The organism is Armatimonadota bacterium, assembly GCA_023511795.1.
Lineage (GTDB): Bacteria > Armatimonadota > UBA5829 > DTJY01 > DTJY01 > JAIMAU01.
The window spans coordinates 57672-115342 of the sequence record JAIMAU010000003.1 but is presented as its reverse complement, the minus strand read 5'-3'; the positions used below and the strand labels follow the sequence as shown (position 1 = coordinate 115342).

At 47.0% G+C, this 57671-nt stretch carries 45 protein-coding genes and 1 riboswitch (2 of these 46 cut by a window edge); of the genes, 20 read left to right on the top strand and 25 right to left on the bottom strand.

The annotated features are described in order from the left end of the window. The 5 genes from K6T99_04795 to K6T99_04775 form a co-directional block, all read left to right on the top strand. A protein-coding gene (locus K6T99_04795; protein ID MCL6519126.1) for a hypothetical protein crosses the window boundary here: on the top strand, window positions 1-734 show its 3' portion. Its footprint begins 232 nt before the window's first position; only the last 734 of its 966 coding nucleotides appear in the window; its start codon lies off the left edge, out of view; its stop codon occupies window positions 732-734. Continuing rightward, window positions 731-1726: a D-glycero-beta-D-manno-heptose-7-phosphate kinase gene (gene rfaE1 / locus K6T99_04790; GenBank protein ID MCL6519125.1), complete on the top strand. Its 996-nt coding sequence runs from the start codon at window positions 731-733 to the stop codon at window positions 1724-1726. The genes K6T99_04795 and rfaE1 overlap by 4 nt, the downstream gene beginning before the upstream one ends. Then, window positions 1723-2958, top strand: a complete 1236-nt coding sequence (kdsB, locus tag K6T99_04785; GenBank protein ID MCL6519124.1) for a 3-deoxy-manno-octulosonate cytidylyltransferase — start codon at window positions 1723-1725, stop codon at window positions 2956-2958. The genes rfaE1 and kdsB overlap by 4 nt, the downstream gene beginning before the upstream one ends. Next, window positions 2955-3782 carry a 3-deoxy-8-phosphooctulonate synthase gene (gene kdsA / locus K6T99_04780; protein ID MCL6519123.1) on the top strand — a complete coding sequence of 276 codons (828 nt, stop codon included), beginning with the start codon at window positions 2955-2957 and terminating at the stop codon, window positions 3780-3782. The genes kdsB and kdsA overlap by 4 nt, the downstream gene beginning before the upstream one ends. A 106-nt stretch (window positions 3783-3888) precedes the next feature. Next, complete coding sequence (locus tag K6T99_04775) at window positions 3889-4914, top strand: Gfo/Idh/MocA family oxidoreductase (GenBank protein ID MCL6519122.1); 1026 nt, start codon at window positions 3889-3891, stop codon at window positions 4912-4914. Between the two features lie 70 nt (window positions 4915-4984). Here the strand turns inward: K6T99_04775 and K6T99_04770 are convergent, their stop codons facing one another. Further along, the gene (locus tag K6T99_04770) at window positions 4985-6250 is read right to left on the bottom strand and encodes an MFS transporter (protein MCL6519121.1); all 1266 of its coding nucleotides are present in this window, start codon (window positions 6248-6250) and stop codon (window positions 4985-4987) included. 167 nt (window positions 6251-6417) lie between these two features. On the opposite strand from K6T99_04770, the gene K6T99_04765 reads away from it, so the two are divergent. From K6T99_04765 to K6T99_04750, 4 genes are all read left to right on the top strand, one after another. Next, window positions 6418-7308: a hypothetical protein gene (locus K6T99_04765; protein MCL6519120.1), complete on the top strand. Its 891-nt coding sequence runs from the start codon at window positions 6418-6420 to the stop codon at window positions 7306-7308. Window positions 7309-7387: 79 nt separating this feature from the next. Further along, a riboswitch (cobalamin riboswitch) is annotated at window positions 7388-7595 on the top strand. 17 nt (window positions 7596-7612) lie between these two features. Then, a complete protein-coding gene (locus K6T99_04760; GenBank protein ID MCL6519119.1) occupies window positions 7613-8521 on the top strand; it encodes a prepilin-type N-terminal cleavage/methylation domain-containing protein in 909 nt (302 codons plus the stop codon). Window positions 8522-8544: 23 nt separating this feature from the next. Next, entirely contained in the window at window positions 8545-9978 is a 1434-nt protein-coding gene (locus tag K6T99_04755) for a hypothetical protein (GenBank protein MCL6519118.1), read from the top strand. 100 nt (window positions 9979-10078) lie between these two features. Further along, a complete protein-coding gene (locus K6T99_04750) occupies window positions 10079-11065 on the top strand; it encodes a PEP-CTERM sorting domain-containing protein (protein MCL6519117.1) in 987 nt (328 codons plus the stop codon). Window positions 11066-11185: 120 nt separating this feature from the next. On the opposite strand, the gene K6T99_04745 is transcribed toward K6T99_04750, so the two are convergent. From K6T99_04745 to tyrS, 10 genes are all read right to left on the bottom strand, one after another. Then, window positions 11186-12202, bottom strand: a complete 1017-nt coding sequence (locus tag K6T99_04745; GenBank protein MCL6519116.1) for a polyprenyl synthetase family protein — start codon at window positions 12200-12202, stop codon at window positions 11186-11188. After that, window positions 12199-12942 (bottom strand): bifunctional demethylmenaquinone methyltransferase/2-methoxy-6-polyprenyl-1,4-benzoquinol methylase UbiE, encoded by a 744-nt coding sequence (ubiE, locus tag K6T99_04740; GenBank protein ID MCL6519115.1) that lies wholly within the window; start codon window positions 12940-12942, stop codon window positions 12199-12201. Before ubiE ends, K6T99_04745 begins: the two co-directional genes overlap by 4 nt. A 65-nt stretch (window positions 12943-13007) precedes the next feature. After that, window positions 13008-14501 carry an NADH-quinone oxidoreductase subunit N gene (locus K6T99_04735; protein ID MCL6519114.1) on the bottom strand — a complete coding sequence of 498 codons (1494 nt, stop codon included), beginning with the start codon at window positions 14499-14501 and terminating at the stop codon, window positions 13008-13010. Between the two features lie 3 nt (window positions 14502-14504). Then, the gene (locus K6T99_04730; GenBank protein ID MCL6519113.1) at window positions 14505-16022 is read right to left on the bottom strand and encodes an NADH-quinone oxidoreductase subunit M; all 1518 of its coding nucleotides are present in this window, start codon (window positions 16020-16022) and stop codon (window positions 14505-14507) included. 18 nt (window positions 16023-16040) lie between these two features. Then, window positions 16041-18047 (bottom strand): NADH-quinone oxidoreductase subunit L, encoded by a 2007-nt coding sequence (nuoL, locus tag K6T99_04725; GenBank protein ID MCL6519112.1) that lies wholly within the window; start codon window positions 18045-18047, stop codon window positions 16041-16043. Beyond that, window positions 18047-18352 carry an NADH-quinone oxidoreductase subunit NuoK gene (gene nuoK / locus K6T99_04720; protein MCL6519111.1) on the bottom strand — a complete coding sequence of 102 codons (306 nt, stop codon included), beginning with the start codon at window positions 18350-18352 and terminating at the stop codon, window positions 18047-18049. Before nuoK ends, nuoL begins: the two co-directional genes overlap by 1 nt. Then, entirely contained in the window at window positions 18342-18869 is a 528-nt protein-coding gene (locus K6T99_04715) for an NADH-quinone oxidoreductase subunit J (GenBank protein MCL6519110.1), read from the bottom strand. Before K6T99_04715 ends, nuoK begins: the two co-directional genes overlap by 11 nt. Continuing rightward, window positions 18870-19391: an NADH-quinone oxidoreductase subunit I gene (locus K6T99_04710; GenBank protein ID MCL6519109.1), complete on the bottom strand. Its 522-nt coding sequence runs from the start codon at window positions 19389-19391 to the stop codon at window positions 18870-18872. It lies immediately after the preceding gene. Between the two features lie 39 nt (window positions 19392-19430). After that, the gene (nuoH, locus tag K6T99_04705; GenBank protein ID MCL6519108.1) at window positions 19431-20399 is read right to left on the bottom strand and encodes an NADH-quinone oxidoreductase subunit NuoH; all 969 of its coding nucleotides are present in this window, start codon (window positions 20397-20399) and stop codon (window positions 19431-19433) included. 291 nt (window positions 20400-20690) lie between these two features. Beyond that, window positions 20691-21893 (bottom strand): tyrosine--tRNA ligase, encoded by a 1203-nt coding sequence (gene tyrS, locus K6T99_04700; protein MCL6519107.1) that lies wholly within the window; start codon window positions 21891-21893, stop codon window positions 20691-20693. A 211-nt stretch (window positions 21894-22104) separates the two neighbouring features. On the opposite strand from tyrS, the gene K6T99_04695 reads away from it, so the two are divergent. The 3 genes from K6T99_04695 to K6T99_04685 all read left to right on the top strand — a co-directional run bounded on the left by K6T99_04695 (window position 22105) and on the right by K6T99_04685 (window position 27077). Further along, the gene (locus tag K6T99_04695) at window positions 22105-23844 is read left to right on the top strand and encodes an ABC transporter ATP-binding protein/permease (protein MCL6519106.1); all 1740 of its coding nucleotides are present in this window, start codon (window positions 22105-22107) and stop codon (window positions 23842-23844) included. After that, complete coding sequence (locus K6T99_04690) at window positions 23837-25630, top strand: ABC transporter ATP-binding protein/permease (protein MCL6519105.1); 1794 nt, start codon at window positions 23837-23839, stop codon at window positions 25628-25630. The genes K6T99_04695 and K6T99_04690 overlap by 8 nt, the downstream gene beginning before the upstream one ends. 283 nt (window positions 25631-25913) lie before the next feature. After that, window positions 25914-27077, top strand: coding sequence for an acyl-CoA dehydrogenase family protein (locus K6T99_04685; GenBank protein MCL6519104.1), 1164 nt, complete (start codon window positions 25914-25916; stop codon window positions 27075-27077). Between the two features lie 246 nt (window positions 27078-27323). Here K6T99_04685 and K6T99_04680 read toward each other — a convergent pair whose 3' ends face one another. Both K6T99_04680 and serC read right to left on the bottom strand, forming a co-directional pair. Next, complete coding sequence (locus K6T99_04680) at window positions 27324-29264, bottom strand: family 14 glycosylhydrolase (GenBank protein MCL6519103.1); 1941 nt, start codon at window positions 29262-29264, stop codon at window positions 27324-27326. 244 nt (window positions 29265-29508) lie between these two features. Next, a complete protein-coding gene (gene serC, locus K6T99_04675; GenBank protein MCL6519102.1) occupies window positions 29509-30588 on the bottom strand; it encodes a 3-phosphoserine/phosphohydroxythreonine transaminase in 1080 nt (359 codons plus the stop codon). Between the two features lie 219 nt (window positions 30589-30807). On the opposite strand from serC, the gene K6T99_04670 reads away from it, so the two are divergent. Continuing rightward, on the top strand, window positions 30808-31569 hold the full coding sequence (locus tag K6T99_04670) for an MBL fold metallo-hydrolase (GenBank protein ID MCL6519101.1): 762 nt from the start codon (window positions 30808-30810) through the stop codon (window positions 31567-31569). A 42-nt stretch (window positions 31570-31611) separates the two neighbouring features. Here the strand turns inward: K6T99_04670 and K6T99_04665 are convergent, their stop codons facing one another. From K6T99_04665 to K6T99_04650, 4 genes are all read right to left on the bottom strand, one after another. After that, window positions 31612-33693 carry a hypothetical protein gene (locus K6T99_04665; GenBank protein ID MCL6519100.1) on the bottom strand — a complete coding sequence of 694 codons (2082 nt, stop codon included), beginning with the start codon at window positions 33691-33693 and terminating at the stop codon, window positions 31612-31614. Between the two features lie 71 nt (window positions 33694-33764). Next, the gene (locus K6T99_04660) at window positions 33765-35828 is read right to left on the bottom strand and encodes a hypothetical protein (protein ID MCL6519099.1); all 2064 of its coding nucleotides are present in this window, start codon (window positions 35826-35828) and stop codon (window positions 33765-33767) included. Between the two features lie 275 nt (window positions 35829-36103). Then, on the bottom strand, window positions 36104-36877 hold the full coding sequence (locus K6T99_04655) for an SPFH domain-containing protein (protein ID MCL6519098.1): 774 nt from the start codon (window positions 36875-36877) through the stop codon (window positions 36104-36106). Continuing rightward, the gene (locus K6T99_04650) at window positions 36874-38172 is read right to left on the bottom strand and encodes a nodulation protein NfeD (GenBank protein ID MCL6519097.1); all 1299 of its coding nucleotides are present in this window, start codon (window positions 38170-38172) and stop codon (window positions 36874-36876) included. The genes K6T99_04655 and K6T99_04650 overlap by 4 nt, the downstream gene beginning before the upstream one ends. Window positions 38173-38456: 284 nt before the next feature. On the opposite strand from K6T99_04650, the gene K6T99_04645 reads away from it, so the two are divergent. Continuing rightward, the gene (locus K6T99_04645; protein MCL6519096.1) at window positions 38457-42842 is read left to right on the top strand and encodes a hypothetical protein; all 4386 of its coding nucleotides are present in this window, start codon (window positions 38457-38459) and stop codon (window positions 42840-42842) included. A 147-nt stretch (window positions 42843-42989) separates the two neighbouring features. On the opposite strand, the gene K6T99_04640 is transcribed toward K6T99_04645, so the two are convergent. The 7 genes from K6T99_04640 to K6T99_04610 form a co-directional block, all read right to left on the bottom strand. Continuing rightward, the gene (locus K6T99_04640) at window positions 42990-44465 is read right to left on the bottom strand and encodes a hypothetical protein (GenBank protein ID MCL6519095.1); all 1476 of its coding nucleotides are present in this window, start codon (window positions 44463-44465) and stop codon (window positions 42990-42992) included. After that, window positions 44462-45640 (bottom strand): 2-C-methyl-D-erythritol 4-phosphate cytidylyltransferase, encoded by a 1179-nt coding sequence (gene ispD, locus K6T99_04635; protein ID MCL6519094.1) that lies wholly within the window; start codon window positions 45638-45640, stop codon window positions 44462-44464. The genes K6T99_04640 and ispD overlap by 4 nt, the downstream gene beginning before the upstream one ends. Beyond that, window positions 45606-46742, bottom strand: a complete 1137-nt coding sequence (locus K6T99_04630; protein MCL6519093.1) for a TRAM domain-containing protein — start codon at window positions 46740-46742, stop codon at window positions 45606-45608. The genes ispD and K6T99_04630 overlap by 35 nt, the downstream gene beginning before the upstream one ends. Before the next feature lie 96 nt (window positions 46743-46838). Next, window positions 46839-47948, bottom strand: coding sequence for an NADH-quinone oxidoreductase subunit D (locus tag K6T99_04625; protein ID MCL6519092.1), 1110 nt, complete (start codon window positions 47946-47948; stop codon window positions 46839-46841). A 39-nt stretch (window positions 47949-47987) separates the two neighbouring features. Continuing rightward, on the bottom strand, window positions 47988-48431 hold the full coding sequence (locus K6T99_04620) for an NADH-quinone oxidoreductase subunit C (GenBank protein ID MCL6519091.1): 444 nt from the start codon (window positions 48429-48431) through the stop codon (window positions 47988-47990). Between the two features lie 95 nt (window positions 48432-48526). Next, window positions 48527-49033, bottom strand: a complete 507-nt coding sequence (locus K6T99_04615; protein ID MCL6519090.1) for an NADH-quinone oxidoreductase subunit B — start codon at window positions 49031-49033, stop codon at window positions 48527-48529. Further along, window positions 49024-49413 carry an NADH-quinone oxidoreductase subunit A gene (locus K6T99_04610; GenBank protein MCL6519089.1) on the bottom strand — a complete coding sequence of 130 codons (390 nt, stop codon included), beginning with the start codon at window positions 49411-49413 and terminating at the stop codon, window positions 49024-49026. The genes K6T99_04615 and K6T99_04610 overlap by 10 nt, the downstream gene beginning before the upstream one ends. Window positions 49414-49587: 174 nt before the next feature. Here K6T99_04610 and K6T99_04605 point away from each other — a divergent pair, with 174 nt between their 5' ends. The 6 genes from K6T99_04605 (at window position 49588) to tsaE (ending at window position 55884) form a co-directional block, all read left to right on the top strand. Next, window positions 49588-51048, top strand: coding sequence for a hypothetical protein (locus tag K6T99_04605; GenBank protein MCL6519088.1), 1461 nt, complete (start codon window positions 49588-49590; stop codon window positions 51046-51048). Window positions 51049-51243: 195 nt separating this feature from the next. Beyond that, a complete protein-coding gene (locus tag K6T99_04600) occupies window positions 51244-53022 on the top strand; it encodes a sodium:solute symporter family protein (protein MCL6519087.1) in 1779 nt (592 codons plus the stop codon). A 257-nt stretch (window positions 53023-53279) separates the two neighbouring features. Next, on the top strand, window positions 53280-53996 hold the full coding sequence (locus tag K6T99_04595; GenBank protein ID MCL6519086.1) for a DUF4434 domain-containing protein: 717 nt from the start codon (window positions 53280-53282) through the stop codon (window positions 53994-53996). A gap of 169 nt (window positions 53997-54165) precedes the next feature. After that, window positions 54166-54360 carry a hypothetical protein gene (locus K6T99_04590; GenBank protein MCL6519085.1) on the top strand — a complete coding sequence of 65 codons (195 nt, stop codon included), beginning with the start codon at window positions 54166-54168 and terminating at the stop codon, window positions 54358-54360. 6 nt (window positions 54361-54366) lie between these two features. Then, window positions 54367-55380, top strand: a complete 1014-nt coding sequence (gene thiL, locus K6T99_04585; protein MCL6519084.1) for a thiamine-phosphate kinase — start codon at window positions 54367-54369, stop codon at window positions 55378-55380. Window positions 55381-55419: 39 nt separating this feature from the next. Beyond that, complete coding sequence (gene tsaE, locus K6T99_04580; protein ID MCL6519083.1) at window positions 55420-55884, top strand: tRNA (adenosine(37)-N6)-threonylcarbamoyltransferase complex ATPase subunit type 1 TsaE; 465 nt, start codon at window positions 55420-55422, stop codon at window positions 55882-55884. 3 nt (window positions 55885-55887) lie between these two features. On the opposite strand, the gene K6T99_04575 is transcribed toward tsaE, so the two are convergent. After that, window positions 55888-57671 carry the 3' portion of an HAD-IC family P-type ATPase gene (locus K6T99_04575; GenBank protein MCL6519082.1) on the bottom strand. The gene runs 970 nt beyond the window's last position, so the window shows 1784 of its 2754 coding nt (coding positions 971-2754); its start codon lies beyond the right edge, outside the window; it ends in the stop codon at window positions 55888-55890.

Sequence of the window (57671 nt, the reverse complement as noted above, 5' to 3'; positions counted from 1 at the left end):
GCGCACATGTAATAAAATGCGGCCTCAGCCCAGTAATTATAGAACTTATGTCTAACAAAATTCTTACAACGGTGGCAATGAACGGTGCTGGAGCAATTCACGACGCGGAAGTTGCACTCTTTGGTAGTACATCTGAAAATGTGGCGTCTGGATTAAAGGATGGGACTTTCGGCATGGCATGTGAGACTGCAGAGTTTCTAAATCAAGCGGCTGTGGTTGCACACCAGCAAGGGCTTGGTTTGGGCGAATCTATTGGCAAAGCTCTGCTTGAGGCGAAGGCTCCCAACGCTAAACTAAGCATACAAGCGTCAGGATATTCGCTAGGCATTCCGGTCACCATTCATGTTGCGCTAGGAACGGATATCACGCATATGCACCCGTCCGCTGATGGTGCGGCTTATGGGGATGCTACAATGCGAGACTTCAGAATACTCACATGCGTTATGAAAAACCTTGGGCAGGGCGGCGTCTTGCTTAATTTTGGCTCAGCTGTTGTACTCCCAGAGGTAGTGTTGAAAGCCTTCGCGATTTTGCGGAATTTGGGATTTGATTTTTCAGGAGCTGTTGGCGCAAATTTTGATTTCATCCAGCAATATAGACCAACCCAACAGGTTGTTAAACGCATAGAGTACTTGGGGGGCAAAGGATATGCTCTTACTGGACACCATGAAATAATGATTCCCCTTTTAGCACATGCTGTTATGGAAGAGTTAGGAAAAGGAGAACGACCTTGACGAAGTCCAGGTTTGAGGAAATACTCGACGGAATGGTTGGCAAACATGTGCTTGTTATAGGCGATGTGATGCTTGATGAGTATGTGTGGGGTGATGTAAAGCGCATATCGCCTGAGGCGCCAGTCATGGTGGTTGAGGTGCGCGAGGAAAGTTCAACTCCAGGAGGGGCAACTAACGTAGTAAACAACATCCAAGCGCTGGATGGAGTGTCGTCCGTTATTGGTGTTATTGGTGAGGATGCAGCTGGGCAGAAGCTTGCCGAGCACTTGGAAAAGGCGGGCGTCTTCATAGGTGGCTTGGTTACCGATTTTAATAGGCCAACTACGAGGAAAACCAGGATAATTGCACACAACCAGCAGATTGTCCGCGTTGACCGAGAAAGCAGGAAGAAAATCGGGAGGTCAGTGCTTAAGAAAGTCATGTCCTTAATAGAGGAGCTCCTGCCGGCCGCAGATATTATCGTATTTTCTGATTACGACAAGGGTATGGCGACAAGTGAGATTGTCCGGTCTATTATCGAATCAGCTAGAAAATACAAAAAAGTTGTTGTTGTCAATCCAAAGCCGCGAAATGCAAAACACTTCAAGTTTGCAAATATTATCACAATGAATCAGTCTGAGGCGGAAGCAGCCACAGGGATTTACATCACTTCTGAACGTCAACTTTTGCGCGCAGCGAAGCGGCTCTTCTCAATGCTTCAGCCCCAGAACCTACTGATTACTCGTGGTCCACAGGGCATGGCTTTGTTTGGCCTGAATGGTGAAATGGAAGCGATACCTGCGCACTTGGTTGAGGTCTACGATGTTGCAGGCGCTGGAGATACTGTTGTGAGTGTTCTTGCGCTTGCACTCGCAGCAGGTGCCACCGTTCTTGAAGCTAGTGTGCTTGCAAATTGCGCAGGCGGCGCGGTTGTTAGGAAGGTAGGCGTGGCTACTGTATCAAGAGAGGAAATCCGTTCTATGCTCGATTGCGAACGGAGGCCAATGGAGTGAAGACAAAAATAGTCCGCCGTTCAGTGCTCAAAGGTATTATAGATAACCTTCGGCAAGCAGGTAAAACAATTGTGTTCACCAATGGCTGTTTCGATATACTCCATATTGGCCACGTTCGCTACCTTGAAATGGCAAAAGCTTTGGGGGATTGCCTAATCGTCGGCCTTAATACTGACGAATCAGTTCGACGAATCAAAGGACCTGAAAGGCCGTTAGTGCCGGAATTTGAACGCGCCGAAATATTGGCCGCACTTGAATCTGTGGATTACGTCTCGCTGTTTTCAGAGCTTACTCCCACCAATCTAATACTTGAATTGAAGCCGGATATCCACGTCAAAGGAGGGGATTATACCCCCGACCAGCTTCCCGAGGCTGAGGCAGTGCGTTCTTATGGCGGGCGCATCGCGATTCTCCCTCTGGTAGAAGGAAAGTCTACCTCACGACTTATTGCAGAAGTTCGGGCTAGAAAACCAATAGAACCAGCTTTTGATAAGTGTGGTTCGCAAACCGCGGTTGGTATAATTCCGGCTCGCCTTGCCGCAACTCGCCTTCCAAATAAGCCACTTCTAGATATAGGCGGCAAGCCCATGATCAGGTGGGTTTACGAAAGAGCCTCCTCTGCTCATCTCCTTAACGATGTTATTGTAGCAACACCCGATGTCGAGATAAAACAATGCGTAGAATCGTTTGGCGGCAAGATAATCATGACTTCTGAGGCACACCGTTCGGGTACAGATAGAATCGCTGAGGCAGCTAAAGATATAGTTGCTGACATAATAGTTAATATTCAGAGCGATGAGCCGCTTCTCGACCCAAGTGCTGTTGATGCACTTGTTTGCACGATGGTCGATGACCCAACAATGCCAATGGCAAGCCTAATGTGTGGATTAGCTGTTCCCGAAGAGGCAGAAAATCCTGCGGTAGTTAAAGTTGTTACAGACCAGCAAGGTTTTGCGCTCTACTTCTCGCGGTCATGGATACCTTATCCTAGACATCCTGAGCACTCGATGGTTCGCAAGCACATCGGCATTTATGCATATCGGCGCGACTTCCTTTTTACTTTTGCCAGCCTGACCCCCACGTCGCTCGAGAAGACTGAATCGCTTGAGCAGCTTCGAGCGCTTGAACATGGATATAAGATAAAGATGGTTGAAGCCGCCTTTTCCCCGACTAGCGTTGATACCCACGAAGACCTTGAAAAAGTGAGGCGGTTGCTTGGAGGAGAAAAATGACGAAAGAGATTAATGTTGGAGACGTAACAATCGGCGGTAGCAAGCCCATTGCTCTAATTGCCGGACCTTGTGTGATTGAGAGTGAAGATCTTTGCCGCGAGATAGCAAGTCAGGTGAAGGACATCTGCCAGGTCTTGAGTATGGGATATATATTCAAAGCCTCTTTTGACAAGGCGAATCGTCTTTCAATATCTTCGTTTCGAGGGCCTGGGCTTGAGAAAGGCCTTGAGATACTTTCAAGAATCAAATCAGAGTTTGGAATCCCTGTTCTAACTGATATTCACGAAGCTTGGCAGGCGGCACCTGTGTCTGAAGTAGTGGACGTCATTCAAATACCTGCATTCCTTTGCCGCCAAACAGACTTGCTTGTAGCTGCTGCGAAGACTGGAAAACCGCTGAATATCAAGAAAGCACAGTTTCTTGCTCCATCCGACGTTGGAAACCTTGTAGAAAAAGCGAAATCGGCGGGAAACGAGAACATCTTGCTTACCGAGCGCGGGACAACTTTTGGATATGGCAATCTAGTTGTAGACATGAGAAGTTTAGTCATCATGAGAGAAACCGGTTGCCCGGTAGTCTTCGACGCAACGCATAGCGTTCAGCGGCCAGGAGGCCTTGGGATGGCATCGGGTGGAGACCCACAGTTCGTACCGCATCTCGTTCGGGCTGCGTGCGCAGTAGGCATTGATGCCCTTTTCTTGGAGGTGCATCCCAACCCCAGTAAAGCGCTTTCTGATGCCGCAACCATGCTACAGTTGGACTCGCTGAAGGTGATTTTGGAGCAGGCGAAAGCAATCGATAAGCTTGTAAAGACGGCGTGTTAAAATCTTGTTTGTTGGAAAATGTTAGGCAAAATTTAAAAAGATATATAGCATCTGAGTACATGGTTTTCATTCTAAAAGCTTCGAATTAGAGAGGAGTTAAAAATCAATGGCGGAAAAAGTTAGAGTAGGTATGATTGGCTGTGGCGGAATAGCACGAGGCCATGCAGCCCGGCTAATCAAAAATCCGGATGCAGAAATTGTTGCCCTTGCAGATCCAAGTGAGGAAAGCATTGCTCGCCTAAAGGAATTTATTCAAGCTGGGCACGGCGGTCTCGACGAACAGCAAAAGAAGGCACTCGATAATGTTCCTGTGTTTAAAGACTACCGTGAAATGCTTGACAAAGTTGAAATGGATGCGGTGGAGATTGCAACTCCGCATACCCTTCACTTTGAACAAGCAATGGAATCTATCAACCGTGGCCTTCATGTGTGCTTGGAAAAACCAATGGTTTGCTGTGTTGAGCATGCAAACAAGCTAATTGCCAATGCCGAAGAAAAGAAACGCATAATTGTTGTTTCATACCAGCGTCATTATCAACCTCAATATCGCTATATTAAGAAGGTGGTCGACGAAGGCGGAATTGGGAAGGTTGCCTTTGTTTCAGCTCTGCAGTGCCAGAACTGGAAAAAAGGCACAGCAGGCAAGTGGAGGCAGGTCCCAGAGCTTAGCGGCGGTGGTCAGCTGAACGATTCCGGCAGCCATCTTATTGACATTATTCTTTGGACGACTGGCTTAGCGGTTGAAGAGGTTTTTGCCTATATTGACAACTGCGGCACACCAGTGGACATAAACTCCGCCCTTGCTCTCAAGTTTAAAGAAAGTGCCCAAGGAACCGTCAGCATCGTTGGCGATGCACCTGCATTTTACGAAGACTTCACAATTTGGGGCGAGGAAGGAATACTCTTCTACCGCAACGGCCAGCTAAGTCAATGCGGCATTGATGGTAAAATCTTCCAACCTGAGGATCTTCCACCCGCTTCGGACCCGGATACAAACTTCATTGATGCAATTTTGGGCAGGGATGAGGTCTGGGCACCCCCGATTTGTGGATTGCGGGTAATCGAGCTCACCGAGGCTGCTTGGAAGTCAGCCGAAAAAGGTTGTGCTGTACCCGTGGGGAGTTTGGGTTGATTGGTGATGATTTTAGGGCCGGTGGGTGCTGATTTTCCGCCGGCCCTTTTGATTCTGGCGTAATGCTTTTTTACTCTGGCAATTCACAGCCTTTGGTCTCTGGGACGAGCCAAATGAGTATAAGGCCCAGAGCGAATACAAAAGACATCCAGAACCCTTGTTGGGCATAACCACCAAGTGCCTTCACTATATATCCCGTGTTAAACACAGCCACCGCCGCGAGGATTCGTCCAAAGTTGAAAGTAAGCCCTTCTCCGGTAGCGCGAATGCGGGTCGGATAGATTTCAGGCAAATAGAGGGGGAACCACCCGAAAAAGGTAGTTGTGAAGATGCCCATTACAACAGCCATTCCAAGAAGGAATGGTCCGTATTCATGTACCATGCTGTACATTATTAAACCAGATACCAGGCTTCCAATGCAGTATAAACTGAACGATATCCTCCGTCCAAACCATTCTGCCATAGGGCCGCCGATGAATGAGCCAAATATTTGCCCAAAGGCCATATACATTGCCGACCGAGCGCGCTCGTCAGGTGCTAGTCCGCCAACCATTGCGTTTACCCAAGTAGGTATGAGCTGGAAAATGCCCCAAGTTCCTACAATGCTTATCGAGGATAAAATGAGGCAGACAACAGTCTTGCGGAAATACGGACCTTCGAATATTTGGAGGACATCTTGACGTTCTTTGCGCTCGCGCACGCGCATCCATCGCTCAGGCTCTTTTACGCCAATTCGAATAACTAGGGTAAGCAAGGCAGGCACGAGTCCAATTGCAAATATATGACGCCAGCTTACCACGTCGCCAATTGCTAAATTAATAAGCGAGCTAACTAAAAATCCGACATTAGCAGCACTCCCAAGAAGCCCAGCTAGAACAGGACGCCGAGCATTTGGCCAGGTCTCCATCACGAGTGCTATGCCGAGTCCCCACTCACCACCAAGGCCCATTGCGCCGATGAATCGGCACAAACCGAATTGCCAAACGTTCTGCGTAAGCGCAGTCAATCCTGTACAGAGTGAATATAAGCCTATGGTAAGGATCATCGTCTTGGTGCGGCCAATCTTGTCACCAAGTCGTCCAAAGATAAAGCCACCAATCGCTGCTCCTAGGAGGAAAAGCGCGAACATATGGGTGACTGTGGGAGCAATTGCGGTTGCATCTTCAATTTTTAGGAGCTCCTTCAGTGCTGGAGCAGCCAGCACTGAATAGAATCCCATCTCCATTCCATCAAACATCCAACCGAGCCATGCAACCAGTAGAATCAGCCACAGATTGCCTTCACTAGCTGGTTTATTCTTAGATATACTTGATTCGGTAATTGTAGTTTCGCCCATTATTCCTCCACCAATTATGCTCTTCTATGTAGATCGTTTATCTGCTCCTTTGGGCAAGTCTACCCTGCTATACTGTATTCTGTCAAGTGCTTTTTAGCAGAAGTGAATCACTGGATAAAAAGAGGTTTAGGTGTTATAATCTTTAGAAAAAATGGGGGTTAGATGCAATGTCACGAATTTTTGCGGCTCTAGTTTTCTGTGTGGTGCTTTTGGCGGTCGCAACGCAAGCATTGGGGCAGGGAGTTGTCCAATCACCAGAGCCTAATGCCTCGGGGATTCTTTTTGAGTACAAGTTCAAAGAAAAAGAGCTTCTAAGATATAATTTGGAATTGACTTTCGACGTGGTCATGCAAGCCGACATCCCGGAAGCGTCTGCCATTCCGCCCATGTATGGGCGAATGACAGGAATAGTCAGCCAACAGACAAAGCGTATCTTAGAAAACGGTGACGCTGAGATTGTAGCGGCAATTGAATCTATGAAAATAGATATGATGGGCCAATCTACTGACCTCCCTGCTGATAAAATGCCCCCATTTACATATGTAATGTCAAAGTTAGGAATGATCAAGTCAATTGATGTGCAGAACCTAAAATCCCTTTTTAACGAAATTCCGTTTGGTGATTTGGCTAATTTCTCACAGCATACTTTCTTCCCTGCAAAGCCAGTAAAAATTGGTGAAACTTGGAGGCAAGACATACCCTCTCCATTTCCAGGCGCGGGGACTTTTCACGCTGAGATGAAACTACTGCGTTTGGATGCCGAGATTGGAAAGGAGCGTGCGGCGGTAATCCAGCAGAACAGCACTGGAGAAATGGATATAGCGCAGGCTATGGCAGCCCTCCAAAAATCTAATGGCGAAGTTAGTGGCAAAGCAGACATTGCAACTAACTTCTTAATGTATTTCTCACCCGACCAGGGGCGTTTGATTAAGGCAGAGGGAAATGGGACTATGCAAATGAATATGTCCTTCAAAGGACAGAATGGTGGCCCAAACCAAATGAAGATGAATGTGCAGATGAAATGCAATTTAAACCTGCTACCAGAGAGGGCAAAGTAGAACTAGAAAAAATATCTGCAAAATTACTTTAAATTGCTTGACAGACTAGCAAAGGTTTGTTATGATTACGGCTGACAACTGAATATGCTTGCGAGCAGGTTGTGCCTTGTCTGTTACAAACAGAAGGGCACCTAAGAGGGAAGACGGTGAAAGTCCGTCACGGGCCCGCCGCTGTAATCGGGGACGAGGCCGGCGCAAACCACTGTTCCGAAGGAATCGGGATGGGAAGGAGCCGGCACTCGGTTGATCCGTAAGTCAGAAGACCTGCCTGTTTCGCAGCTTTCGACCGTCTTCGGAGGCAAAGATGGCAGAGCGTTTGTTCGGCGCAACTTGCCGGGCTCTCGTTGAAAAAGGCATCTGGGCGAAGACGAGAGCCCGTTTTGTTTATAAGAAGCTTTCATCTTCTCTGCAATTAAGAGAGGATGGTTTTTCGCTAATCGAGCTTCTCGTTGTCATTGTAATAATTGCATTGCTAGCCGCAATCTTGTTCCCCGTTTTTATATCCGCACGACAGGCAGCAGCCAAGGCGAAGTGTGCGGCGAACCTTAAGCAACTTGTTCTAGCCAACCGACTTTATGCACAAGACTATGACGGTAGGTTCGTTCCTGCGGCTGTGGACATTTTCGATGGTTCAGGAGGACATTGGCGTTGGCATGGATGGCGAGAAACATCGGATGGCAGGACAAAATTCCAGCCTGAGAAAGGCCCGCTGTTTCCATACTTAGGCAAAAGCGCAGAAGTTAAAGAATGTCCCTTGGTAGGCTTGCTTGATAGGAGCGGAAATGCTTTTGAGTCAGGTGGTGGCGGCTACGGGTACAACGCTATGTACATTGGGGGAAGTTATTGGCTTTACGGCATGACCCCCCAGGCTGCTCAGACGACTGCGGCAATACATATGGTCAAGCATCCAGAACGCACTGTTATGTTCACAGACACTGCGATGCCCCAGGGCTATCCAAGTCAACATCTCATTGAGTATTCCTTCTGCGAACCTCCTTATTTTGTTGATGCGAGAGGCGTATCCAAAACCCACACCATGCCGTCTATCCATTTTAGACATAACGGGCGGGCGAATGTAGCCTGGTGTGATGGGCATGTGTCGTCTGAGGCGATGACATTTACTATTCCAAAAAACAACTATCGGGGGGACAATAGGAGATTCAAGGTTGGCTGGTTCGGTCCTGATAGCAACGAGCTATTTGATCTTGAATGAGAATATTCCATGGGGGTAGCAAGATGAACGCAAAACATAAGATGTCGGAGAAAAAGCAAGGGAGGTCTTGCCCATTACTTTTTTTGCATTACTTCTTGCTTTTTCTCCTTTGCGCCTGTGTGACTTCGGGGCGCGTGTTTGCAGGGCGGTTTGCTTCAAGCGTGATTGAGTATTCACCCGGACCTGGCCAGTGGGTGAATAATCCAAAGTTCAACAATCCCCTAAAAACTTTGGGTCCTCCACAGGGAGGAACTGTTTCCGAGCCATGCAATGAGTCGTTGGTAAGCCTTGGTGATGGTGGGCGCATAGTGCTTGCGTTCGACCACCCTGTTTGGGATGATCCTAGGAACCTCCATGGGTTGGACTGCATTGTTTTTGGCAATCCAGTGTGGGTGGGTGGCGACCCAACATATAGGTGGCAAGAACCAGCATTCATTGAGATTAGCATGGATAAAAACGGAAATGGCCTTGCGGATGACGAGTGGTATCTGGTCCTACCAAATAAACTACCTTCTCAGTTAATCGGCTCGCCAGCAGAGAACTGCGATACTGGCTACTCGGCAACCATTCTGAGGAACTATGCGGAGTATACGCCGACCCTTGCACTTCCACCTGGCAAAACACCTGAGGAGTTTTATACCGTGCCCGACCGCAGAAGCATTGAGGGCGACCCGCAGAGCTTGCTGATAGACGATGGTTCGGGCGGTGGAGACGCTTTTGACATTGCTGAAGCTGTTAAGGAGATATCACCCGGTGTGCCTATACAGCCGTTTGAATATGCAAATCTCCCATGTTTCCACTTCATCAGGATTACCGATGCATTGGTGGGTGATAATGCGGGATTCCTAGGAGAAATATCCGCCGAAATTGATGCCGTCTCCTGTGTTTCACCACTCACCGGTACCACCCCCGTCGGTGAGGTGAAAAGGCAGCCCACGGGAACGGTTGTCGCGCTCGCCGGCAAAGTCGTCAGCGCCGTCTTTGCCGGCGAGGTTTATATCCAAGAAGAGGACCGGTCTAGCGGAATATGTGTGCGAACAACAGCCTCTTCGATTTCGGAGGGCGACCGTATCGCTGTCATAGGTACACTCGGTATAGAGAACAACGATTGTTTCATAGATAATGCGCGAATTTATAAGATGTCAGCAGGTTTGCCCCCAAAGCCATTAGGAATGCCCAACTCTAGGGTAGGAAGCAGTGCTGGGCTTAGCAACGCTGGTCTTCTTATTACTACCTGGGGTAGAGTAACTTCCACGGGCGATGGGTACTTTTTCCTCAACGACGGCTCACTGGATGGTCTGGGACTCAAAGTTCGTTGTGCGGGTCTAACATCGCCAGCTGAGGGACAGTATGTAATAGTGACCGGTATTGCTTCTTTTGAACAGGAAGAAGGCAAGGGAATAATTGCTATCGTCAAGGTTCGCAAGCAGGACGATATTTTAGTAATTAGTAGTTAGGAGGTGTATGGGCTAGGTATATTTTCAATTACTACTTTGTTTGAAACAACTCATTTTTTTAATGCAAAAACTGAACAAATTCGCGGAAAGGAGATCACTAATGGTTAGAAAAAGTCTCTTATTAATTATGACAGTTGCTCTATTAAGTTTTGCCGGACTTGCTTATGCGGCATACTTGGATGGGCCTACTGGTTATGCCGTTCAGGACATAGTGTTCCAGATACAGCCTGGCGAATACGTTGCTGGTTTTGATAGGCTGCCGGATGGCAACTTTGTGGCTTTTTCGGGGAATCGTATCGTAAAGGTGACTAGTGATGGAAATGTGAGTACACTTTACACATTCAATTCGCCGGTCTATGGTTCATTTGTCAAAGTAAGAGGGGGAGCTATTTACTTCGGAGAGAGTTCAAATGGTACCATTTGGCAGATGGGTTTGGATGGTAGCAATCCACAGTTGATTGGAACGCTTCAGAATAATTTCGATTTGGAGTTTAATTCCTTAGGCCAAGCTTTCGTTTCGGCCAATCCTGAATGGGCAGGACAAAAGGTGTTTTTATTTGATGGCATGGCCGATGAGATAGTAATTGGATTGAGTGGCTATTCTGGCCCTTTGGCATTCGATGGCTCGGATAATTTGTTATATGCAACTGCTTGGGCTCGTGGTGGCGATTCTATTTTGCGATTCAGTGCTGCAGATGTAGCAAGCGCTATTGGCCCAACCAGTCTAACCCAGGCTGACGGCCAGATCTTGGCAAGCTCTATCAGTTCTCCATATGATATGGAGCTAGACGTCTTGGGTAATATTTTCTTCACTAGCGGCGGCACACTTTACAAGCTGGCGAATGGTTCAGCAGTAGCAACCGGCTTTGCGTCGGTGCATAACCCTTATCATTATCTTACTACTCTGAGGTATTCAGCTCTCGACAACAGTTTGTCAGTGCTGATTGGTGGAGACACAGTGGGGGTTATATCTACTTTGACGCCTGTGCCAGAGCCTGGATCGCTGCTCAGCCTATCGGCTATGCTGACATGTGTAGCGACGGTGTTTAGAAGGCGGCTGTGCAGTGGAATAAAACGCAGACCCTAGAGTAATGTAGAGTTATCTTTCTCTTCAACAATAAGGGCGAAGTGCAACAAGCGGTCGAACTCATTGGCGCCAAAACTTCGCCCTTATTGTTGATATTCTGATAATTATGCGAACTTTAGGTCAGCGGTCCCTGGAAAGAACGTATTCTGCCAATTCTCTGAGGGATGCCAATGCTGGCGAGTCCGGAAGCTCCTTAAGTTTCTCGATAGCGTCGGTCGCGAATTTTTCTGCAACCGAATGGGTTTCCTCTAGTGCGCCTGTATCCTCAGCAACCCGGCGGACAAACTCAATATCTTTCGTAGATGCCGAACCGCTTGCAATTATTTGCCAAATGGAGACGCGTTCCGGTTGAGATGCTCTGAGGGTTGCTAGGATAATTGGCAAAGTTGCCTTTCCTTCGCGAATGTCTCCGCCAATAGGTTTTCCAGTAACCTTTGGGTTACCAATTAAATCCAAAAGGTCATCGGTGATTTGAAATGCAAGACCAAGGTTTCGACCGTATAAACTAAGAGCGGCTTCGGTTTTTGTAGGTGCAGATACACATAGTGCACCAATGCGGCAACACATGGACATAAAGGCAGCGGTTTTATCTTGAATCATTTCCAGATAAGATTCAATTGTAGGGTCCTGGCGCCGTCGAAGCTCTATTTGCCTAATCTCGCCTTCACACATTTTAACGGCTGCCTCTGCAACTGCTCTCAATACTCTGGGACTTGCACTTCGCGTCAGGAGGGAAAATGCCTTGGAAAGCATGTAGTCGCCTGTTAAGACAGAAGCTTTGTTTCCCCAAAGTGAATTTGCCGTCGTGCGCCCGCGCCTTGATTCCGCTTCGTCTATCACATCATCGTGTAATAGGGTGGCCATATGCACCAACTCGGCACTAGCGGCTACATCTACTAGGCGGTCGGAAGCCGATTTACCTGTGCAAGCGCGAGCAGATAGGAGCACAAGAGCTGGCCGAAGGCGTTTCCCGCCTGCCTTAAGGATGTGATTTGAGGCTGCATACGCGGTTTCAATCCGTGATTCAAGTTCGTTTTCAAGGCGGTTCTCGACTTTTCGCAAGTCATCTTCTATTAGGGTAAGAAACTTAAGCCTTGGTGCCAAGCTTTCGGCTCCAGCGGTGCTTGAAATACTCATTTTTTAACTCCAACATGAACGGCTACTATGCCGCCCGTAAGGTCAAACACTTCAATATCTTGCAACCCAACTTTTTTCATTATATCCGAAAGTTCCTCTCTTGAAAGAAACGAATCGATTGACAGATTGAGATATTCATATGCTTCACGGCTGCCGCTCAGCAGGCCACCAATTAGTGGAAGGATTCTATGGGAGTAAAAGTTATACATCCGGGCAAAAAGCTTGCCCTTGGGACGTGAGAATTCAAGGCATACTACACTTCCTCCGGGTGCTACAACGCGAGCCATTTCGGAGAACGCACGCTCAACATTACTAACATTTCGTATGCCAAAGCCAATTGTTGCGGCTTTGTAAACATTTGATGGTAGTGGTAGGTTTTCAGCGTTGCCCTGAATTAAGCTAATATTTTTTATTCCTAATCGGTCGAGCTTGCGGACACATAAATCAAGCATGGGCCGGCAAAAGTCAACTGCAATAACTTTACCTGTTCCAACTGCACGTGCAATTTCTATTGCTAAGTCGCCAGTTCCTGTACAAATATCAACGGCTGTATCGCCATTGGCTAGCTTGGTTTGCCTGAGTGTGAATTTTCGCCATGACTTGTGCAAGTTCAGACTGAGAATTGTGTTTGCTATGTCATATCTTTTGGCAATGCTAGCAAACAAACACTCGATGTATTCTTCTCTTGAACAGGCTTTATTTTTTTCCAATTTTGTTATCTGCTCAATCTGCAGACTCATGTTTACTCCGCAAGCTGTGTGGTAGTCAATGTGGGGAGCTTCGAACCCAATTATCAAAGAAACGGCTACTTACCTAGCATTTTCGTTGAGGCATGAGCTATAAGGATGAAAGGCTGGGGGTATAATAGCACCACCACCGTCATTGTTAAGGTTATCACAAGCACAAATGCCAGTGGCCGAGATATGCGAATTGGCTCGCTGTTTTTGGGCTTCACAAAGAACATTACTCGGGCTACGTTCATGTAATAGTATACCGATATTACGGTGTTTGCAATCGCTATCACAGCCAGCCAGAAAAGGTAGTCGATTCCAGAGTTGATTGCTGCTAGAAAAATATAGAATTTGGCTAAGATACCTGCAGTCGGAGGTATGCCAGCCAAAGCAAGCAGGAAGATTGCAAGAGAGGCTGCGGCAAATGGCGAGCGGCTGATTAGGCCTGAGTAGTCATCTATTTCATCCGATCCAAGTTTTGCTGAAATGATTGTCACAACTGCGAACGCTCCGAGATTCATGAATAAGTAAATAAACACATAGAGAAGCACAGATTGTAGCCCGTATTGCTCGCTGAACGGCATTGAAGCAACGCCGACAAGGATGTATCCCGCCTGCGCAATGCTTGAGTATGCTAGCATTCTTTTTATGTTTAGCTGAGGTATAGCCGTCAAGTTTCCAAGCGTCATGCTTGCGGCGGATAATGCAGCGATAAACGAGGTCCAATGGAACGACCCTGCAGTGATTCCGCTTGAAAGGACCCTGGCCAATACTGCAAATCCTGCAGCCTTAGACCCGACTGATAGGAAAGCTGTTATTGGAGTCGGCGCTCCTTCGTAAGTATCTGGGGCCCATTGATGGAACGGCACGGCTGCTATTTTAAATCCAAATCCAACCATTACTAGCAAGATTGCTAGGAATAGCAGCGGAAGGTAAGTCGAGGGAATCGGTTCTACGGGCGAGATAAGCTTTGCATGCATTTCAAGCAAATTAGTCGTTCCTGTCAAGCCATAAAGGATTGACATGCCGTAAATCATTGCAGCAGCTGCAATTGACCCATACAAGAAAAATTTAAGAGCGGCTTCGTTTGACTTTAAGTCATGCTTCAGGTAACCCGTAAGGATATACGACGTGATGCTTAGGAACTCCAGCGACAGGTATATCATAATCATGTCGGCTGAGGCTGCCATTGTAGTGATGGCTAGCGTTGCGAACACGAGCAATGCATAATATTCTCCTCGGTGGAAGCTCACTTTTCTGAAAAAGTCTACCGACATTAAGATGACTAGAATTGTTGAAACCAAAGCGATTACCTTGAAAAAGATAGCGAAACCATCAACAGCAAAAATTTGCCCAAATTGCCATTTGCCTTGGCCCACGTGCGCCATGAGCCAAATCGAGGAGGCAAGCGCTGCAAGCAGAACAGCGATACTTGCCGTTTCTGGTGACAAGATATCCACCCGTTCGGCGGCCATGCGGTTTCGCATTGCGAGTCCAATTATTAGAACAAGCATCCCGCCAATAGTTAAAATCAACTCAGGAGCTATGTAAGCAAGCTTGAAATCCACTCGTTAACCTCCGGCGCTCCTTGATACTAGTTGCACAATCTGTTGGAGTGAGCCATCAAATGTTCGGATTATCAAGGAAGGGAGAATTCCTACCAAAAGCGAGAGTGCGGCAAGCGGCACGAGGCTTATGATCTCCCTTGCATCGGTATCTGTGATTTCAGCCCATTTGGGGTTTAGTGGACCAAGAAGAACCCTTTGGAGCATCCAAAGCAAATATGCGGCATTGATGACTATGCCAATTACGCCTAAAGCGGAGATGACTGTAAAGATGGGGATTGCCCCTCGAAAAACAAGAAATTCGGATATGAAGCCAGACAGCCCCGGAAGGCCAAGCGATCCAAACGCCATAAAGCTTAAGAGGCCGGCGTAAATTGGAATTTTCGCGCCTAAGCCGCCAAACTGGTCAAGGTCGCGGTTGTGTGTTCGTTCATATATCACACCTACCAAAAGGAATAATGCACCAGTAAGCAGTCCATGGCTAAACATTTGCAAGGTGGCACCGTTCAATGCGATTACCTTATCTGCCATCTTGCTTGCGTTTGTGGCAGCCATCGCCGCTGCTACTCCGAGCATGACAAAGCCCATGTGATTCACCGAGGAATATGCAATGAGCTTTTTCATGTCTTTTTGCGCCATTGCTACTAGTCCGCCGTATATGATGCTAATTAGCGCTAGTATTGCAACCCATGTTGCGTAAGCATGTGACGCTTCAGGTAGCATTGGAAGTAGTATGCGCAAAAAGCCATACCCGCCAAGTTTCAGGAGGATGCCTGCAAGAATCACGCTCCCAGCAGTGGGCGCCTCGACGTGTGCATCCGGAAGCCATGTGTGGAAAGGCCACATTGGCACTTTGATCGCAAAAGCGAGGAAAAACGCCCAAAATGCTAACGATTGTAAGGCAAAATTGCCGGCAAAAGGAAGCTGCTGGATGGCTTCTGGAATGCTGAAAGTGTGTGGGTCGGTGTAGAAATATACGCCGATTATCGCGAGAAGCATTGCAACGCTTCCGACAAGCGTATATAAAAAGAACTTGATAGCTGCATACTCCTTTCTCGGCCCGCCCCATACACCAATGATAAAATACATCGGCACCAGGCTTATCTCCCAGAACAAGTAGAAGAGGAAGAAGTCCAGCGATGTGAATACTCCTATCATTCCCGTTTCGAGGAAAAGGAATAGTAGAAAGTATTCCTTCGGCCGCTCGGTTACTATCCAGGAGTAGACTAGCGAAAGTGTGGTCAAAAGCGCTGTCAGAAATATAAACGGAATGCTGATTCCGTCAACGCCCATGTAGTAGTGGACGTTAAGCACCCGAATCCAAGGAATCTTGACTACATACTGTATTCCTGCCTTAGACGCGTCATAGCCAGCCCAAAGCATGATTGACAGCGCCAGTGGCACCAGGCTGAATAACAGCGAGGTCCATTTAATTGCCCCATGTTTTCCCTTTGGGATGAATAGAACCGCCAGTGCTCCCACCAACGGTACAAAGGTTATTAGCGTCAGTATCCACGAATCCATAAGGCTTCTGCCTCCATGTTATCTATATACAAGTATCCAGGCTCTATGTAGATAAAGCCAAGCCATAACTAGTACCCCTAAAAATGCAACGAGCACGTAATTTTGTAGCACGCCCGTCTGAACAAAGCGCAATGTTCGCCCAGTTACTTTTGGAACTAGTCCAATGATGTTCACAAGGCCATCTATGACCCATTTATCGAACCAGCCGTAGAGTATAGAAAGCCAAACAGTAAGCCAGGCGATTCCGTTGACTATGCCATCGATAATCTTTTGATCGAATATCCCAAGAAGCCTCGAAACTTCTAAGAATGGCACTACTATCAAAGTCCAATAAATCTCATCGATGTAGTACTTGTTTTCCAATAGAACATAAATAGGATGAAGCCGCTTCTTTAAAGCCGCTGGAGATATCACAGGCTTTACATACATCATGGCTCCGAGGCCAATTCCACCGACTGCCGCTAGTGTCGCAATACACGCTACTAGCCAACTGAAAGTTGCTTCGCCTTCACCATAATGGATGAAGTGGTGGAATACGTTTTTCCATGGCCAAGCCACGTATCCGGCGACTATTGAGAGGATGCCGAGCACTACAAGCGGCAGAACCATTACCCTTGGGCTCTCGTGTGCATGGATATCGGGTCTCCTTGGCTTTCCGAGGAATGCAAGGACGACTAAGCGGGTCATGTAGAACGCTGTGAGAAACGCCGCAAGAACGCCGACGACGAAAAGTGGTTTGCTTGCATGAAATACCTCAAGCAATATTTCATCTTTGCTGAAGAATCCTGCTGTCAGTGGTAAGCCTGCAAGTGCCGCTGCACTTATTACGAATGTCCAAAAAGTCACAGGCATCTTTTTCTTCAAGCCGCCCATTTCTTGAATGTTCTGCACACCAGTTGCATGGATAACGCTACCGGCTCCAAGAAATAGGTTTGCTTTAAAGAACGCATGAGTCATGAGATGGAGCAAGCCAGCGGTATATCCGCCCACGCCTAAGCCAAGCATCATATACCCGAGTTGGCTTATTGTCGAGTATGCCAACACGCGCTTCATATCATTTATCACAGTTGCAATCGTTGCTGCCATAAATGCCGTTATTGCGCCAATTACTGCAACAACTGTCAGTGAGACCGATCCTTCTTGGTAGTGAAAAATAGGGTACATTCGCCCGACTAGGTAGACGCCAGCTGCAACCATTGTTGCCGCATGGATTAGGGCGCTGACTGGAGTAGGACCTTCCATTGCATCCGGCAGCCAGACATGAAGCGGGAATTGCGCCGACTTGCCGACAGCTCCCATGAATAGCAGAATCCCTACTAGTGGTAGGAATGAGAATGCCAGCCTTCCGATATTGTAAGTTGCTTCTACCAGCGTGGGTACACGTGCAAATATCTCGCTAAGCTGGACTGTTCCAGTGTATTGGAAAAGCAGCAGCACTCCGAGCAGGAAGCCCAGGTCACCAACGCGGGTCACGATGAATGCCTTTTTTGCCGCTCGCATCGCCTCTGGTTTCTCAAACCAAAAACCAATAAGCAAGTACGATGTTAGCCCAACTAGTTCCCATGAGACAAATAGGAGAATGAGGTTGTCGGCGGTTACAAGCCCAAGCATTGCGGCACTGAACAGAGAAAGGTAGGCAAAGAACCTAGGATATCTGGGATCACCATGCATGTAGCCGACCGAATATATTTGTACCAGCATTGCCACGATGGTGACTACTAGAAGCATCATCACCGTTAGCTGATCCACCATAAATCCCATGTGGATAGTGACTCCGCCGACGGTTAGCCATTCTACACTTCGGGCAAATGGTTCGAACTCGTGCCCTCCCACAAAATAGCGGGCTATCGTAATTCTGCTAACTAGGACAGCTAGAATGAATGACAATACAATTGCTGTTATGGCGACATATGCGCCTTGCCCGGGCCCTCTCCTGCCGGTTAGCAAGACCAAACAGAATGCCGCCAGGGGCAAAATGGGTATCAGCCATGTCAATCCAAGTATTGTATCGTAAATGTGATTCATCACCACTTCATCTCATGAATCTTGTCTACATTAATGTGCAATCTACTGCGGTATACGGCGATAATAATTGCCAAACCAACTGCAGCCTCAGCTGCTGCAATCGTCATAACAAAAACTGCGAATATGTGACCGGTCAATACTGCTGGCTTGTGAAAGCTGCCAAATGCGACAAGGTTGATATTCGCCGCATTTAGCATCAACTCAATTCCCATTAGGATACCGATTGCATTTCTCCGACTCATTACGCCGAAAACTCCTATGCAAAAGAGAATTGCGGAGAGTGCAAGATACCATTCAAGCGGGATCATCTTTCTCCTCCTTGGCAAGGACTATTGCTCCAACCATGGCAACCAGCAGTATAACTGATGCCAATTCGAACGGGAGAACGTATTTCGTTAGCAACTGCGTGCCAATCACGGCGGCTGTTGGTTTTGTGTAGGCTGCTTTCATACCCCACGGGTGCTTCACGAATACTTGGAACATGAAAGTAAGTAGCCCCACGCTGACCGGTATCGCTAGCACCCATTGTCCTGATGTCTGAGTTACATCAGCAGACATTACGCGGTGCGTTAGCATCAGTGCGAACATCATTAGAACAATAATTGCTCCTATGTAAATTAACACCTGCACAGCCGCGAGAAAATCGGCAGCAAGCAGGAGAAATACTCCAGCAACTCCAAGAAACGTAACCACCAGAAAGAGAAGTGAGTGGAATATGTTGCGTAGTGTGACGACAAGCATGGCTGAAAAGACTACGGTTGCGGCAATAATCAAAAAGGCTAGTTGCGATAAAGTTGGCAATTCAGGTAATGATATTGTCACCTATTCGCCCTCCTTTGCCAAGGTCGATACCTTCTCTTTCTTTTGTGGTTCGTCTTTCGTTTCTTGGACCCCACCAATCTCATTCAATCTTTTGCGGTCGTAAATTAATGAATCGCGAGAGAAATCTGCTAGCTCATACTCACGGCTCATTTTGATTGCGCTTACTGGACATACTTCCTCACATAAGCCGCAGAACATACAAAGGCCGATGTTGATAACGAATTTGTCGACTATGCGCTTCTTGTCTTCACCCATATGGGACTCCACGGTGATTGTTTGTGTGGGACAAATTCGCGCGCATGCTCCACAGCCAATACAGCGGTCAATTCCAGTTTCAGGATCTACTGGCAGACATGGGGCGCCTCTGTATCCTTCGGGCAACTCTAATCTTTGCTCAGGATACTGAACTGTTACTTTTTTGCGGAAGAGGTTCCTGATGGTAACAATGTGACCCTTTGCGATACTGTAGAGCGTATACCAGGCTTCTTTCAAGTGTGAGTTTATAATTTTAAGACTTTGCATATTAATTTTATTGCGCAACAACGCTTTAGGTCTTTTGTATTAAGCAAGTATCAGCACGCCAGTCCAAGCAATATTAAGTAGAGCAAGTGGAATGAGCACCTTCCAACCAAAGCTCATGAGTTGGTCCACCCTTACTCTTGGGAGAGTAGACCTTATCCACATGAGCACGAAAACCAACGATAGCGATTTCACAAAGAACCACACCACGGATGGGATAAACGACAGTGCTGGGTGAATTGGTAGCCATCCGCCTAGGAAAAGCGTAGTCGCAATTGCTGATATTGAGAACATTCCAGCGAACTCTGCTAGGAAGAATAGTGCGAATTTCATTCCGCTATATTCAGTGTTATAGCCTGCAACAAGCTCTGATTCTGCCTCCATGATGTCGAATGGTGTTAGATTGGTTTCCGCAAGTGCGGCGGCTAGGTAAATTAGAAACCCTAAAATTTGACTTGCGATGAACCATTTGGGTATGATGCCAAACCATGTGCCAGATTGGGCTATGACAATGCCTTGCGTGCTTAATGTACCAGCCAACATTACCGGCGGAATCATTGCAAGAACTAATGGTATCTCGTAGCTTATAATTTGAGCCGCCGCTCGGAACGCGCCCAAAAGCGACCACTTGTTATTTGACGCCCAGCCTGCTGTAATAATGCCGACGATTGGTATGGACATCACTGCGACCAAGTAAAGCACTCCAATGTTCAGGTCTTGAAGAACCCACCCGTTGTCGCCAAACGGGATTACCAGGTAAACAAGGTACGCAGGGACAAAGACTATAATGGGCGCGATGATAAAGGGCCATTTGTCGGCGCATGCTGGGATGGTGTCTTCCTTGGTTAGGAGTTTTATCGCATCTGCTATTGTCTGTGCTAATCCTTCGGGTCCAACACGGTTTGGCCCAATCCTTGCCTGAATCCACCCCATGATTTTCCTAAGGCCATAAACCAAGTACAGGACTATAAATAGTATGAAGAAAAGCACGATTATGGCGCTTACAAACATAACCGCCGGCTGAACATAGTCCAGCGGAATGTGTAGTAGCTTGAAAACCCATTTTATTATCTCTGTCAATGTCAACACGTTTACCTCCATCGTGGAGGGAGCTATTCATTTAGTATTTGCCATTTTAAGAATTTGCTTGGCGGGCGATGTCTAGCAAATGCCAACATTATATTCCAATATATTTGCAACAGTCAATATTGCTTCCCTTTTCCTCTTCAATTGATATTTTATTTGAAGATTGTTAACAGAGGTTTAACCTCGCAATCTTACTACGGGAAGAGGGAAATTACCCTACACTATTACAATTCTTCCAAATCTTAACTTCCCGACGCGGAGCACTTGGCCTGTTTGGATAGATATTTCGGCGTTTGGATCATCAACGCGCTTGCCATCAAGGGTGACAGCCCCCTGCTGAATGAGCCGTCTTGCTTCGCTGTTTGAAGGCGCGAATCCTGCCTGTACAATAAGCCTCGGTATCCAAATTTTTCCGTCTTTTAATATCGACGCCGGTACGTTAATTGGTTCGATCTCAGATGGGAGCTCGCGCTCGCTAAATACGCGCTCAAACTCTGCTTGAGCCGCCGCCGCTGCTTCTGCTCCATGATAAATTGTCACTATCTCGCGTGCTAATCGCTTCTTGACTTCCATCGGGTGAAGCTTTCCGCTTGCAAGGCCGGCTTCGATTTCTTTTATTTCCGACATTTGCACGTCTGTCAATAGTTCAAAATATTGAATCATTAAATTATCAGGAATTGACATTATCTTTCCGAACATGTCATTTGGCGGTTCGGAGACTCCAATATAATTGCCAAGTGACTTGCTCATTTTCTGGACGCCGTCCAAACCTACCAGAATGGGCATAAATATAGCGACTTCGGGTTCCTGTCCAAATTGGCGTTGGAAATCGCGAGCTGTTAGTATATTAAACTTTTGGTCTAGACCGCCAAGTTCGACATCCGATTCCAAAGCTACCGAATCATATGCTTGGCATACCGGATACAATATCTCATGCATGCCTATTGGCTCTCCGGCAGCCAATCGCGATTGGAAGTCATCCCTTTCTAAAATACGTGCTACTGTAATTTTGGATGTAATATAGATTACATCCGCAAAAGTAAGAGGACTGAGCCATTCGCTGTTAAATCGAACTTTTGTCTTCTCTCGGTCAAGTACTAGGCAGTACTGGTCCTCATAGGTCTTCGCATTGGCGGCAATCTCTTCGGGAGTAAGCATTGGGCGGGTTGCCGAGCGGCCAGATGGGTCGCCAATGCTTGCAGTGAAGTCGCCAATGATTATCACCACTTCATGGCCCAGCTCTTGGAATTGCCGCATCTTGCGCAGAACAACTGTGTGTCCAAGGTGAATATCTGGCGCTGTTGGGTCGAGGCCGAGCTTGAGCTTGAGGGGTTTGCCTGTCTTTTGGGCTTTCTCAAGCTTTGCGCGAAGTTCGTCCTCGGGAACAATTTCGAGCGTCCCGCGCCGAATGATCTCCATTTGCTCGTCTATTGGAAGTTTGGAAATCAATTTTTGCAAATCCTCAAAAGTTAGTAAGTAATGAAAAAAGCCGGCGAAATGGTATCACACCAGAGAGTGAATGTCAACCTCGGATACATAATGGGAGGATGAACGAGCATTTATGCTGAACAAGTTATTAGGCGTGCGGCTATATTAGGGAAATTCTGGCCGCCGATGGGAGATAAGAATCATGCAAACGGTCAGAAGACTGATTGCCTTTGCTATCAAATATTGGCATTGGATACTTCTGGCAACAATTTGCCTATTTGCTGTGACTGGCTTCGACCTGCTAAACCCGCAATTTATTAGATTGATAATCGACGAAGGCTTAAAGAGTGGTAAGTATTACTTGATACCATATCTATCCCTTGGAATAGTAGGGATTGCGATTATCCGTGGGTTTTTCTGGTTTGGCCAGCAATATCTTACAGAGTACATTGCGCATCGAACTATATATGATATTCGCAACCGCTTATTTGACCACATCCAGCGGCTGTCATTTAGCTATCATGATGAAGCTGAAACTGGCCAGCTGATTTCCAGGGCAACTTCAGATGTGGACATGCTTAGGCGATTTCTCGGCCACGGCTTAATGCACTTGCTTAGCGATGGGTTGGTTTTCATCGGGGTGCTTTTTATGTGTATTTATATGAACTGGAAGCTTGCCCTGATTGCCCTTTCCACAACGCCGTTCTTAATCTCAGCCGTTTTTAGATATGGTGGACGTATCCGTCCTCTTTTCACCGCAATACAAAACCAAAGAGGCGACATGACCACAGCAATTCAGCAGAATTTGCTTGGTATCCGCGTTGTAAAGACATTTGCTCGCGAAGACCATGAAATCGCCAAGTTCGACAAACAATCTTATGCATTACTTGAGCGGAACTTGGAGGCTGCCCAGGTGTCTGCAGTTTATATGCCGATGATGGATTTCCTTGCTGCAATGGGGACAACCTTGGTTCTTTTGTATGGTGGCTCCCAAGTAATTAGTGGGACGTTGAAGCTTGGTGAACTTGTGGCGTTTAACGCATACCTTGTGCGCCTAATTTCGTCTGTGCGCATGACTGGATGGATTGTGAATATGGCGCAAAATGCTGTCGCCGCTGCGGATAGGATTTTTGAGATACTGGATACACATCCGGAAACCCATTTAAAAGATGGAACGAAGGAGCTCAAAAACTGTCGTGGGCATGTCGAATTCAGAAATGTCTCTTTTAGCTACAGCGATGGTAGCCGCGTGCTGAGCAACATCAATTTAGAAGTGAAGCCAGGAGAAATGGTTGCCCTTGTTGGACCAACAGGCTCGGGGAAGAGTACAATCATTAATCTTTTGCCAAGGTTTTATGACGTGACAGAGGGTGCAATTCTTATAGATGGGGTAGATATTCGAGAATACAAGCTGGAATCGCTCAGGCGAAATATTGGAATTGTTGCTCAGGAAACGTTCCTTTTCGGCGATTCTGCACGGGAAAACATCGCTTATGGGAAACCCGATGCTTCGCTGGAGGAAGTGATTGAGGCGGCTAAGGCCGCGAACATCCATGATTTCATAGATTCTTTGCCTGATGGCTATGATACACAAATAGGCGAGCGTGGGGTAAACCTTTCGGGCGGTCAGAAGCAGAGGGTAGCAATCGCTCGTGCACTTCTTATGAATCCGCCCATACTTATCTTAGATGACTCAACTTCAAGTGTGGATACCGAGACGGAAATGCTCATTCAAAAGGCGCTTGTATCGCTGACTGAATCACGCACTACCTTTGTCATTGCCCAGCGCATATCTACGGTCAAGAGAGCAGATAAAATTGTTGTGCTTGATAAAGGCAGAATCGTCGAGGTAGGCACTCACGAGGAGCTTCTAGCTAAAGGCGGCCTTTACGCTGAGATTTACAACCTCCAATTCCGCGCCCAGGAGGAACAGTATGCCTAAGCCATACTACGACGATGAAGTATTGGGAAAAGCTTTCGATCCCAAGTTGACAAGGAAAATGCTTGTATTTCTGAGGCCATACAAGAGTCAACTTGTAATTGCAACATTGACAGTTCTGATGACCTCTGGCTTGGGACTAATAATACCTAAATTATGGAAAGCGGCAATAGACGAAGGCATATCCGCGAAGAATTTGCGTGTGCTTGAAATTGTTGCAATTCTTTACGTTGTTACATATCTTGCCAGGTGGTTGGCAAGTTATTGGCAGACGTTATCTGTATCGCGGCTTGGCCAAAGCGTCCTTCATGATATCCGACATCGTCTCTTTTCTCATATTCAGAACATGTCCTTAAGCTTCTTCGACCGGCGCGAGGTTGGTAGATTGATTGCTAGGCTCACAAGCGATGTGGAAGCAGTAAATGAGTTGTTAACTTCGGGAACTTTATCCATAATTGCGGACGTTGGAATGCTTATAGGAATTATAGTAATCCTGGTGCGGGAAAATCTTCAACTTTCATTGATGACGTTCAGCCTTGTGCCATTTATGTGGATAGTAACCTCGGTATTTCGCACAAAAGCTAGAATTGCTTATAGGGATGTTCGCCAGAAGGTTGCAACCGTTACGGCTACTGTTGCTGAAAATGTATCGGGCGTTCGCGTGGTCAAATCGTTTTCGCGAGAGAAAGAAAACTTGCGCCGTTTCAAGCAGGTGAATCTGGAGAATCGGCGAGCGTTTATGAACGCAGCTCGTGTGCACGCAACCTTTGTGCCTATAATATCTGTGCTCAGTATGGTAGCAGTCTGTATGGTTTATTGGTATGGCGGACTTAGGGTTGCAGCAGGGGTACTCACCATAGGTATATTGGTGGAGTTCGTGCAATATATGAATCAGTTCTTTCAACCTATTCGAGACCTAAGCAACCTCTATCACACTATGCAGTCGGCAATGGCTGGTGCTGAGCGAATATTTGAAATATTGGAAACTCAACCAGATGTTTGTGACAAACCAAACTGCATTGAGATGCCGCCGATTCGCGGGGATGTTGAGTTCCGACATGTAAACTTTGCATACGACAAGACGCTAGTTCTTAAAGATGTGAGTTTCCATGTCAAAGCTGGGCAGACGGTAGCCTTTGTAGGTCCAACTGGTGCTGGAAAGACAACGATAATCAATCTCTTGAGCAGGCAGTATGATGTAACAGATGGGGCAATTTTGATAGATGGCATTGATATACGCACTGTTTCAATGCGTTCGTTGCGGAAACAAATGGGTGTGGTCCTCCAAGATCCATTTCTCTTTCCTGGAAGCATTAAAGAGAATATACGCTATGGTCGTTTGGACGCGACCGATCAAGAAGTCGAGGCAGCGGCAAAAACTGTTGGTGCGCATGATTTCATTATTGAGATGCCGAGGGGTTACGATACCGATGTTCGTGAGGGCGGCTCAAAGCTTTCGGCTGGACAAAAGCAGCTTATTTCATTTGCACGTGCGCTCCTTGCCGACCCTAGGATTTTAATACTTGATGAGGCCACCTCTAGCGTCGATACCCAAACCGAGATGCTTATCCAGCAAGCGCTGAGACAGCTGTTGAAAGGCAGAACTTCTTTTGTTATTGCGCACAGGCTATCAACCATCATCGAGGCCGATATGATCATGGTGATTGAGGATGGCCGTGTGCAGGAAGTCGGCACGCATGAAGAACTCCTCTCATTAGGTGGTCTCTACAAACGCCTTTATGATATGCAATTCGAGGAGATTGTTGCTGAGGAAGAAATCAAATCCTAAAAGTTAGTTTTAGAAATTAAAAGCCTCTAAGAAACTAGCCTAATTTTCTACAGATGTTCGGATAATAAGCATTTTCCATAAAAATTATTCTATTACAAAGCTTCAAGTCCGTTTTAAAGAAGGAACACCATTGGAATTCGGTGAAAATCCCCTTGGTTGTAGAGCCTGATTATGGCGCTGAACAACACCTTTAAATGATATATTTTCAGGGCAAAATTTTCAGATTATGAATTTCTGAATCCATGCCCTTCAAGTTTTAAGGACGAGGAATGAGGTATCGAATATGGATTACTTCTTCACGGAAGAACAGCAAATGATGCGCGAAGTTGCGCGTGAAATTGCAGAGAAGCGCATACGTCCCGTTGCCGCCGAATTTGATGAGACTGGGGAGTTCCCTTGGGAAATAACCAAGGCAATCGCCGATGCGGACCTTTTCCGCGTTTTTATTCCCGAGGAATACGAGGGCATGGACCTAGGCATGCCTATCACAAACATGTGCATAGTAACCGAGGAGCTTTCCAAAGCTTGCGGCGGCATATCCCTAGGGTTTGCGGCAACTGGTCTAGGAACTATGCCTATACTTATTGCCGGAAACGAGGAGCAGAAGGCGAAGTATCTCCCTAGGATTGCTTCGGGTACGCTGGCTGCTTTTGCACTAACTGAGGCAAATGCAGGTTCGGATGCAAGTGCTGTTGCGACAAAGGCAGTTCTTGATGGTGACCATTACATCCTCAATGGCACAAAGCAGTGGATTACCAATGGTGGTGAAGCCGAAATATACACCGTTTTTTGCGTTACCGATCCCACCAGAGGCCCACGTGGAATTTCCGCAATCATCGTAGAAAAAGGCACGCCGGGCTTTTCCTTCGGAAAGAAAGAGAACAAGATGGGCATACGGGCATCCGCTACCCGCGAGTTGATTTTTCAAGACTGCCGGGTGCCGAAGGAGAATCTTCTTGGTAAGGAAGGCATGGGTTTCTTCATCGCAATGAAGACATTCGACGTATCACGCCCCGGCGTCGCCGCCCAAGCGCTTGGAATTGCTCAGGGGGCGCTGGACCTAGCAGTGAAATACTCTCGTGAGCGACATCAGTTTGGCCAACCGATTTGTGCTTTCCAAGGGTTGCGGTGGATGATGGCGGATATGGCAATGAAGATTGAAGCAGCAAGGGCACTTATCTATGCGACCGCCAGGTGGATTGACCAAGCGAAGCCCAAGAAAGCTGCAATGTATTCTGCCATGGCTAAGTGCTTTGCATCTGACGTGGCGATGGAGGTCACAACTAATGCCCTCCAAATTTTCGGCGGATATGGGTATATGAAGGAATATCCAATTGAAAAATACATGCGCGACGCAAAAATAACCCAGATATACGAGGGGACCAATCAAATACAGCGCGAGGAAATTTCTAAGGGCTTAATCGCAGCAGCAGCAAGCGGTGATTAATAATTAATTCAGCCTGAGCTAACTGCCGGACAAAATGAAACAGCGGAGGAAAGAGACAACCTAGGTTCTCTTTCCTCTTTGCGCTTTTCTTCTAAGCGCCAAGGAATTAGCTTTGGTGTCCTCGAATAATCCTGAAATCACAATCCTCATTCTTTGTACCAATAAACACCCCCAAACCAAATTCAACAGTGCATCAGGTGGCTGGAATACCAAGGCTGTTTCTACCTTGGGATGCGAGATATTTTACTATTTCCTAGCAGGGATTTTGATTAACTCACCTTCAATAATGCGGCATTTGATTATCTGCCCGCACCAATGGTGCTCAACATCCACAGGTTTGTCGTTGTTGTTATATAGAAGAAGCATATCAGGGAAGACTGCGGTCCAGACACCGTCAGACTTGCCATCAATTTCTGGAGCGCCTTTTAGGCCTGGTTTGAACTGTTCGGGATGGTAAACTGCCTTATAAACCAACTCCCTAAAGGTTTGATCTTTTGGCTTTGGTTCCTTTGAATATCTAATTATCAAGCCTTTGCCTAGCGAGAATATGGTGGTTTCTGCAGTCGTCGATGATGAGCGGTTTCCGGCAGATAAAATTATTCCTAAGTCATCTCGGCCTTCAACATCTGTTGGGGGTTTTGGCATTCCAGCGACGAGTATGCCGCCGCTTTTAATCCATTTTACAATTTTCTGCATAACTGTGCGCTCCACAACCGAGCCTTGTAGCCATATGAGCACACGAATTTTGCTATTTTCAAGATAGCCATCTTCAATTAGAAGTTCGTCTGCCACCTCAAAGTCCGTGATGTCGCGTAGAGAGTCAGCAGTGTGAATTGCGGGCCACAGGTCGCCATTCATTCGGTACCATGTTGTTGGGCAATAAACGGCAACGTCGGTAATCGAGGGTATGCCACGATAGAGGTGTATCCACCTCAAGCCATCTAGTTTGTGCTTGTCCCATTCATAGCTGAACATTTCGGTTGCGCCATTGCTAGCGTCCATGAAGACCCGGCGAAGGAAGGTTCTCCTATCGAGACCTCCAGCAGGCTCAGTGGTGAGTGGAATGCCATAGAACCGATAGGCAGTTCCATACCATCTGTCGCCAAATGGCTTTCCGTGGCAGTCGGCTGGTTGGAGTCTAATCTTGCCATTTGAGCTTCTCACCTTCAGCTCTCCGATAGCTTTTGCATACCCTGGACAGTATGTTCCCCAGGCGATTGGGTTTACACCACCTGCAGAGCCGCCTGGCTTCATCTTTAGCTTCTGAGGAGGGAAATATCTGCAGGCAATTTTTGCTACTTCAACCGAGAAGTCAATGATCGATTGGTGATACCACTTGATGAAATCCACCCAGCGCCGTCGTGACTTTGGATCGTTGCGTTCTTCAGCTTTCAGCACCCTTCCTGCTTTTATCTCGGGTGGAAACTCTAGGTCTTCCCATTTACGGAAATTGGTCCCCCAAGCTTTGTTCAATGACTCTAGACTGCGGTAGTGCTTTTGAAAATCTTCGCAGAAAGCTTTGCGGGCGTATTTATCGCCACACCAATAGCCTTCGTGGCAATGGCCAATTTTCACCCAATCGGGAATTGGAAGCGGGTAATTCCCTTCCCCATAAGGGCCGACAAGCCCAACGTAGGTTCTCCCGATTTTCCCGCCAAGCGCCTTTGACATTTCCTTGTAGAATCGGTCGAACCATTTAAGGGTTGCAGGATCCCATATTGAAAATGTATACGTTTCCTCGTCATGCTCAAGGCATTTCATCATTGTGAAATGACTAGGAGCATCAGGTTCGTTTGGCAACTTCCCCTCGCGCATCCAGGCAGGCGGATTTTGGAGCCAAAGATATGGATCATATTCCAAACCTCCTGCATTTTGCTTCTTGGCAACTTCTATCTGTCTGCTCCAATCCCATTTGCCAGGTTCGCGTTCAACCGCACCCCATGCCACATAGTCTTCGTATGCCTTTATGCCAGTCTTGGCGTATGCTGACCAGTTTTCCGCCGGCGGCACAGGTTCGCCGTTAAACGCAGGATCCGGAAATGCTCCAACCGGTGAATGTTGGATCCATAATACGCTGAAATTGCCAGTAATGATAGGCAGATTCATCTTTTGCTTGTTTGCTGTAGACTCAGAGGCGGCTAATGATGCCGTTGTCAATGCGATAAGTATGTAAGTTATCTTTATCATTGCTGATTCTTTTCTCCCTTGGAAGACTATATAGCAGTTGGAGCTTAGCATCAAAGAACAAGAAATAGGTTTTGTTCTCGCCATTTGATAAGTTTGGTAGCTTAAGGTTAAAAGAAAATCAATGTTGCTATTGATTTAGCAATACGGAGTTTGGAATCCTGCTTATCTAAATGTTGTGAATTCCATAAAAACAAAAGGCCAGGGCATGCCCCGGCCTTTCATCAACAATTTTTCATTTGTCAGTTTATCCGTTCTTGCGCTCGAACTCTTTCATGAATGAGACGAGGGCGTCTACAGCATCCTGACCTACGGCATTATAAATGCTTGCACGGAGCCCGCCAACAGATCGGTGACCTTTTAGACCTACTAATCCTTCTTTTTTAGCTTCGTTGACAAAGGCTTCTTCGAGTTCCTCGCTTGGCAGGCGCCAAACTACGTTCATAATTGAGCGGCTTTCCTTGTCAGCAGGGGTAATCCAAAAGTCGCTTGAGTCTAGCACATCATAGATTGCCTTTGCTTTTGCTTCGTTTATTTTCTGTATTGCTTCTATGCCACCGAGAGAGGTTACCCAATCGGTCACGAGTTTTAGAATGTAGACCGCCCATGTATTTGGCGTGTTGTAAAGGCTCTTTTCCTCTGCGTGCGTCTTGTATCGTAGGAATATTGGAACATCTTCTGGACAGCGATCCATCAGGTCTTTTCGGATGATAACGAGAGCTAATCCTGATGGCCCTAGGTTTTTTTGCGCCCCAGCGTAAATCAATCCAAACTGATTTACGTCTATCACTCTGGACATTATCTCACTCGACATATCGGCGACCAATGGGGCTGTAGTTTTTGGGAATGTAGGATAGCGGATGCCTCCTATCGTCTCATTTGAGCATATGTGTACATATTCGGCATCAGGACTCAAGTTGAGCTCGCTCTCTTTCGGAATGCGCATGTAGTTTTCGTCCTTGCCGTCCCAAGCGATATTAACACTTCCAGTAACCTTGGCTTCTTTGATTGCTTTTGATGACCAACTTCCTGTGTGGATATAGTCAGCCGTCTTTCCTTTTCTGCGCAGATTCATTGGAATCATAGCGAACTGAAGGCTTGCTCCTCCTTGAAGGAAAAGGACGGCATAGTCGTCCGAGATTCCCATAAGCTTTCGGACGTTTTCCTCTGCCGCGTCGTTTAGCGCGGAGTAGAACTTCGAGCGATGGGACATTTCCATGACAGACATGCCCTCGCCTCCACAATCGAGCATTTCCGCCTGTGCCTTCTCAAGAACAGGGAGAGGGAGGGCGGCGGGTCCGGCATTGAAGTTGTATACTCGTGCCATGCGTTGCTCCTTGAATAGAGATTTCGTAGTTCTATATTACCAGATAAGCGCTATGGCGTGCAAGACGTTGACTTGATTTGGTTAACGGTCCCCCGGCGGCTTGTAATCCCAATCGTTATATGTTATAATTTATTCGAAAATTGAGACCGCGGTAGACGGGGCTAAAATAAATTGGATTTCTCTGTTCATTCGCTGGGCAGCGGGAGTTCGGGAAACTCCATGCTGGTCCAGGCCGGGGGTACGAAAATTCTACTTGATGCGGGTTTGTCTGTGCGGCAGCTCAAAAAGAGGCTGTCGAAATTTTACGTATCGCTGGCCGACCTAGATGCTATCTTCCTTACCCACGAACATGGCGACCATTCTAAAAGCGCCTATGTATTATCTCGTTTTTACAATATCCCAGTTGTTGCGAACTTTGCAACCCTTTCAGAAATTGCTTTCGGGCAAATTCCCTCAAATTGGTTGGTTATAGAGACCGGGTCGTCTTTAGCATTGAAGGATATTCTTGTCGAGTCATTCCCAGTCTCCCATGATGCGGTCGAGCCAGTGGGATATAACGTTTATTACAAGTTCTGGAAAGTATCGTTGGTAACAGATACAGGGGTGGCCAGAAAAGATATCCTTGAGAAGGTTGAAGGTGCAAACTTAGCGATTGTTGAGTCAAATCACGATGTTGAAAAGTTAATTAGCGGTCCATACCCGTGGTTCCTAAAATCTCGAATATTGAGCAATCGCGGCCACCTTTCAAATGAAGCGGCGGCGAATTTGATATTAGAGCATGCATCGAGCGGCCGCCCTACATGTTATTGGCTTGCGCATCTTAGTGAAACGAACAACTCTCCTCGCTTGGCTCGCAAATATGTTCAGCGCCAGCTTTCTAAAGCCGGCCTTAGGAATGCTGTACTTGAGGTAGCCCTTCGCGATACCGTAAGCCTAACCTGGCGGCCAGGCAAACGCAGTTATCAACGAAAATTGTTCTGAGATGCCCCACATTTCAAAGCTGGCAAAGGTTTGTTTTTGATATCAATTGCCAATTTTTGCCCAAGGTCCACCTTTGTTTGCTGACATTTGCTGTTGGACTGTGTGGAATTTCTCAATTATCCGGCTGCCAGAAGTGAGATCCCAAATTGAAGTGCCTTTCAGTCTAAGGCCGAGGACTGTGGTTATCCAAGCTGGCCCCCAGCCGCTTTCAACGCACCATGCTCCCCAGCCAATGTCGCCCGAAGCCGACCAATAGTCCCATTTGCGGTAGTCGAAGGCTCTGAACCAAGTCCCATCTAAATAGGGAATTTTCGGTGCTTTAACTTGGATGCGGCAGAGGAATTCTGCCAACTTATCCTCGGCTTGTTTTAACCGTTTGTCTCCAGTAGCGGCATATGCTTCATGGAATCCAAGAAGCGCAAAGCCGGTTGTGTAAAGCTGGTCGCTTGCTGGATCGCCGTTCTCTTGTATTAGTGGGGTCTCGGTAGTTCCATATGCTTCGTTTGATTGAGGTATGTTGAAACCGGTTGGCCCACTGCCAAAGAGTTCTTGAATTGCTCCCGACTTGTCCTGCCTAGCAATCAGGTCGTCTGCAATTTGATACAGCCACTGTCGGTGTAAGGGAGTATCCTCTAGTCGAACTAGCCAGGCAAGGCAGAGAAGCATTCTCGAGCGCTCAATGCTGTCTTTCCATCGCCAACCATTGGGATATGCCTCCATTGTCATGCGGATTGCCGTTTTTGTTCGTTCGATGAATGGCTTATAGCCGGTCTGCTTGTATGCCCAAAGGTTGCACGCCCAAAGGTATGACTCATGATGAGGTGAATAGTTGATTGTCGGCGAGTCATTATATGCTTTCCATCCTTGTGCTTCAATATTTGGCATGTCAATACGGTCACCTCGAAAGCCGAGTGTGCCGGTAGTACGCAAGTTTGCGAGAAGGATGCGTAGGAGGTTCTCATCCCATCTATCTGTATTTAGGCATGCGGCGGCGACCATAGTGCTTAGTGCAACACGTGCGTTGTCATCGCTGTAGTTGGCAATCTCCCACGCTGGAGCGATGTTCCCCCAACTGATGAGTCCGAAGGCTGGGTGCTCGGGATTACCTCTTTCTCGGCTGTGCATGCCCGATGTGAAGTAAACATAGTCTAGCAAGTTCTGCGCAACATTTCGGCTTTTCGCATCCCCATTTACCGCCCAGCTGAGCGCAAGCACCATTGCCACCTCTGCGTTGCAGTCTGAGCGAATAGGTATTCTTTGGTCTTGGCTTCCATCATATCTAATTTGGGAAGCATAGCCTTCTAGAATGCCGTGCGAGCCATCGCCGGAAGCAGAATCGGGTCTGGGAACAGGCCTGGTTTCAAGTCCCGCTTTCAGCAGCCGGTGTATTTCTTCTTCTTCAGATGAGTGTATAAGAAGGCGGGAATGATGATAGTATTCTACTGCCTTTTTGAAGGCCCGTGCTTCGAAGTCCTTTGGTAGCGGTTGACTTGGCCCAAACATTGGTCTGACAATGGGCGTCCACTCGATGCTTGGGCGGTTCTCAGGGTCGAGGACGGAAAGTATATGTTCCCAGACAGCCTGCCAAGCTTTAGTTGGAGCATACCTGCTGGTGATGAAACTGCTCAATTTGGTCGTTGCAATTAGAAGGTTTTCTTTTTCAAAAAGGGCGGGATGTGTTTCTTGTGGAAGGCCGAAGACTGCTTTGTCAAATCCTGCCACCCGGGCAAATACAAGAAGTGGCTTTTCTGCTTTGCATGGTATAAAGACGCATTCGTGAGCAGTAAGGATTTGAAGCATTGGTAAGTGTTCACCGAATGTGCTTGATGCTACGACTATGCGTTCCCAACACACCTTTCTTGGCTCGGCTAGCTCTATATTCGGTATAGCTTCTGGATATTCAATATAAAGCTTAAGCCTTTTATTGGCGGCAATGTCAAAAACTGCAGGGTCGATGTGGATTCGTACGCTTGGGTAACCATCAGCGAGTACGAGGACTCCCGACCCTGGCTTGGCATGCTTGACAGCGTCTATGGCCGTATCGGATCTGGGGCATTTATATCCACAGCTTTTTAGGGCCGAATATAAGTCATTTTTAATGCTTGAGCAGAAAGATAGGTTCAATTCTTTGCCTCCTGCGCAACATGTCGAGCTTATCAAAATTAGAACAAAGCAGAGCGAAATTTTGGAATTTTTCATACTGGGCGTTCCTCTGTGGACACTTTCCAGTCCTCACCCACTTTCTGGCCGGAATGAATGCACCCATCTGCCGTGCGAAGACGGTGGAAGGATACATCAATCCAGTCCTTGGGGCATGATGCTCCAATCTGGGTCTCCCCCCAGTAGTCGGAAACCAGGGCATCGTTAAGTGCTTGGAGGTAAAGGCCGTGGCTGGTGACGTAGAAAGGACTTCCGACTGCTCCTGAGGTTTCGTATATCTGAATCCAATCTGGGTCAACATATTTTCCCCGTAGGAATTGGCCAAGCTCGTGGAGCAAACCATCGGCATCCTTCATGTGTGACGCGGCGAGGAGATATGCGGCAAGTGTCCACCCGTAATATATGTTCTCTCTAACTCCGGCACAGATATCGTAACGTCGTTCGTAGGCACGAAGCACATGGTCATCCACCTGTCGCATTGGTAGGAAAATTAGTGGGTTGAGCTGGACAGGATGTTTTTCTTTGCCTATTTGCTCGCTTCCTGATTGTCCTTCGCAAGTAGCACATACCCCAGATGTTTCATCATATAGGCGCTTGAAAGCAAGTCCATCGGTGAGAATCTGTTTCCAGCGGTCAAACTCGGGTTCGTGCTGGTCAAGTTCCTCAGCCATTTCTAGTGCAATCTTGAGCGCATAATGAGCGCTAAAAAGAGCGCAAAGGTAGTTTTTAGCATTTATTCCGCCCATTTCATCCTGCCCCATCGAGGGTTTGATTTGGATGCCCCAAGTCCTATCATCTTCTGGTTTTAGGATTGAGCCGAAGAACCGCGCCGATTCTTTGACAATAGGCCAGGCTACCTCTAATGTCCACTCTTGATTTCGAATATGCATGGCAGCTTCACGAGCCATTCTTGCTGGGTACGCGGCGTTGTGGATTTCAAATTGGCAATAGTTTGGGTAGCCGTCGCTTAAGAGTTTTGAATCAGGCCCGATTGGGAATTCCCATGCCCACATTGCACCCTCGGCGCCGTAAACCCTCCTAGTATACTCCTGCATGTTCTGAAGCCTTTGGCGGTAGAATTCAACCCACGAGCGGGCAATGTCGAGATGTCCTAGTCTTAGGAGGGCAGGGTGAATAAATGAGAGATCCTGTGGGAATCCAAATGGCCAACAGTTACCAGACCATCCGTTCGGGGGTGCTGGGGCTCGAACATCTGGCGCATAGCTTGACAACACATAGAATAAGGACCTTGCCCAAAGTGCTTGGTACTGCGGCACAGGAATGTTTATAAATGCATCGCCCCATCGCCTATGCCAGGCTTGCGCTGCTTCTGCGGCGAATTGCTCAGGCGAGCGAATCGAATCAAGTTCGTGCTCAATTTCTTGCTTACGGTGAGCGCCGCCGACGCCAACTAACAATAAGTGACTTCCACTTTCCCCTTCAAATCTAATATTCAAGCCGTCGGTGCCGGCTTTGATATGGCAATCCCCTTGGGTGCTAATAATCCGCAAGCATAAGAAGCTGTCTGCGTTGCCTACTTTTATGCGGCAAATCCACCTCTTTGCTTCCGAATCAAAGATTATGCCTTGTGCTTTCCCAATCAGATGTTGGTTGTAGTGGGTATGGACGTCCGTCTCAGGCGATACGATTATATCTGGTATTTGCTTTCCAATAGATTCAAATCGCAAGTCTATGGCGAGAAGATCTCGGCGGTAGGGATGAAAATAGGAGGCGATGTCATATCGCAGGCTTGGCCGGCATATTTGCGTTCGAAGCCTGCCTTCATAAATGTCGAGTTCTTGCCGATACTTCAACGGCGGTTCATGTGGTGTAGTTGCCCATGCAATGCGGGCGACCGGTAGCCAGTAGTCAAGCCCCCATGCGCCTCGATGCCAGTGGTCAGCATGCATTAGGCGCGTGTTGCTTATTGTCTCGGATGGCTTCCCGCGAAATCCATTGTTCATCAAGCCATATGCATCAAAGCATGCACCAGCACGGCCACTGCCAATATAGAGATTAACATGTTCTCTTAAACAAAGGGGCCAGGAATTGCGGAGGATCCTCCCAGCTTGGATTGCTTCTCTTAGTTCGTTGCTCATGCGCTGAGAATAGCGAAAATTGAACGAGGTGTCAAGCCTTTGGTGGAGTGGATGTCAAAAAGGAGCGCTGGCTGAAACTGATGTAGTCTGCTAGCGCTCCTTTTGAATAATCAGGTCCGCCTCTGCAACGACCTTCTCGGAGGTCTGCTTGCCGCGTGCCTGAGCTAATACTGATTATGGCAGGCAGATTAGAAGCCTTCAGGGGTTAAATATGCTGGTTTGTAAAAACAAGCATATTTAACAGGATTCGGCCCAGGATGCCTCAGCTTTGATTCCTATTTCTTTTCTTTTAAGTTCTTAATAAAAGGCTCGAATAAATCTATTGGCACTGGGAAAATGGTTGTGCTATTATGTTCACTCGCAACCTCAGTAAGTGTCTGAAGGAACCTAAGCTGGATCGCTGCAGGCTCCTTGCTAATTATCGCCGCAGCTTGAGCCAATTTCTCAGCTGCTTGGAATTCGCCTTCTGCATTGATGATCTTTGCGCGGCGCTCGCGTTCAGTCTCCGCTTGCTTTGCCATCGCGCGCTTCATGCCGTCGGGTAGGATAACATCTCTAATCTCGACGCTCGTAACCTTGACACCCCATGGCTCGGTTTGTTCGTCGATGACTGTTTGAAGGTGTTCGTTTATCTTTTCGCGTTCGGATAGGAGCTCGTCGAGCATTGCTTGACCGACTGTGCTTCGAAGGGTTGTTTGGGCAATTAGAGCCGTCGCTTTTACAAAATTTTCAATCTTCAAAACGGCATCTTGAGCATTTACAACGCGAAAGTAGACAACTGCATCAACGGTGACTGGAACATTATCCCTCGTCATCATCTCCTGCTTGGGCACGTCCATCGTCACAATGCGCAGGTCAATACGAAACAGAGTGTCTACAAATGGAATAATAAATCGTAAGCCAGGCAATTTTACATGGCTGAAGCGTCCCCACCTGAGGACAACTCCTCGTTCGTATTCTTTGATGACCCTTACTGCAGAAGGCATTACTATTGCACCAAAAAAGAAAAGTGCGACAATTATTACCGTAATCGTTACATCTGCTGTCATAGCTGGTTCTCCTTTCTAACCCTGAGCGTTAATTTATCAACTGCAATTATTCGTACCCTTTCCCCCTTTTTTACTGGCTCGCCTTCAGCAATAGCATTCCAGTATTCACCTTCGATAAATACTTTGCCCTTAGGATTAAGGTCGGTTCTGGCTTCCACCACCTGGCCAACTAAGTTTTCAGCACCTGTAACTACTTTGAGTTTTTGAGCGCGTGCGCCTGCACCTACTGCAAACAAGAAGAATCCAGCAGTCAGAATTGTCATTGTTATTACAAGCGTCATCGAGATTCGCATGGCGGGCGTTCTGGTTTCAAAAAGGATTAAAGATCCTATAATAAACGCAATAATCCCTCCTACTGTGAGTATTCCGTGTCCTGGAACAAAGAGATCTGTTACAAAAAGGATTACCCCGAAGGCGATTAGCAAAACTCCTGTTAGGTTGATTGGCAGAATGGCAAACGAGTATAAAGCCAGTAAAAGGGCGATGCCGCCGATTACTCCAGGGAATATTGAGCCGGGATTGTTCAACTCGAAAATAATTCCATATACTGCTATTAGCATGAGGATATAAGCGACATTAGGGTTGCTTATTATATGGAGAAACTTTTCACGAATTGAAGGCGCAATCTCCTTTAAAGTTGCACCTTTGGTGTTTATGGTATGCATTCCATCAGCTGTCTTGACTTTTCTGCCATCAAGCTGATTGAGCAGGTTGCGCATATCTTTGGCAATAATGTCAATGACATTCTTTTTTATAGCTTCCTCTTCGGTTGAGGAGATGCTCTTGCGCACAATCATCTCAGCCCATTCGACATTCCTTCCACGTCGTTTCGCAATGGAGCGTGCGTAGGCTGCAGCGTCGTTTTCAATTTTAGTAGCCATGGTTTTGTCTACTTGCTCACCTCCGATGTTAACCGGATGTGCCGCACCAATGGCTGTTCCAGGACTCATGGCCGCAATATGCGAGGCGAGGGTTATTATCGCACCCGCCGAAGCCGCCCGTGCACCTTGAGGCCAAACGTATACCACTATTGGTACACGGCTATTGAAAAAGTCTTTGACTATGGCGCGCATCGAATCATCTAGGCCACCAGGGGTTTCCAGTTTGATGATAAGCGCTTGGGCGTTATCCTGCTCGGCAATTTCGATTGCTCGGTGAATATATTGAGCAATGGCAGGGCCTATGGGTCCTTCGACTCGAATGACATCTACTGTCGGCGCAGAGGCTGCCATTGCCGATAATGGGAGAAGTATAATTGCTAGAATCGGTGCAAAGGAAGAAAAGGTTTTAGGCATGATTTCTCCTTGCAAGTTTTTACAAAAAAGGCTTTCATTGAAAGCATCTTATAGGTTTTCTTTAGAAAAGTCAAGTAAACCTATTGGGTTTGTCTGATGTGTAAAGATAACCTTTATGAGGAGAATTGCCTTTTGTTTTTTAAGTCCAAAGCCTTTCCCAAAAAGTTGTTGGCTTTGATTTCTCTTGACTCTAATTCCTAGAAGGTGATATAAACTAGTAACAAAACCGGAATCGAGATTTATCGCACTATTTACCGCTTCTTTTAATGAAAGGGATTCGGCGCATGTCTCTCAAAGGGCTCTGGATTCTCCCCATTTTATTTGCTTTGTTTGTTGGTTTTTATGCCAATGCGGCAAATAATTTAATATCTCCTATTGACCCGGCTGATGCAAAAAACATAATACTCGTCGACGAAATTAAGCCGGGTATGAAGGGTTATGGTAAGACGGTCTTCCGAGGTACTAAAATCGAGACCTTTCAGGTTGAAGTTCTTGGCATAATGAAAAGGGTGAACTTCGGCACCGACCTAATTTTGGTTAAGATGACAGGCGGGCCGATTACGGCTCGAGGTGCGAACTTAATCCAGGGAATGAGCGGAAGCCCCATTTATCTGAACGGCAAAATTGCTGGTGCGTTGGCTTACGGCGAGGCTTTTGGAAAAGAGCCCATTGCCATGGTAACGCCAATTCAGTATATGCTAGAAGCGTGGGACCCCAAATTGCCAAGCAAGCCGTCCACATTCTTTCCATTTAGTACCACAGGTCTACAGCGGCCAATTACTCTAAATGGGAAGTCCTATTCGAAAATAAGCATTGACTACGCTGGCACGCAATTGGCACCAGAGCCAGGCGTTCTGTACATGCGTCCGCTTGCCACGCATATATTGGTTAGTAGCATGTCGCCTAGAATTATGGCTTGGCTTAGCGAAAGTCTCAAGCCATTCAATGTGATTCCAATCGCCGGGCCAGGCAGAGCAGTTGACAAAGCAAATCTAAATATAGACATCCAGCCAGGTGCTGCTGTCGGAGTTTCTTTCGTTACTGGTGATCTTGATGCCACGGGGATTGGAACGGTGACTTATCGCCGAGGAAATAAAATAGTTGCCTTCGGACATCCAATGTTCTCAGATGGCTTGATGAACGGCATTGGCCCAATGGCTGCTCCGCTCACTACCGCATATGTGTATGATATATTTCCAAGTATTATGGTCTCGAGTAAGATTGCGGCTCCGGTTAAGACGATTGGATGCGTTTTTCAGGATAGACCCTGGGCTATTGCTGGTGAGATTGGTAGAAAAGCAGAAACCATCCCAGTAATTGTTCACGTCACTGACAAGGCAACCAACCGAAAGAGGGATTTTCATGTCGAAGTAATCAATCATCCGTTGCTTGCAATGAATTTCATTGTGGCAGCAACCGCAGAGGCAATTTTTGAATTAAGGGGCAGCCCAGGCGATGCTACTGCAAATGTGAAACTTCAGGTAACCGCAGAAGAATTAGGTACAATCACACGGGAAAATGTCTTTTTCGATCCCGTCTCGATAGACATGGAATCAGTAAATGAACTTATACAAATTTTGAGCATGCTTCGCTTTAACCCCTTCTATCCGGTAGCAGTTCAGAAAGTAGAATTATGGGCAGACATAACACCGAAGCATCCCACGGCTAAAATCGATCGCGTATTCCTAAAGGAGGCCAAGTACAAGCCAGGCGATACAGTTGAGATTGGCGTTGTGCTTAAGCCTTTCAAAGGCGAAAAACAGACGAAAACCATCAAGCTAGAGCTTCCGAAGAATATGCCGTCGGGAAATTACCAAATACAAATCCGAGGCGGCGCCAGCGCTGGCACGGCGATAGCTGTCTCTGAGGAAGGCGGGCAGGGGTCTTTGATTATTGGTGGGCAGTCGGTTATTTCGCCTTCTAAGCCTGCATTTGAAAACCTCCAGCAAATGGTTAGGAAATTTCTGGAGCGTGAAAAGAACAACGAATTGGTGGCGAAGATCACGCTTCCAAAGCTTGTGCCAAGCATTGGTGGAGAGAAGCTCTCTGGGCTTCCACCCTCCATCGCCGATGCAATGAGATCTTCAAAATCCAGTGCCCTCGCCACAGAGCGCGACGAAATCAAAACCGTTGTTTCAACCGATTGGATCATTCAGGGTATGCAAATGCTTTCAATCTCCGTACAGAAGGTGGAAAAGAGCGAGAAGAAGTCCACGGCGCTAAAGGGCCCTGAAAGTGCACAGCCACCTAGCTCTCAAGCAGGCGAGGAAGGGCAGGATGAAGGTTCGGCTCCGGGGCGTAGTGAAGGCAAACCGTCGGAGATAAATTATTCGGAATTTGGCATACCGTCGTATGGTGATATTCAAACTAGGGTTCTGTCCTCGACGACTGAGCCTTCCACCAAGTCTGAGCCCCAGAAAACAGATAAACAAACCGAGATGCGGGGGAGCAAGCTAGAATCTTCTAAGGGGACTGCTTCTCCTACTACTTCTACAACATCTACTGAAGAGAAGCCGGTGGGCAGAGCGGCATCAGTTTGGAAGCAAACCACGCGTAGCGATTTTATGCTAGGCACCTTTGTAAACACTGCCGCAACTTCTGGCGACCTTCTAGTATTGGCAAGTTCCATTAACCCGTTTTTTGAGTCAAGTGAGACTTTCGTATGGTCCCTTCTTCCGGACGGCAATGGAAACATTTTTGCAGGTACGGGTAACAACGGCATCATATATAAAGTAGCTGCAGATGGAACGGCGTCTGTTTATTATGACTCCGATGAGTTGGCAATCCACAGCTTGGCGTTGGATTCCGCTGGGAATGTCTATGCTGGAACTTCCCCAAATGGGAAGGTTCTGAAAATTGCCGCCGATGGCAAGGCTACCGTGCTTTTCGACGCTGACGAAAAATATATATCGGCTCTTTCACTCGATGGCAAAGGCAACATTTATGTAGCGACTGGTGATAAATGCAAGGTTTACCGAATATCGCCTGACTCAAAGGTAGAAGTCCTGCTCGATACTTCAGAATTCCATGCTCTTTCGCTTGCTGTAGACAGAAACGACAATGTTTACGTTGGCACTGGTCTCAATGGGATAATTTACAAAATTACGCCAGCCGGCAAGGTTAGTGTATTTTATGATGCTGCCGAAGAATCTGTGACGGCGCTTACCGTTAATGAGAGTGGTGTGGTTTTTGCGGGAACATCGCCGAAAGGTGTCATTTACAAGCTAGAGCCAAACGCACCTTCAAAAGTACTTTACGACAAAGCAGGGACGGGAATATATGGCCTTGTTGCCGAAGCTTCTGGGAATGTTTATGCGCTCAATGCGTCTAACGTCTTCAAGATATTTCCGGATGAAACAGTCTGCACCTTAAGCAACGAGCATGATGTGCAATTTCTATCTCTTGCGGTCTCAAATGGTACTTTATTTGCAGGCACTGGAAATATAGGGTCGATTTACCGGGCAGATGTAGGCAAGACAACCGAAGGTACATATGAATCGCCAGTGCACGATTGTGGGCAGGCTTCCTCATGGGGTGTGATTACTTGGACTGCGGAGATTCCCAAGGGTTCATCTGTTACACTACGAACACGCACAGGGTGGGTGGCCGAACCTGATTCCACATGGAGTGAGTGGTCATCTCCCTACCTATCATCTGGTTCAAAGATTGCCAGTCCACCAGGAAGATATATTCAGTATATAGCAACGCTTGCTACCGAAGATGCCTCAATTAGCCCCAAGCTGAGGGATGTTGAAATCGTTTTTCTCCCTAAGAATCAAAGCCCAAAGGTTACGTTTGTCTCGCCTAAGGGAGGAGAAAAATGGTCAAAGAGAAAGACAATCAAGTGGACGGGTGTTGACCCAGATAACGATACTCTAACTTATGAGCTTTTTTGTTCTACCGATAATGGTGCGACTTGGCAGAAGTTGAGCGATAAAGTTAAGTCTGCACTAGAAACGAATAACAACTCGCCGACAGAGCAGTCGTCCGAGAAAAAGGAGCTCAATCGAAAGGCAACTGCGCCGATTAGCATAAAAAACGATGACCCTGAGAAAATGATTGCGGAGATGGCTGCCGAGCTTGAAAAGCATCCCGAAATCCCACAAGATGTAAAAGACAAGATAATGGAACAAGCGCCATCAATTATAGCCGAGGCAAGCAAGCAGGTTAAAGAAAATGCAGATTCAAGAGAAGAGGACAGCAAGGCAGAGGTCAAGACCGATACTTCTTCAACCAAGCAAACAAGCTTTACATGGGATACTTCGAAATATTCTGATGGAACATATCTAATCAAAATTGTAGCTTCAGACAGAACAAGTAATCCTATAGATCCTCTTACTATCGAAGCGATTTCTGAGCCGTTCGTAGTAACGAACAAAGCTCCGAAAGTTTATGCGTTTAAAAAGACTCTCACCATCTTGGCGGACAGGTCTGTGAGGGTAGAGGGTGTGACGTTCCACGACGTAGTGGGGATCGCTGGTGTCCAATTTAAGGTTGACTCTGGAGATTGGATAGCGGCGGCTGCTTCTGATGGCATATTCGATACGCAATTCGAAACTTTCGTAGTAGTGACACAGCCTCTTGACAAAGGAAAGCACACTGTTGAGATTAAGTCAATCGACCAAGCTGGTAATGCGGCGTCAACAAAGTTAGAGGTTGAAATAAACTAGCTGCTCGTATAAAGTTGTTTGGACCGCCTAATAGATTTGGTGTGAAGAATAAATCCGCAATTGCCTCTTATTTGCTTTGCTGGAGATAGTTAAAGCCTTGGTTGCGGATTTATTTAAGTTGCCGCTGAATATGAGTGGTCGCCAATCTCAGAAATTAACACCATAGATCTCGCCGTCCACAAACTCGAACCTAAGGCGGACGCATTCGTAGCGATGGACGGCAATTGATGCATTTTTCCACCTAAGAATGTGTTCTTCGCAGTCTCCTTGGACTGGTATCGAGTCATTTAGGTGAAAGCCAGGAAGCTTTCTGCCAAAAGCGTCGCATAATTCAGCTTTCAACCAGCCCCGGATGTTTGCATCAACGCCTATTTCTTCGCGGGAAGGGAAAAATGGGTCGGTAATGAACCCACCTAGCGTGCGTCCAGCACTTAAGCCAACAAAACGGTTTTTTGCAAAGCAAGACCCCATAGTCTTAACTCTGTGAGTCTTTGCATTGTGCGGGTCGGGTGTTCCAAAATAGAGCACCAACCATTGGTTGCCCAGGTCTACCCAAGAGTTTGCGGCATAAATGCCCTTTGTATCCATTGCTCCTGAGCCTTCTTCCGAACGAGGAATCCAACCTCCGCGGACGGGGCGCTCCCAATAGCTTCCGTCGTGCGAAAAACAAAGGTCAGTGTCCATCGTTTGCTGCCCGTCTTCAACGCGATAATAACCTAGCATGCCTATCATAATGTCTTCATGCCACTGGACGGCTAAAAAATAGAATTGCAGATCCCATGGGTCGCGGTCGTCGGGCATTAGAATGAGCTCAGGGTTACTCCAATTTATGCCATCTTCGCTTAGGCGTCGGTGGATAAGACGGTGGATTCCCGGCGCGTTGTCCACGTCTACCCGTCGGTCTGGTATTGCTGGATGAAGCCAGACAGAATAACACTCAAAGCGGCCAAGCTGGTCGTTGAAATAAACATGCGTCGAGTCGTTTGTCCAAAGGCGTTTGCGCGCCAGAACCTCGCTTTGTGAGAGCGGAATTTCTATCATCTTTTCAGGGCTTAGTCCTTCAGCTAGCTTCCATAGGCCGCCGTCATGCGGATGGTATAGGGCTGGCTTCTCAACATTTGGCACGCACCAGCGTAAGCCGTCTTCACTTTCAGCGATTAGGTAGCGCAGATGCCCTTCTCGATGCTTCCAAAAGTACATACGCCATCGCCCATCTGGTAGCTGTAGAACTTTTGGGTGCGTGAGGAATGTTTGGTCGTGGATGCCTTCGAAGGAGATAAGGTTAGTGTCATGTCCGTCAATCTCTACCTGGCCTAGGAGTTTTGGCGTCCAGTGGAAGGCATTGGACGATTCCCAGATGCCGATGCGCATCCCCGATTGTCCTATAATATTAGCCGTACCATAAGCCCGATATGTGCCATCTTCCATAGGGAGTGGGTCGCACAGCATTATGTTTTCGAAATTCGGTCCAGGGCTTTCAATCTGGCATTCTACCTTCTTTACCGGTGCGTAGACATGCCGTACCCCAAATGCGCTGGCAAGGAGCTTTTCGGGAAAAAATAATTGGCGGTGAGAAATCTCTCCCTTTGGAAGACGAGTAATTGTTGGTAAGTATTTTCTCACTTTTGAATTCCTCCATGATTTGTGGATGGATATACTGTCGCCACCGCATGGCAGGCTATGCCCTCACCTCTGCCGACAAAACCGAGCCCCTCGGATGTCGAGGCTTTTATGTTCACTTGGTCACGACTGATTCCAAGTCCTTTCGCGATTTCTGCGCGCATTTCGGCAATTCGAGCCGAAATTTTGGGGCGCTCGGCTAGTAGCATCACATCAACATTTCCTACCGCCCAGCCTTCACTTGCAATCAACTTGCCGACCTCTGCCAATAATTTTGTGCTTCGGATGTCTTTGTACTTTGGGTCGGTATTTGGAAATAATTTTCCAATGTCCCCAAGGCCAGCAGCTCCGAGAACGGCATCCATTACTGCGTGCAGCATTACATCTGCGTCCGAGTGACCAATCAGTCCTTCCTCACTCTCAAACTCGATACCACCTAAGTATAGCCTTCTACCTTTTTTTAATTGGTGGACGTCGTATCCATAGCCAACTTTGGTTTGAAAACAATATGGAACTCTCTTACTCAAGATTGCCTCCGCAATTATGAGATCTGTTGGTGTAGTGACCTTTATGTTTTCGTGCGAGCCAGCGACAAGGACGACTGGGATGCCGATGCGCTCAACCAGGGAGGCATCGTCCGTACCGTAGAATCCATCGGCATATGCGCGCTCGTAAGCGGCAGTAATTACCTCTCGCTTGAAAGTTTGAGGGGTTTGAACTGCGTAAAGCTTGTTGCGGTCTAGCGTGGATTCAACCAATAGTCCGTTAGTGGAGGTTTTAATTGTATCCGTGACGGGTACTGCTGCCACCGCGGCGCCATAGTCCTTTGCAGCTTTAATTGAATCTTCGATAATCTTAGAGTTTACTAAGGGACGTGCTCCGTCATGGATAACTATAATTTCCGCATCAGAGGAGATTGAGCTAAGGCCATTGCGGACAGAATCTTGCCGCTCTTTCCCGCCCGCAACTACTTGTTTAACTTTCTTGATGTCATAGTCTTTCAGAATTTGCTTTGCATGAGGAACGTCGTCTTCTCCGACAACAAGTACAATCTCACCAATAGAAGGGGATAGTTCAAAAGGACGGAGTGTAAAGACAATGAGTGGTTTACCTAGTAGGGGGACGAAAGCTTTGCTTATCCCCCTACTTAATCTTCTTCCGAGGCCGGATGCTGGAATAATTGCGGATATTGCGCTCAATCAACTCATCCTCTTCTTCCTGAACGGCTTTGAGGTTTGCAAAAATCATTTTTCCCGCTACAGTCTGTAGAACGCTAGTGACAACTACGTCGATGGTCTCGCCGATGTGTTTTTTTCCGCCCTCCACAACAATCATTGTACCATCGTCTAGATAAGCGATTCCCTGATTAGACTCCTTGCCCTCTTTGATTATAGAAACCGTTAGTTCCTCACCTGGAAGCACTACCGGCTTGAGCGAATTAGCTAATTCATTTACATTGAGGACGGTGACACCATGAAGTTCTGCCACCTTGTTTAGGTTAAAGTCGTTGGTGACAATACAACCGCCGATGTCTTTTGCGACTTTTACCAGTTTTTCGTCAACCTCTTCAGCATCTGTTGGGTCAACTGTCTCAAAGCTTTTTACAATCAAGTTCAGCTCTTTTTGCATTTGGTTGAGAATGTCTAAGCCTCGGCGGCCCCTAGCTCGCCTAAGGAAGTCTTCCGAATCGGCGATATGCCTTAGCTCCTCTAATACAAAGTTCGGGACGTAAATTGTCCCCTCAAGAAATCCTGTGCGGCAAATATCTGCAATTCGACCGTCAATTATGACGTTCGTGTCGAGAACTTTTGGCTTCTGATATTCCTTGGTGCCTAGTTCGCTGACTCGCGCCAGCCCAGGAAAGTAATGCCTAAGCTCGTCTTTGATACTCATGGTTGTCCATACCGAAATGTACATCAGTGCGACAAAGACGACTATAGCTAGGAACCAATAAGCATCACCTGCTCGGCTGGATATGAATGGCACGAATACGATGCTTAGTAATAAGCCAATGGAGAGCCCTAGGAATAATGCAATCTTATCGATGCCGTCCATGTGCTCGAATTTCTTGCTAAAGCTGACTAGATTGCGGAAAACCACCGAAGCTATGAGGATTCCACCAAAAATTCCCATTAGTACAAGGGCTGTGGTGATTATTATGGCTCTAACCTGATGGAATGCGTACCACTGGAGCCAGCGCTGTACGAACGTCATTTGGTTAATCTCTGCACGGCCTAGACCAGGCTGGTGCATTCCCAACAGGTCGTCGGTAATGCGCATGTCAGCTATAGGCTTAATTACTAACCAGAGGACAAGTATGATTGCGGCTATTGCAAGAAGAATCCAAAATGGCCTTGCTGACAAGTTTTCACCCCCTTATCTGTCAACTTCACCTAGGACTATGTCAAGACTGCCAATGATTGCAACAGTGTCAGCTACTTTCCAGCCTTTCATCATTTCTCTAAGGGCTGCCAAATTAATAAACGATGGTGCTCGCCAATGGAGACGATATGGGTTAGTAGAACCATCGCTAATCAGGTATACACCAAGATCTCCTCTTGATGATTCGATATGGGTGTAGACTTCTCCTGCAGGAGGTTTTAGCACCCTGGGTACTTTGGCAGTATACTCGCCTTCAGGGAGCATGTCGAGTGCCTGTTCAACGATTTTCAGGCTTTCCCTAATTTCGCCAGTTCGAACTAGATATCTTCCTAGACAGTCTCCCGAAGTTTGCGTTACTACTTTGAAGTCCAAACGACCATATACTGAATATGGGTCATCCTTTCTGACGTCGAATGGCACGCCTGAACCGCGCAAATTTGGTCCGCTCATTCCATAATTAACAGCATCTTCGGCTGAGATACAGCCGACTCCGCGTGTCCTAATTAAAACTATTTCATTCTTGCTGAAGAGATCGTCTATCTCGTCCATCCGGGCAGGCATCTTTTTTAAGAAAGCCCTACATTTTTTGTCAAAACCAGCCGGCAGGTCACGCGCCACGCCTCCAGGTCGGATGTAGTTGTAGGTTAAGCGTGCTCCACAGGCCATCTCGAACAGGTCAACGATATCTTCTCTCTCGCGGAAGGCATAAATGAACGGTGTGCTGGCTCCGAGATCAAGTCCAAAAGCTCCTACAAATACAAGATGGCTAGCAATGCGATTTAGCTCCATCATAATAACTCGGATAAACTCAGCACGTTCAGGGACTTCGATGCCCATGAGCTTTTCGACTGCTAAGGCATAGACTTCATTGTTCAGCATTGAGGAGAGGTAGTCCGTTCGGTCGGTAAGGGTGACAAATTGAAGGTATGAACGCTTTTCGGCTAATTTTTCGATGCCCCTGTGGAGATAGCCTATATCTGGTTGGGCGTCAACAACTATCTCTCCATCCAGCGTAAGCACTACCCTGAGCACCCCATGTGTACTAGGGTGCTGGGGGCCCATACTTATTTGAATTTCTTCAGTTTTTAGTGTGTTTGTAGGCATATTCTAGACCATCTTCTTCATACTTGAATTACTCTTTGTTTATTGTTCTACATAATCCTTTCTCAGTGGGAAGCCCTCCCAAGTGGGTTCGAGAAGTATTCTCTTGAGGTTTGGGTGTCCGTCAAATCGAATGCCAAACATGTCGAAGACCTCTCGTTCCTGCCAATTAGCTGCATTCCAAACCGACGTAATCGATGGCACTTCGCAGTTCTCCTTGTCAGTTTTAATTTTTAAAGTTAGGAAGTGCTTCTTTTCGATTGAGTAGAGATGGTAAACGATGTCAAATCGGTCGGGCCACTCGACAGCCGTGAGCGACATCAGATAGTCAAAGCAGAGGTCTGGATTTTCTTTTAGGAATCGGCATACCTTTACAATATCGCTGGCTTTGACTGTGAGCGTTGGTTTGCCGGAGACTTCCTCGAATGCTTCGCTTGAGTTGGGGAAGCGTTCTTCAATTATGTTTTTTATAGTTTCCAAGGTCATTTTTTTTTCGACAAGTTCAGTAATAAAGTGAAAGTAGCAGATTTCTCAAAACCTGCTAGCAATTGCTAACAACTACTTTTTAAGTGATTTTCTTTCTATTGCTTTATTGCTTCCACATTATGTTTTTTTGTTGCGATAGTCTCCTTACGGATTTTCTCGCGGAGTTTTATGCATGCGTGGAGGAGCGCCTCTGGTCTCGGCGGACAGCCGGGAAGATAAACATCAACCGGTATAACTTCGTCAACACCCTTCACGACACTATACGAATCGTAGAAAGGTCCGCCTGATATTGCACATCCTCCCATCGCAATCACATATCTTGGTTCTGCCATCTGCTCCCATAGGCGGCGTATTCTGGGTGCCATTTTTTTTGTGACTGTACCGGCGACAATCATTAGGTCGCTCTGTCTTGGCGATGCTCGGAACATCATGCCAAATCTGTCGAAATCAAACCTGGCTGCTCCAGTTGCCATCAGTTCAATTGCACAGCATGCGAGGCCAAAGAGCATGTACCAAAGGGAAGATGTGCGTGCCCAATTTAATACTGTATCCAATGAAGTAGTAATTATGTTTCCCTCTGGTAGCTTCTCAGCTATTCCCACCGCAGAACTCCCTTCCACCACGCATATATGAGCCCGATTAACAGGATTGCAATGAAAATCATCATTTCAATAAATGCAAATACAGCCATGTTTATGTGTCCGAATTGCATGGCCTTTAGGCTCTTTAAAACTGCAGCCCAAGGGAAAATAAATACGGCTTCGACGTCAAAGATGACAAATACCAGTGCGAATATGTAGTAGCCGATGCGAAATTGCTTCCATGCATCACCAAAAGGAACCTCACCGCACTCATATGTTTCTCTTTTTGAGCCCACAGACTTGTGCGTAGGCCTCAGCGCCCATGAGAGCCACATGGCTATAACGCAGAACGCAACTCCAATTATTACCAATAGCCCAATATATGCGTAATTGTTTTGCATCGGTTTAGCCCCAAAAGCAATAGAACACACAAAGAAAACATGATTCCAAGTATTATATCATATCCGAAAAATGTATGCTAGAGACTATCATTTCCTCTTATTGGAATCTTACTTGACCAAAACTCTCTTATTTGGTATTGTATTTGCAATTAAACGATAAGGAGAAGCGCGAAAATGAGCATGCCTGTAAAGATTGGCTTTGTTCCCGCAAACAGGCGTTATTTTTCAACCGAGCTGGCGCTGAAAATGCGGGACCAGACTCTCAATGCGTTTGGAAGGCTTGGTGTTGAGGTAGTTGTCCCTGACAAGAATGTGACGGAGGCTGGGTGCGTCAAGAATCGAGACGAAGGGCGCAAGTGTGGCGAACTTTTCCGCTCAGCTGGAGTTGACGGTATAATCATCGGCGCAATGAATTTCGGCGATGAACAAGCATGTGTCACAGCGGTCGAGGGCTCCGGCAAAGTCGTTCCAGTAATGATCTTTGGCTGTCATGAGGAAGAAGTTCTTCGCCCCAATCTTCCAAGACGCGATGCCTTCTGCGGACTTCTCTCAATAGCCGAGGCACTACGCCAAGCAGGCATAAAATACACCATTGCTCAAACTCCGATTTGTTATCCCGGTGAGGACGGTTTTCTTACGGAGCTTGACCATTTTATACGTATCTGCAGAGTAATAAAGGGAATGCGCGGAGCACGCATTGGTCAAATAGGACCGCGCCCAGAGGCGTTCTGGACCTGCCGCTATGATGAGAAAATGCTTCAACAGATAGGTGTTACAGTCGTTCTGAAGGATCTATCGGAGCTCCTGGGTGCGGCGAATCGGCTTAATGACAACGAGCCTGGAGTGCAGGCAAAGATGCAAGACATCCAGGCAAAGATAGATACATCGCTCATTTCGCCTGATATACTTCTAAAGATTGCGAAGTTTGAACGAGCTCTTGAAGATATGATTGTCCAGTTCGATATGAATGCAGTGGCAGTCCAATGTTGGAATTCGCTCCAGCTTAACTACGGCATAGTCGCGTGTGGAGTGCTTGGGCGGATAGGAGATGCTGGCGTACCAGTTGCGTGCGAGGCAGATGTGCTCGGCGCACTCTCGATGTATGCACTTACGCTTGCATCAAATTCATCAGCAGCATTGCTCGACTGGAACAATTTACACAACAGCGATCAGGAATTGGTGAATCTTTGGCATTGTGGCGTTTTTCCACCCTCTTTTGCCAAAGAAAAGCCAAAAATGAACGTGCAGGGAATCATGAGCAAGCACATAGGTCCAGAGATATCAACCGGTGTGCTAGAGCTTCGAGTGAGGCCAGGGTCAGTAACCTTGTGCCGAGTAGCACAGGGACTTCCAGGAGAGGGTTGGAAAGCATTTATCGCACAGGGATTCTTCGAGGGACCAGCGGCGACTTTTGGTGCCGGGGCGTGGTGTAGGATTCCGCGGCTCCAGCATATCTATCGCGACATTCTACTCGATCATTTTACACATCATGTAGCGGTTACTCGTGGACATGTTGGAAATGTGCTCCATGAGGTGTTTGGAAACTACTTGGGTATGGCGGTGTACCATGGAGGGCAAGCAATACCCGGCGTATATACTCGCCAGGCGCCATTTGAATTTGTGAGAACGGATTGAAAGGTATAATCATATTTTATTGCTAGTATTAAGGAGCTATCTATGGATTGGATGCTGTGGGCGATTGAAGGATGCGGTTTTCTGATTTTGTGCATCTGGATTGCTGTACCCATAAGTGAATTCAGACAGATCGCTAAACGACTCAAGGAAGAGCGCTGAGACGAAGAAGTGAACTTTTATCACAAGGTTTAGATTATGACATGGGTTGACTATGCTATTATCGGCATATTCCTCAGCGGTCTTGCGTTGGCGGGATTAACGCTCTCGAAGCTTATCAGGCACTCGGATGACATATTTGTGGCTGGTCGGCAGTTGACTCCTTTCATCCTCGGGGCTACGATAACCGCTACTAATCTTAGCATGTTCCACTTCATCTCCATGGGAGGAATCGCATTTCAGAGGGGCATCTCGATTATCTGGCAAAATTGGACTGGCAATATGGCGTTGGTATTGTCGGGGCTTTTTGTCATACCAATCATGCGTCGTTTGCGAGTACGTTCAATTCCAGAGTTTCTAGAAATCCGATACAGTCGCTTTTTGCGTGTATTGGTTGGTGCCTTTTGGGGGATTAGGCTTTGCATATTTCTTGGAATTTTTCTTTATGTTGCAACGACAACAGGCATTCAAATCACCGGCTGGAACAACCCATGGGGTTGGCTGATGGTTTTCTCACTAATTGCAATCATGTATTCTGCGATTGGCGGCGCATGGGCGGTTGCAATTATGGATTCCCTCCAGTTTGCGCTGATTATTCTGGGTGGGTTAATCACTCTCCCAATCGCTGTTCACTTGGCAGGAGGTACGCCAACACTGATTAATTGGCTTCAAACCCATGGGAAGCCAGTACATGTCCAACTGGTGCCTGCTGGAGCAAGCGAATTCAATTGGTTGTTTATACTTGCGATACTCTTAATTTCTACAAAGTGGGCAACCGTAGACCAAGTAATACTGCAGCGTGCACTTGGAGCAAGGAACCCTCGAATTGGAGCGCAAGGAATGGTTCTATCGGGCCTGATAACAACCCCGCTTGCTTTTCTTTGGATACTTCCAGGCGTCGCTTTGGCAAAAATACATCCCGGGCCTATAGAGAACCCTGATCATGCGATTCCATGGTTCTTGGCTACATATCTGCCGCAGGTGGGAAGGGGCATACTTGGTCTTGTGCTTTGTGGATTGGTTGCTGCACAGGTTTCAACCATAACAGCGGATATCAATTCGGTCGCTACTTTATTCGCAAATGATGTATTTCGAGCGATGAAGCGAAAGGAGCCAAGCCAGCGCCAGTTAATATATGCAGCTAGATTTAGCTCTCTTATTTGTGGAGCGCTTATGCTTTGGGTAGCGTATTATCTACTCATGCATTCTGTTTCCGGTGCTGTCAGAGCTAATCTAACAGTCGTTGGAATAGTGGACCTGCCGTTATTTGTTGTCACAGTAATTTGGGGATTGATGTGGAAACGTACAACCTGGCAGGGGGCAATGGCGGGATTTTTTATGGGTGGCTTGGCTGGCATTCTTACATACCTGGTGGTGACTCCAACGTATTTCCAAAATATTCTATATCCTTTGATGAGTGCTATCCCTGGCAAAGTTGATGTATGGGCGGTCGGCTGGCATGAAAGATTGAAGCATCTAGAGCCCGCCCTCAGGAATATCGCTCCTTTTGTTAGCTCGGGAACGGCATTAATTGTTACGCCAATCGTTAGCCTTCTAACAAAGCCTGCGCAAAGCGAAGGGCCTGTCAGAATTTGGACGTATTTTCGCAAAAGTGCTGATGACGAGAAAGATGTTTTTCTACTGATTCCAAACAGTTTCCGCGGCAAGATTGGTTTATCATTGGTAATCGCTGGGTTCCTAGCATTTCTTTTTGGAGCTATTTCGGCATCTTGGGGTTTTTCGCTGGCAACCGCAATGGCTGTTGGTGGAATGTGTGTGCTTTTTATTGGCGGCGTGCTTCGCGTTTGGTCTGAGTAGTCAAGGCATTCGGAATATAAGAAATTAATGACTTTTACCCAGGCTGCTAGGAAAAGCCTCGGCAACCGCAGAAGTCTGCTTTGAAATTATACAACCAACCTTTGATTTCTTCTGGCGAAAGACAACGCAGTTCAGCTATTAGCCCAATTTAGTGTTTATGCTGTTTGGCCAAGCAAAAAGTGGGTATTGACTTTGGCATGTTAGGGTAAAAAGTAAAAGGGAATTGCGCTTGGTTTTTCGAAAAAAAAGCATATAAAATGAACCGTCGTGAAGCACTTTCTGCAATCGGAAGATGTATCTTAGGTTCAATAGCAGGATTGTTGGTTGGCGAACATCTGATGGCATCGCCTAAGCTTAAGTGCACGCCATTGATTTTGGGTCCGCTTTGGTGGATGGATCCTGCCGAGTCTGCAAAATGGGGAATATCAGGCTGGCGGGATGAACTCGACCACCAACGTAGAATCGGCTTCGACCTTCTTTGGCTTACCAATGCACCTTCGGCGCTCGACCATCAGGGCAATCCTTTGGATGAACTCATGAACTTGTGTGCCAAACGGAAGGTAAAAGTCATTCTGGATACCGGTTCTACAGGGAAGTGGTATATGAAATCCGATTTAAAAGACGAACTAGAATTCTGCACAAAAAATGTTAGGCAACTTGGTGAGCGCTTTGCAGGTCATCCTGCATTTTATGCATGGTACATACCTCATGAGGTTTATATGTGTTGGGGCAAATTCGCTGAATTGATTGAAAGTTTCTACTCTAAGCTAACTGAAAGCTGCAAAAGGGCGGCGAATCTTCCTGTTACACTTTCGCCCTTTTTCATTCTAGACCGTGAAAAAGTTTTTGGCGATTTTAGGTATAACGAACCTGATGAGTACCGTCAATATTGGACTAAACTAATAAAGCAGAGTGGCATTGACGTAATAATGCTTCAAGACAGCGGTGAGCATTTTTTCTTATGTCACAAATGACCAACGCAGGCCTTTTTTCGAGGCTATGTATAACGCCTGTCGTGATTCGAATGCAAGGTTTTGGGGAAACGTTGAAACTGCTGAGTACGTTTGTTAAAATAAAGAAGAGTATATTAGATTATATGGACGCGTGCACCATTCGGAGGCAAAAGGGCTTTCATGGAGGCCGGTGCCAATAAATCGTCTGAAAGAGAAGCTAATGCTTGCAGCTGAGTTCTCAGAGCGTATTGTCACATGGGGTTATCGTGAATTTTGCCGGCCTATTCTCGGTCCCGTGGCGAAAAAATGGTATGATGACTATAGAAACTACGTAATTTCTTTGGCAAAAAAAGACAGCCAGTCAAATTTAACGCCGGGAAGGTAGGTTGATATGAACCTAGCAGATATCGGTGAAGAAGTCCTGATTGAGCATCTAATGAAGGAGTTTAGTCTTCCCACATCTTCAGAAGGGCTTGTTGTTGGCGTTGGAGATGATGCGGCTGTGCTCGACCTCGGCGGTCCAATGCTTACGATTATTACCACTGACATGCTTGCTGAAGGCATTCACTATCGCCTTGATCTAGTCACTCCATATGAACTAGGCTGGAAATCGGTGGCGAGCAACATAAGCGATATCGCTGCTATGGGAGGACTTCCAACCTGGACGCTGATATCTCTCGGATTGAAGCCCGATACTGACATCGGCTTCGTAGATGAAATTTACAGGGGCCTTGTTGAATGTGCCGAGAGATTCGAAAGTAAAATTATCGGAGGAGATACTATTTCCGTAAGGCAGGACTCGGTGATTGGTATATGTCAGATGGGTAAAATTGAGCCCAACCTCATCGCACGACGGTCCGGTGCAAGTCCTGGCGACCGCATTCTTGTAACAGGCTGGCTTGGGAACTCAAGGGCAGGCCTGGAACTCTTGCTGAGGTTTGGTACGGAGGAAGCTGCGCAGCTGCATGGGTGGCTTGTGGGCCAGCATCTGACGCCAATTCCACGAGTGCTCGAAGCTCATGCTGCTGTTGCAACCAACGCGATTCGGGCGATGATGGATATAAGCGATGGATTGGGTGCTGACCTTCCAAAGTTGTGCAAAGCAAGTGGCGTTGGCGCAATAGTATATGCTAGCAAACTACCGATAAGCAGTGATCTCCAGTCGGCTGCAGAAAGGCTAGGAATGGATACACTCGAGCTCGTTGCCGGCGGCGGAGAAGACTTCGAACTCCTCATGGCGGTTAGACCACATGATGTTAAGAAGGTCATTAAGGCTATTAAGGAAGGCACTGGAACTCGCGTAACCGAAATTGGAGAGTTCACAGAAGACAAAACAGTTGAGATCGTCATGCCTGATGGTTCAAGAAGGCCTTTGTGGGCAGGGTGGGAGCACTTTAAAAGATAACATCTAACTTGATGATTTCTATGGATTACCCTTTGACTGATGACACGTCTATCCAAAACATTTTATACATACTCTTCTGAGGAGACCGAGTTGCTTGGTGAACAAATCGGTCGGGCGCTACAACCTGGGGTTGTTGTTGCACTAATCGGCGAACTTGGCGCAGGCAAGACGACGCTCACTAAGGGAATTGCGCGGGGTCTTGGTGTCACCGATCTTGTCCACAGTCCTACTTTTACACTTATCCACGAGCACAAAGGGCGCGTTCCAGTATACCACTTCGATCTCTACCGCTTGGAAAGTCATGAGGAGATGGAAGATCTCGATTATGAGAGCTACTTTCGCGGCGAGGGGGTTACAATTATAGAGTGGGCTGAGAAGATTCCAGGCATACTACCAAGCGACCGATTGGAAATACGTATCTCAGAAAAGAATTCCACCCGCCGTTTTGACCTAATAGCCACGGGTACCCAATCTGAAGAGGTGCTTGGGCGTATATCTACTTGATTGCTACTGGGAGCGTTGACTTCCAGGAGCGCGGCGCGTTTGTGGGGGCACGAATAAGTGTGGTAGAAACGCCTTTCTAGCTTCTTCTACAACAAATACACTGCTAGAAACCGCTACCATAAGTGCCCACTCCGATAGGTTCAGAGCCATCGTGCGAAATATTGTTTGGAAAAATGGTAAATGCACTGATGCAATCTGGGCAACTGCAGATGCAGTTGCGCCAGCCAGCAAGTATGGATTAGTTAGCACGCCAATTTTGAACAGTGAGTAGCGACTCGATCGAACGTTCAACGCATTAAATGCTTGGAAAAGCGCCATAACTACAAAGGCGTAGGTTCGCGCTTTCCATACGCTTATGTTTCCAAGCCCCCAGTAGTAAAGCGAGAAGGTTCCAATTAGCATGAAAAGTGCCACAAAAACTATGTTGCTAACCACGTAGCGGTTAACTATGCGCTCCCTTGGATCTCTAGGCGGTTCTTTTAGCAAGCCTGGTTCTTTTGGTTCAAACGACAGTGGAGCTGTGCAAAAGCCATCAGTGACTAGGTTGATCCAAAGAATTTGCACCGGAAACAAAGGTAATGGAAGACCAGACAGAATTGTAGTTAGGTATATGAATACCTCGCCAGTGTTTGTTGAGAGCAAATATTGAACAACTTTGCGAATATTTGCGAATATAGAACGGCCTTCTTCGACAGCTGATACGATTGTTGCGAAATTGTCATCAAGAAGTATCATGTCGGCTGCTTCTTTTGCTACGTCTGTGCCGCTGATTCCCATTGCTATTCCGATGTCAGCACATTTAAGCGCCGGAGCATCATTTACGCCATCACCTGTCATAGCCACAATATGACCGCGCTCTTTTAATGCTTTAATAATTCGAAGTTTGTGCTCCGGTTCTGCCCGTGCAATTACGGCAATTCGGCCGATCGCTTGTGAAAGGTCTTCATCGCTCATCTTATCCAACGTCGTGCCCTCTACAACCCTCATCCCTCTGTCTAGAAGGCCGGTTGATTCCGCTATTGCACGCGCAGTATTTGCATGGTCGCCGGTTATCATTATGACGCGAATTCCAGCTTCCCTTGCTTGCTTGACTGCAATGGGTGCTTCTTCTCTGGGTGGATCCATCATGCCCACTGCTCCAAGGAAGACAAGGCCCGACTCGACATCCGAATGACTAATTGCTTCCTGTTCGGACGGAAGTTCTTTATAGGCAGCCGCAAGGACCCTTAAAGCTTCCTCCGTCATCTTGGCATTTCGAGCCGCAAATTCAGCGGCTTTGTCGGAGGTGAGTAATAGCACTTCATTGTTTTTAAGGTAGGTTCCACTCATTGCAAGTATTTTTTCAGGAGCGCCCTTTATATATACGATTTTTCGTCCATTTGGCAGAAGGTGGAGTGTAGCCATATATCTTTTTTGGGGATCAAATGGTAATTCGCCAATTCTCTTTTGCTCATCTTCTAATTCATGCTTCCGAAGTCCAAGCTTCTCGCCCGCAACCACAAGTGCACCTTCAGTTGGGTCGCCAACAATGCGCCATGTGTTATCTTCAAGATGAAGCCGTGCGTCATTGCACAATACTAGTGCCTCAAAGAGTTTTCTAATCCCTACGTGATTTTTATCAATTTCTTGGTCTCCAATGAGAAACTTGCCAATTGGTGCGTAACCTTCACCAGTGACTGTGAACGCTTCCTCTGGGGTATAGCCCGCACGAACTGTCATTTCGTTCTTTGTTAGTGTGCCTGTCTTGTCGGTACAGATTACGGTTGCAGACCCCAGAGTCTCGACCG

Excerpts from the sequence above, each read along its gene's own strand:
- K6T99_04670 (MCL6519101.1), top strand. The coding sequence starts at position 30,808 with ATGCTGGTCCAGGCCGGGGGTACGAAAATTCTACTTGATGCGGGTTTG.
- nuoL (MCL6519112.1), bottom strand. The coding sequence starts at position 18,047 with ATGAATCACATTTACGATACAATACTTGGATTGACATGGCTGATACCC.
- K6T99_04650 (MCL6519097.1), bottom strand. The coding sequence starts at position 38,172 with ATGCCTAAAACCTTTTCTTCCTTTGCACCGATTCTAGCAATTATACTT.
- K6T99_04695 (MCL6519106.1), top strand. The coding sequence starts at position 22,105 with ATGCAAACGGTCAGAAGACTGATTGCCTTTGCTATCAAATATTGGCAT.
- ubiE (MCL6519115.1), bottom strand. The coding sequence starts at position 12,942 with ATGAGTCTGCAGATTGAGCAGATAACAAAATTGGAAAAAAATAAAGCC.
- K6T99_04655 (MCL6519098.1), bottom strand. The coding sequence starts at position 36,877 with ATGACAGCAGATGTAACGATTACGGTAATAATTGTCGCACTTTTCTTT.
- K6T99_04765 (MCL6519120.1), top strand. The coding sequence starts at position 6,418 with ATGTCACGAATTTTTGCGGCTCTAGTTTTCTGTGTGGTGCTTTTGGCG.
- K6T99_04680 (MCL6519103.1), bottom strand. The coding sequence starts at position 29,264 with ATGATAAAGATAACTTACATACTTATCGCATTGACAACGGCATCATTA.
- K6T99_04595 (MCL6519086.1), top strand. The coding sequence starts at position 53,280 with ATGAACCGTCGTGAAGCACTTTCTGCAATCGGAAGATGTATCTTAGGT.
- K6T99_04630 (MCL6519093.1), bottom strand. The coding sequence starts at position 46,742 with ATGCGCATTACCGACGACCTGTTGGGAATGCACCAGCCTGGTCTAGGC.
- thiL (MCL6519084.1), top strand. The coding sequence starts at position 54,367 with ATGAACCTAGCAGATATCGGTGAAGAAGTCCTGATTGAGCATCTAATG.
- serC (MCL6519102.1), bottom strand. The coding sequence starts at position 30,588 with ATGGCACGAGTATACAACTTCAATGCCGGACCCGCCGCCCTCCCTCTC.
- K6T99_04685 (MCL6519104.1), top strand. The coding sequence starts at position 25,914 with ATGGATTACTTCTTCACGGAAGAACAGCAAATGATGCGCGAAGTTGCG.
- kdsA (MCL6519123.1), top strand. The coding sequence starts at position 2,955 with ATGACGAAAGAGATTAATGTTGGAGACGTAACAATCGGCGGTAGCAAG.
- K6T99_04760 (MCL6519119.1), top strand. The coding sequence starts at position 7,613 with ATGGCAGAGCGTTTGTTCGGCGCAACTTGCCGGGCTCTCGTTGAAAAA.
- K6T99_04730 (MCL6519113.1), bottom strand. The coding sequence starts at position 16,022 with ATGGATTCGTGGATACTGACGCTAATAACCTTTGTACCGTTGGTGGGA.
- K6T99_04660 (MCL6519099.1), bottom strand. The coding sequence starts at position 35,828 with ATGAGCAACGAACTAAGAGAAGCAATCCAAGCTGGGAGGATCCTCCGC.
- nuoH (MCL6519108.1), bottom strand. The coding sequence starts at position 20,399 with ATGTTTGTAAGCGCCATAATCGTGCTTTTCTTCATACTATTTATAGTC.
- K6T99_04770 (MCL6519121.1), bottom strand. The coding sequence starts at position 6,250 with ATGGGCGAAACTACAATTACCGAATCAAGTATATCTAAGAATAAACCA.
- K6T99_04755 (MCL6519118.1), top strand. The coding sequence starts at position 8,545 with ATGAACGCAAAACATAAGATGTCGGAGAAAAAGCAAGGGAGGTCTTGC.
- K6T99_04610 (MCL6519089.1), bottom strand. The coding sequence starts at position 49,413 with ATGCAAAACAATTACGCATATATTGGGCTATTGGTAATAATTGGAGTT.
- tsaE (MCL6519083.1), top strand. The coding sequence starts at position 55,420 with ATGACACGTCTATCCAAAACATTTTATACATACTCTTCTGAGGAGACC.
- K6T99_04775 (MCL6519122.1), top strand. The coding sequence starts at position 3,889 with ATGGCGGAAAAAGTTAGAGTAGGTATGATTGGCTGTGGCGGAATAGCA.
- K6T99_04625 (MCL6519092.1), bottom strand. The coding sequence starts at position 47,948 with ATGCCTACAAACACACTAAAAACTGAAGAAATTCAAATAAGTATGGGC.
- K6T99_04600 (MCL6519087.1), top strand. The coding sequence starts at position 51,244 with ATGACATGGGTTGACTATGCTATTATCGGCATATTCCTCAGCGGTCTT.
- tyrS (MCL6519107.1), bottom strand. The coding sequence starts at position 21,893 with ATGGAGATCATTCGGCGCGGGACGCTCGAAATTGTTCCCGAGGACGAA.
- K6T99_04710 (MCL6519109.1), bottom strand. The coding sequence starts at position 19,391 with ATGCAAAGTCTTAAAATTATAAACTCACACTTGAAAGAAGCCTGGTAT.
- K6T99_04745 (MCL6519116.1), bottom strand. The coding sequence starts at position 12,202 with ATGAGTATTTCAAGCACCGCTGGAGCCGAAAGCTTGGCACCAAGGCTT.
- K6T99_04750 (MCL6519117.1), top strand. The coding sequence starts at position 10,079 with ATGGTTAGAAAAAGTCTCTTATTAATTATGACAGTTGCTCTATTAAGT.
- K6T99_04645 (MCL6519096.1), top strand. The coding sequence starts at position 38,457 with ATGTCTCTCAAAGGGCTCTGGATTCTCCCCATTTTATTTGCTTTGTTT.
- K6T99_04690 (MCL6519105.1), top strand. The coding sequence starts at position 23,837 with ATGCCTAAGCCATACTACGACGATGAAGTATTGGGAAAAGCTTTCGAT.
- K6T99_04620 (MCL6519091.1), bottom strand. The coding sequence starts at position 48,431 with ATGACCTTGGAAACTATAAAAAACATAATTGAAGAACGCTTCCCCAAC.
- K6T99_04605 (MCL6519088.1), top strand. The coding sequence starts at position 49,588 with ATGAGCATGCCTGTAAAGATTGGCTTTGTTCCCGCAAACAGGCGTTAT.